This window comes from Castellaniella hirudinis (assembly GCF_042651965.1).
In the GTDB taxonomy this organism is placed as follows: domain Bacteria; phylum Pseudomonadota; class Gammaproteobacteria; order Burkholderiales; family Burkholderiaceae_B; genus Castellaniella; species Castellaniella hirudinis.
The window spans coordinates 1-56091 of the sequence record NZ_JBHSDY010000005.1 but is presented as its reverse complement, the minus strand read 5'-3'; the positions used below and the strand labels follow the sequence as shown (position 1 = coordinate 56091).

At 65.3% G+C, this 56091-nt stretch carries 53 protein-coding genes and 1 other RNA gene; 24 read left to right on the top strand and 30 right to left on the bottom strand.

Annotation, left to right across the window (positions count from 1 at the left end):
• Nucleotides 1–263 precede the first annotated feature (263 nt).
• Both ACFO0J_RS08500 and ACFO0J_RS08495 read right to left on the bottom strand, forming a co-directional pair.
• Entirely contained in the window at nucleotides 264–1592 is a 1329-nt protein-coding gene (locus ACFO0J_RS08500; RefSeq protein WP_376812643.1) for a solute carrier family 23 protein, read from the bottom strand.
• Nucleotides 1593–1725: 133 nt separating this feature from the next.
• Nucleotides 1726–2640, bottom strand: a complete 915-nt coding sequence (locus tag ACFO0J_RS08495) for a LysR family transcriptional regulator (protein WP_376812642.1) — start codon at nucleotides 2638–2640, stop codon at nucleotides 1726–1728.
• Nucleotides 2641–2743: 103 nt separating this feature from the next.
• Between ACFO0J_RS08495 and ACFO0J_RS08490 the strand changes: the two genes are divergently transcribed.
• Complete coding sequence (locus tag ACFO0J_RS08490) at nucleotides 2744–3451, top strand: pirin family protein (RefSeq protein WP_376812641.1); 708 nt, start codon at nucleotides 2744–2746, stop codon at nucleotides 3449–3451.
• A 78-nt stretch (nucleotides 3452–3529) separates the two neighbouring features.
• The gene (locus tag ACFO0J_RS08485) at nucleotides 3530–3925 is read left to right on the top strand and encodes a DoxX family protein (RefSeq protein ID WP_376812640.1); all 396 of its coding nucleotides are present in this window, start codon (nucleotides 3530–3532) and stop codon (nucleotides 3923–3925) included.
• Between the two features lie 3 nt (nucleotides 3926–3928).
• On the opposite strand, the gene ACFO0J_RS08480 is transcribed toward ACFO0J_RS08485, so the two are convergent.
• The 11 genes from ACFO0J_RS08480 to carA all read right to left on the bottom strand — a co-directional run bounded on the left by ACFO0J_RS08480 (nucleotide 3929) and on the right by carA (nucleotide 17438).
• Nucleotides 3929–4792: a sugar phosphate isomerase/epimerase family protein gene (locus ACFO0J_RS08480; protein WP_376812639.1), complete on the bottom strand. Its 864-nt coding sequence runs from the start codon at nucleotides 4790–4792 to the stop codon at nucleotides 3929–3931.
• A 10-nt stretch (nucleotides 4793–4802) separates the two neighbouring features.
• Nucleotides 4803–5993 carry a dihydrodipicolinate synthase family protein gene (locus ACFO0J_RS08475; protein WP_376812638.1) on the bottom strand — a complete coding sequence of 397 codons (1191 nt, stop codon included), beginning with the start codon at nucleotides 5991–5993 and terminating at the stop codon, nucleotides 4803–4805.
• A gap of 10 nt (nucleotides 5994–6003) precedes the next feature.
• Nucleotides 6004–7173 carry a Gfo/Idh/MocA family protein gene (locus ACFO0J_RS08470; protein ID WP_376812637.1) on the bottom strand — a complete coding sequence of 390 codons (1170 nt, stop codon included), beginning with the start codon at nucleotides 7171–7173 and terminating at the stop codon, nucleotides 6004–6006.
• A 26-nt stretch (nucleotides 7174–7199) separates the two neighbouring features.
• Nucleotides 7200–8627, bottom strand: coding sequence for an enolase C-terminal domain-like protein (locus tag ACFO0J_RS08465; RefSeq protein ID WP_376812636.1), 1428 nt, complete (start codon nucleotides 8625–8627; stop codon nucleotides 7200–7202).
• Nucleotides 8628–8686: 59 nt separating this feature from the next.
• On the bottom strand, nucleotides 8687–9466 hold the full coding sequence (locus ACFO0J_RS08460) for an ABC transporter ATP-binding protein (protein ID WP_376812635.1): 780 nt from the start codon (nucleotides 9464–9466) through the stop codon (nucleotides 8687–8689).
• A gap of 19 nt (nucleotides 9467–9485) precedes the next feature.
• Nucleotides 9486–10499, bottom strand: coding sequence for an ABC transporter substrate-binding protein (locus ACFO0J_RS08455; protein ID WP_376812634.1), 1014 nt, complete (start codon nucleotides 10497–10499; stop codon nucleotides 9486–9488).
• Nucleotides 10500–10552: 53 nt separating this feature from the next.
• A complete protein-coding gene (locus ACFO0J_RS08450) occupies nucleotides 10553–11317 on the bottom strand; it encodes an ABC transporter permease (RefSeq protein WP_376812633.1) in 765 nt (254 codons plus the stop codon).
• 131 nt (nucleotides 11318–11448) lie between these two features.
• On the bottom strand, nucleotides 11449–12156 hold the full coding sequence (locus ACFO0J_RS08445; protein WP_376812632.1) for a TetR/AcrR family transcriptional regulator: 708 nt from the start codon (nucleotides 12154–12156) through the stop codon (nucleotides 11449–11451).
• Between the two features lie 9 nt (nucleotides 12157–12165).
• Nucleotides 12166–13005 (bottom strand): SDR family oxidoreductase, encoded by an 840-nt coding sequence (locus tag ACFO0J_RS08440; RefSeq protein WP_376812631.1) that lies wholly within the window; start codon nucleotides 13003–13005, stop codon nucleotides 12166–12168.
• A gap of 7 nt (nucleotides 13006–13012) precedes the next feature.
• Nucleotides 13013–16252, bottom strand: a complete 3240-nt coding sequence (gene carB / locus ACFO0J_RS08435) for a carbamoyl-phosphate synthase large subunit (protein WP_376812630.1) — start codon at nucleotides 16250–16252, stop codon at nucleotides 13013–13015.
• 16 nt (nucleotides 16253–16268) lie between these two features.
• Nucleotides 16269–17438, bottom strand: coding sequence for a glutamine-hydrolyzing carbamoyl-phosphate synthase small subunit (gene carA / locus ACFO0J_RS08430; RefSeq protein ID WP_376812629.1), 1170 nt, complete (start codon nucleotides 17436–17438; stop codon nucleotides 16269–16271).
• 225 nt (nucleotides 17439–17663) lie between these two features.
• Between carA and tal the strand changes: the two genes are divergently transcribed.
• From tal to ACFO0J_RS08375, 11 genes are all read left to right on the top strand, one after another.
• A complete protein-coding gene (gene tal, locus ACFO0J_RS08425) occupies nucleotides 17664–18620 on the top strand; it encodes a transaldolase (protein ID WP_376812628.1) in 957 nt (318 codons plus the stop codon).
• 202 nt (nucleotides 18621–18822) lie between these two features.
• Complete coding sequence (locus ACFO0J_RS08420) at nucleotides 18823–19806, top strand: TRAP transporter substrate-binding protein (RefSeq protein WP_376812627.1); 984 nt, start codon at nucleotides 18823–18825, stop codon at nucleotides 19804–19806.
• 84 nt (nucleotides 19807–19890) lie between these two features.
• The gene (locus ACFO0J_RS08415) at nucleotides 19891–20358 is read left to right on the top strand and encodes a TRAP transporter small permease (protein ID WP_376812626.1); all 468 of its coding nucleotides are present in this window, start codon (nucleotides 19891–19893) and stop codon (nucleotides 20356–20358) included.
• Nucleotides 20355–21626 (top strand): TRAP transporter large permease, encoded by a 1272-nt coding sequence (locus tag ACFO0J_RS08410; RefSeq protein WP_376812625.1) that lies wholly within the window; start codon nucleotides 20355–20357, stop codon nucleotides 21624–21626. The genes ACFO0J_RS08415 and ACFO0J_RS08410 overlap by 4 nt, the downstream gene beginning before the upstream one ends.
• Nucleotides 21627–21669: 43 nt before the next feature.
• Nucleotides 21670–23283: an acyl CoA:acetate/3-ketoacid CoA transferase gene (locus ACFO0J_RS08405; RefSeq protein ID WP_376812624.1), complete on the top strand. Its 1614-nt coding sequence runs from the start codon at nucleotides 21670–21672 to the stop codon at nucleotides 23281–23283.
• Nucleotides 23280–24092, top strand: coding sequence for a shikimate dehydrogenase family protein (locus tag ACFO0J_RS08400; RefSeq protein WP_376812623.1), 813 nt, complete (start codon nucleotides 23280–23282; stop codon nucleotides 24090–24092). Before ACFO0J_RS08405 ends, ACFO0J_RS08400 begins: the two co-directional genes overlap by 4 nt.
• Complete coding sequence (locus ACFO0J_RS08395) at nucleotides 24089–24850, top strand: enoyl-CoA hydratase/isomerase family protein (protein WP_376812622.1); 762 nt, start codon at nucleotides 24089–24091, stop codon at nucleotides 24848–24850. Before ACFO0J_RS08400 ends, ACFO0J_RS08395 begins: the two co-directional genes overlap by 4 nt.
• The gene (locus ACFO0J_RS08390; protein WP_376812621.1) at nucleotides 24847–25887 is read left to right on the top strand and encodes a Gfo/Idh/MocA family protein; all 1041 of its coding nucleotides are present in this window, start codon (nucleotides 24847–24849) and stop codon (nucleotides 25885–25887) included. Before ACFO0J_RS08395 ends, ACFO0J_RS08390 begins: the two co-directional genes overlap by 4 nt.
• Nucleotides 25888–25899: 12 nt before the next feature.
• On the top strand, nucleotides 25900–26337 hold the full coding sequence (locus tag ACFO0J_RS08385) for a MaoC family dehydratase (RefSeq protein WP_376812620.1): 438 nt from the start codon (nucleotides 25900–25902) through the stop codon (nucleotides 26335–26337).
• Nucleotides 26338–26342: 5 nt separating this feature from the next.
• Nucleotides 26343–27491 carry an acyl-CoA dehydrogenase family protein gene (locus ACFO0J_RS08380; protein WP_376812619.1) on the top strand — a complete coding sequence of 383 codons (1149 nt, stop codon included), beginning with the start codon at nucleotides 26343–26345 and terminating at the stop codon, nucleotides 27489–27491.
• Nucleotides 27492–27506: 15 nt separating this feature from the next.
• Nucleotides 27507–28289 carry a 3-ketoacyl-ACP reductase gene (locus ACFO0J_RS08375; protein ID WP_376812618.1) on the top strand — a complete coding sequence of 261 codons (783 nt, stop codon included), beginning with the start codon at nucleotides 27507–27509 and terminating at the stop codon, nucleotides 28287–28289.
• Here the strand turns inward: ACFO0J_RS08375 and ACFO0J_RS08370 are convergent, their stop codons facing one another.
• The 9 genes from ACFO0J_RS08370 to ACFO0J_RS08330 all read right to left on the bottom strand — a co-directional run bounded on the left by ACFO0J_RS08370 (nucleotide 28290) and on the right by ACFO0J_RS08330 (nucleotide 36427).
• Nucleotides 28290–29354, bottom strand: a complete 1065-nt coding sequence (locus ACFO0J_RS08370) for a LacI family DNA-binding transcriptional regulator (RefSeq protein ID WP_376812617.1) — start codon at nucleotides 29352–29354, stop codon at nucleotides 28290–28292.
• Between the two features lie 127 nt (nucleotides 29355–29481).
• Complete coding sequence (locus tag ACFO0J_RS08365) at nucleotides 29482–30270, bottom strand: ABC transporter permease (RefSeq protein ID WP_376812616.1); 789 nt, start codon at nucleotides 30268–30270, stop codon at nucleotides 29482–29484.
• A gap of 57 nt (nucleotides 30271–30327) precedes the next feature.
• Nucleotides 30328–31167, bottom strand: a complete 840-nt coding sequence (locus ACFO0J_RS08360; protein WP_376812615.1) for an ABC transporter ATP-binding protein — start codon at nucleotides 31165–31167, stop codon at nucleotides 30328–30330.
• Nucleotides 31160–32212, bottom strand: coding sequence for an ABC transporter substrate-binding protein (locus ACFO0J_RS08355; protein ID WP_376812614.1), 1053 nt, complete (start codon nucleotides 32210–32212; stop codon nucleotides 31160–31162). Before ACFO0J_RS08355 ends, ACFO0J_RS08360 begins: the two co-directional genes overlap by 8 nt.
• 78 nt (nucleotides 32213–32290) lie before the next feature.
• The gene (gene recR / locus ACFO0J_RS08350; protein WP_376812613.1) at nucleotides 32291–32899 is read right to left on the bottom strand and encodes a recombination mediator RecR; all 609 of its coding nucleotides are present in this window, start codon (nucleotides 32897–32899) and stop codon (nucleotides 32291–32293) included.
• A gap of 41 nt (nucleotides 32900–32940) precedes the next feature.
• Complete coding sequence (locus ACFO0J_RS08345) at nucleotides 32941–33267, bottom strand: YbaB/EbfC family nucleoid-associated protein (protein WP_376812612.1); 327 nt, start codon at nucleotides 33265–33267, stop codon at nucleotides 32941–32943.
• A 50-nt stretch (nucleotides 33268–33317) separates the two neighbouring features.
• A complete protein-coding gene (gene dnaX, locus ACFO0J_RS08340) occupies nucleotides 33318–35360 on the bottom strand; it encodes a DNA polymerase III subunit gamma/tau (protein ID WP_376812611.1) in 2043 nt (680 codons plus the stop codon).
• 24 nt (nucleotides 35361–35384) lie between these two features.
• Nucleotides 35385–35482: signal recognition particle sRNA small type (ffs, locus tag ACFO0J_RS08335), an RNA gene on the bottom strand.
• Nucleotides 35483–35530: 48 nt separating this feature from the next.
• On the bottom strand, nucleotides 35531–36427 hold the full coding sequence (locus ACFO0J_RS08330; protein WP_376812610.1) for a LysR family transcriptional regulator: 897 nt from the start codon (nucleotides 36425–36427) through the stop codon (nucleotides 35531–35533).
• A gap of 154 nt (nucleotides 36428–36581) precedes the next feature.
• Here ACFO0J_RS08330 and ACFO0J_RS08325 point away from each other — a divergent pair, with 154 nt between their 5' ends.
• Nucleotides 36582–37214 (top strand): DsbA family protein, encoded by a 633-nt coding sequence (locus tag ACFO0J_RS08325; protein WP_376812609.1) that lies wholly within the window; start codon nucleotides 36582–36584, stop codon nucleotides 37212–37214.
• Between the two features lie 39 nt (nucleotides 37215–37253).
• Here ACFO0J_RS08325 and yfcF read toward each other — a convergent pair whose 3' ends face one another.
• Nucleotides 37254–37886, bottom strand: coding sequence for a glutathione transferase (gene yfcF, locus ACFO0J_RS08320; RefSeq protein ID WP_376812608.1), 633 nt, complete (start codon nucleotides 37884–37886; stop codon nucleotides 37254–37256).
• A 240-nt stretch (nucleotides 37887–38126) separates the two neighbouring features.
• Here yfcF and ACFO0J_RS08315 point away from each other — a divergent pair, with 240 nt between their 5' ends.
• The 5 genes from ACFO0J_RS08315 to ACFO0J_RS08295 all read left to right on the top strand — a co-directional run bounded on the left by ACFO0J_RS08315 (nucleotide 38127) and on the right by ACFO0J_RS08295 (nucleotide 42818).
• Nucleotides 38127–39392 (top strand): ABC transporter substrate-binding protein, encoded by a 1266-nt coding sequence (locus tag ACFO0J_RS08315; RefSeq protein WP_376812607.1) that lies wholly within the window; start codon nucleotides 38127–38129, stop codon nucleotides 39390–39392.
• Between the two features lie 145 nt (nucleotides 39393–39537).
• Nucleotides 39538–40410: a branched-chain amino acid ABC transporter permease gene (locus tag ACFO0J_RS08310; RefSeq protein WP_376812606.1), complete on the top strand. Its 873-nt coding sequence runs from the start codon at nucleotides 39538–39540 to the stop codon at nucleotides 40408–40410.
• Nucleotides 40407–41354 carry a branched-chain amino acid ABC transporter permease gene (locus tag ACFO0J_RS08305; RefSeq protein WP_376812605.1) on the top strand — a complete coding sequence of 316 codons (948 nt, stop codon included), beginning with the start codon at nucleotides 40407–40409 and terminating at the stop codon, nucleotides 41352–41354. Before ACFO0J_RS08310 ends, ACFO0J_RS08305 begins: the two co-directional genes overlap by 4 nt.
• Nucleotides 41351–42109, top strand: coding sequence for an ABC transporter ATP-binding protein (locus ACFO0J_RS08300; protein ID WP_376812604.1), 759 nt, complete (start codon nucleotides 41351–41353; stop codon nucleotides 42107–42109). The genes ACFO0J_RS08305 and ACFO0J_RS08300 overlap by 4 nt, the downstream gene beginning before the upstream one ends.
• Complete coding sequence (locus tag ACFO0J_RS08295) at nucleotides 42096–42818, top strand: ABC transporter ATP-binding protein (protein WP_376812603.1); 723 nt, start codon at nucleotides 42096–42098, stop codon at nucleotides 42816–42818. The genes ACFO0J_RS08300 and ACFO0J_RS08295 overlap by 14 nt, the downstream gene beginning before the upstream one ends.
• Nucleotides 42819–42846: 28 nt before the next feature.
• Here the strand turns inward: ACFO0J_RS08295 and ACFO0J_RS08290 are convergent, their stop codons facing one another.
• Nucleotides 42847–43047: a hypothetical protein gene (locus tag ACFO0J_RS08290; protein WP_376812602.1), complete on the bottom strand. Its 201-nt coding sequence runs from the start codon at nucleotides 43045–43047 to the stop codon at nucleotides 42847–42849.
• Here ACFO0J_RS08290 and ACFO0J_RS08285 point away from each other — a divergent pair.
• Nucleotides 43007–43912, top strand: coding sequence for a LysR substrate-binding domain-containing protein (locus tag ACFO0J_RS08285; protein WP_376812981.1), 906 nt, complete (start codon nucleotides 43007–43009; stop codon nucleotides 43910–43912). The two genes, ACFO0J_RS08290 and ACFO0J_RS08285, sit on opposite strands and share 41 nt — an antisense overlap.
• Here the strand turns inward: ACFO0J_RS08285 and ACFO0J_RS08280 are convergent.
• Nucleotides 43836–44600 (bottom strand): glutamine amidotransferase, encoded by a 765-nt coding sequence (locus ACFO0J_RS08280; protein ID WP_376812980.1) that lies wholly within the window; start codon nucleotides 44598–44600, stop codon nucleotides 43836–43838. The genes ACFO0J_RS08285 and ACFO0J_RS08280 overlap by 77 nt on opposite strands.
• Nucleotides 44601–44602: 2 nt before the next feature.
• Nucleotides 44603–45247 carry an HAD-IA family hydrolase gene (locus ACFO0J_RS08275; protein ID WP_376812601.1) on the bottom strand — a complete coding sequence of 215 codons (645 nt, stop codon included), beginning with the start codon at nucleotides 45245–45247 and terminating at the stop codon, nucleotides 44603–44605.
• Nucleotides 45248–45500: 253 nt separating this feature from the next.
• Here ACFO0J_RS08275 and ACFO0J_RS08270 point away from each other — a divergent pair, with 253 nt between their 5' ends.
• Entirely contained in the window at nucleotides 45501–46688 is a 1188-nt protein-coding gene (locus tag ACFO0J_RS08270) for a DmpA family aminopeptidase (RefSeq protein WP_376812600.1), read from the top strand.
• Between the two features lie 34 nt (nucleotides 46689–46722).
• On the opposite strand, the gene ACFO0J_RS08265 is transcribed toward ACFO0J_RS08270, so the two are convergent.
• From ACFO0J_RS08265 to ACFO0J_RS08255, 3 genes are all read right to left on the bottom strand, one after another.
• Entirely contained in the window at nucleotides 46723–48270 is a 1548-nt protein-coding gene (locus ACFO0J_RS08265; protein ID WP_376812599.1) for a S10 family peptidase, read from the bottom strand.
• Nucleotides 48271–48293: 23 nt separating this feature from the next.
• Nucleotides 48294–49883, bottom strand: a complete 1590-nt coding sequence (locus tag ACFO0J_RS08260; RefSeq protein WP_376812598.1) for a serine hydrolase — start codon at nucleotides 49881–49883, stop codon at nucleotides 48294–48296.
• Between the two features lie 129 nt (nucleotides 49884–50012).
• On the bottom strand, nucleotides 50013–51053 hold the full coding sequence (locus ACFO0J_RS08255) for a helix-turn-helix domain-containing protein (RefSeq protein ID WP_376812597.1): 1041 nt from the start codon (nucleotides 51051–51053) through the stop codon (nucleotides 50013–50015).
• 728 nt (nucleotides 51054–51781) lie between these two features.
• On the opposite strand from ACFO0J_RS08255, the gene ACFO0J_RS08250 reads away from it, so the two are divergent.
• The 3 genes from ACFO0J_RS08250 to ACFO0J_RS08240 all read left to right on the top strand — a co-directional run bounded on the left by ACFO0J_RS08250 (nucleotide 51782) and on the right by ACFO0J_RS08240 (nucleotide 55552).
• Nucleotides 51782–53143, top strand: a complete 1362-nt coding sequence (locus ACFO0J_RS08250) for a DGQHR domain-containing protein (RefSeq protein WP_376812596.1) — start codon at nucleotides 51782–51784, stop codon at nucleotides 53141–53143.
• A gap of 283 nt (nucleotides 53144–53426) precedes the next feature.
• Entirely contained in the window at nucleotides 53427–54434 is a 1008-nt protein-coding gene (locus ACFO0J_RS08245; protein WP_376812595.1) for a hypothetical protein, read from the top strand.
• A gap of 5 nt (nucleotides 54435–54439) precedes the next feature.
• A complete protein-coding gene (locus tag ACFO0J_RS08240; protein WP_376812979.1) occupies nucleotides 54440–55552 on the top strand; it encodes a DNA adenine methylase in 1113 nt (370 codons plus the stop codon).
• Nucleotides 55553–55674: 122 nt separating this feature from the next.
• Here the strand turns inward: ACFO0J_RS08240 and ACFO0J_RS08235 are convergent, their stop codons facing one another.
• Nucleotides 55675–55842: an antitoxin VbhA family protein gene (locus ACFO0J_RS08235; protein WP_376812594.1), complete on the bottom strand. Its 168-nt coding sequence runs from the start codon at nucleotides 55840–55842 to the stop codon at nucleotides 55675–55677.
• Nucleotides 55843–56091 lie beyond the last annotated feature (249 nt).

Below are 56091 nucleotides of genomic sequence, written 5' to 3'. Positions count from 1 at the left end.
CCCCATGCGCGGGGCGCCCGACAACGAAAGAAAGAGGGGCGAAGTGTGGTGGTTCCGGCCCGCTGAGGGCTGCCTGGCCATGTGCGCCCGCATCGGGGCTTATGAGGGACGGACGTAGCGTGGCGCCACCTGCATCCCGACCAGGTGGCCTGCCGGCTCGCCCGTGAAAAACCCCGGCCGAAACCGGGGTGCTTGAGGAGTATTGTGGGCAATCCGCCGGGAAAAAGCAAGCCCCGGCCAGTCTACGTCCAAGACCGTCAGCCTCACGCCACCGCGGACCGTTTCTTGCACCCGCGCAGCAGCGCATGCAGCAGGATGGCGCCGAAGGTCGCGGTGCCGATGCCGTCGAGCTTGAAGGCGCCGATGGTGATGGAGAAATTGCCCGCGCCCAGGATCAGCGTGACGGCGGCGACGATCAGGTTGCGGTTGTCGCTGAAATCGACCTGGTTGACCACCCAGATACGGGCGCCGGCGATGGCGATCAGGCCGAACACCACCACGGACATGCCGCCCAGCACCGGGTCCGGGATGGCCCGGATCACCTCGCCGAACTTGGGCGAAAAGCCCAGCAGCAGGGCCACCAGGGCGGCCACCACGAACACCAGGGTGGAATAGATCTTGGTTGCGGTCATCACGCCGATGTTTTCCGCGTAGGTGGTCACGCCCGTGCCGCCCAGCGAACCGGAAATCATCGTCGCCACCCCGTCGCCCATGAAGGCGCGGCCCAGGTAGCGGTCCAGGTTCTGGCCGGTCATGGCGCTGACCGCCTTGATGTGACCCAGGTTCTCGGCCACCAGGATGATGGCCACCGGCGCGATCACGCTGATGGCGTGCGCTTCGAACACCGGCGCCGTCAGCGTCGGCAGGCCCAGCCAGGGCGCGGCGGCGATGGCGGCGAAGTCGATCGGATCCCCCAGCCCCAGGCCGTTGGTCAGGACCATATAGATCACGCAGGCGACGAACAGGCCCACCAGGATCAACAGCCGCTGCACCAGGCCGCGCGTGTAGACGGCCACGCCGCCCACGCACAACACGGTCATGAGCGCCATCAGCGACTCGAACAGAGAACCGCCCATGGCGCCCTTGGCCGCCAGCGGCGCCAGGTTCAGGCCGATCACGGCCACCACCGCACCCGTCACGACCGGCGGCATCCAGCGGTCGATCCAGTTGCCCGCCCCGCCCTGGCGGGCGTTGATCCACGCGGTCAGCAGGCCGATCCCGGTGTAGATCAGGCCGCAGATGACGATGGCGCCCAGCGCTGCGCCCATGTTCATGTTCGGCCCGCTGCCCGAATAGCCGCTGACGGCGATCACGCCGCCGATGAAGGCGAAGCTGGACCCCAGGTAGCTGGGCACCCGGCCGCCGACGAACAGGAAGAAGATCAGCGTGCCCACCCCCGACATCAGGATGGCCATATTGGGGTCGAAACCCATGATGAGCGGCGCCAGGATGGTGGAGCCGAACATGGCCACGACGTGCTGCGCGCCCATGGCCACAGTCTGGAACCAGGGCATGGTTTCGTCGGGCTGGACCACGGCGCCGTCGGCGGTGCCGGACACGCGGCGCCACTGCGGAAAATAGGAAGTCGTCATGGAGGAGTCACGGCCGGGAGGCCGTCCGGAAGAGGAAGGTGGAAGGTTGAAAGAAAGTGCGTCGCAAGTGTAAGGCGACGGTCAATGCCCCTGCAAGATGGCATCATCCCCAACAAGCGCTCACGCCGCGTCGTCAGGCACGCGCCCAGGGCTCCTTGACGAAGGCATCGGCCAGGTACTCGATCAGGGCCCGGACGCGGGCCGGCCGGTTGCGGCCCGGCGGCGTCACGACGTGCAGGCCCAGGGGTTCGGTTTCCCAGGGCTCCAGGGCGGTTTCCAGCGCACCGGAACGCAGCTCGGGCCAGACCAGGAATTCCGGCTGCAGGGCCAATCCCCGCCCCGCCAGCAGCGCCGGCATCAGGGCATCGGCATTATTGGTCCGCAGCAGGGTCGGCATGACCTGCGAGAACTCGCCCTGTTCGGGATGGCGGAAGTGCCAGGTCGAACCGCCGCGCGCATAGGCATACTGCAAGGCCGAATGCCCCACCAGATCGCGGGGATGGCGCGGTTTGCCGCAGCGCTGAAAATAGGCGGGCGCCCCCACCAGCAGGATGCGGACGCGGCACAGGCGGCGGGCCAGCAGGCTGGAATCGGCCAGCCGGGCGATGCGCAGCGCCAGGTCGAAACGCTCGGCCACCAGGTCGACCTGCGCGTCATCGAAGCGCACGTCCAGCTCCACCTCCGGGTGGGCGGCCATGAAATCCGGCAGCAGCGGCGCCAGGCGCGCGATGCCGAAGGACATCGGCGCGGACACCCGGACCAGGCCGCGCAGGCTGGCGGACTGTTCTGCGATCTCGGCCTCGACCGCTTCGCCCTCTTCCAGGATACGGGCGGCGCGCTCCAGCGCCGCGCGGCCGCTTTCGGTCAGAGACAGGCGCCGCGAGGTGCGATGGAACAGCACGGTCTTCATGCGGGTTTCCAGGCGCGTGATCGCCTTGGACACCGTGGCCTGCGACAGTTCGCAGGCCGCCGCTGCGCGCGCGAACGAGCCGGTTTCAGCGACCTTGGCGAACAAGGCCCAGGCTTCCAGATCAGGGAGTTTTCTCATTACATCAAAATTGGAAAGAATGTAATTCGATTCTTGATCTTCTCAACATGATGGCCAAATTCTACACTGCCTCATCGATACCCGGAATCCACAGGAGACCGCCATGATTGAACACCGCCCCTACGCCAGCCTCGGCGCCGCCCACCACGGCTGGCTCGACGCCCGTCACCACTTTTCTTTCGCCGAATACCACGACCCCGCCCGGGTGCACTGGGGTTCGCTGCGCGTCTGGAACGACGACACCATCGAGCCGGGCGCGGGCTTCCCGCCGCACCCGCACTCGGACATGGAAATCATCACCTATGTGCGTGAAGGCGCGATCACTCACCAGGACAACCAGGGCAACCAGGGCCGCACCCAGGCCGGCGACGTGCAGGTGATGAGCGCGGGCAGCGGCATCGTCCACTCGGAATACAACCTGGAACCCGGCATCACCCGGATCTTCCAGATCTGGATCTTCCCCGACCGCAAGGGCGGCGCGCCGAGCTGGGGCGCCCGGCCCTTCCCCAAGGGTGACCGGTCCGGCCGCTTCGTGACGCTGGCCAGCGGCCTGGAAGGCGACGACGAGGCGCTGCCGATCCGCACCCGGGCCCGCGTGCTGGGCGCCACGGTCAAGGCGGGCGAGACGGTGGAATACCGGTTCGCGGACAGCAGCCGCAAGGGCTATCTGGTGCCCGCCCTGGGCAAGATCGAAGTCAACGGCCTGACCCTGAACGCCCGCGACGGTGCGGCGATCCGCGACGAAGACACGCTGCGCATCACCGCCCTGGAGGACGCTGAACTGGTCCTGGTGGACGCCGCCGAACGCTGATCCGGTCCGGCCGCTCCGGCGGCCGGATGCGATTTATTTTATTTAACCTTCAACATTCAAATCTTCAAATTAAACATCATGGAAAACCGCAACTTCGACGCCCTGTCCCTCATTGGCCGCATCCTGATCGCCGTCCTGTTCTGGGTCGGCGTCTCCGGCAAGATCACCGCGCCGGCCGGCACCATCGGCTACATCGCCTCCAGCGGCATGCCGCTGCCCACCCTGGCCTATGCCGGTTCGGTGTTCGTTGAACTGGTGCTGCCCATCCTGATCGTGCTGGGCTACCGCATCCGCCTGAGCGCCCTGGTCCTGGCGCTGTTCACGATCGTCGCCGCCCTGTTCTTCCACAACCAGCTGGGCGACATGAACCAGTCGGTCCACTTCTTCAAGAACCTGGCGATCGCGGGCGGCCTGCTGCAACTGACGGCCTTGGGCGGCGGCGCCTGGAGCCTGGACGCGCGCCGCGCCCGCTGAGCACTACACCACGGAACGATGCCGCTGGATGCAGGTATCCAGCACATCGCCGCCGGGGCGGCTCCACCAGTCTTCGGAAAAGATCTCGACTTCGCACAGGCCGGCATAGCCGGCCGCTTCCATTTCGCGGCGGATGGTCTTGAGCTCGACGACCCCGTCGCCCATCATGCCGCGATCGTTCAGCAGATCGCGCGTCGGCGCCAGCCAGTCGCAGACGTGATAGGCCAGCAGGCGATCCTCGCCCGCCCGGCGGATCTGCTGATGCAGCTTCGGATCCCACCAGACGTGATAGACGTCCACGGCCACGCCCAGCATGCCGCTGCGGCCCGGATCCAGTTCGTCGCACAGATCCAGCGCGTGTTCCAGGGTATTGATGCAGGCGCGCTCGGCGGCCTGCATGGGATGCAGCGGCTCGATCGCCAGCGGCATGCCCACCGCGCGCGCGTATTCCAGCGCGGCGGCGATGCCGTCGCGCACCTCGTTGCGCGCCCGCGCGATGTCGGTATAAGCCGGCTTCCCCTGCAAGGCGCCCGGCAGCGACCCTACCACCAGCACCAGGCAGGGCGCATCCAGCGTCTTGGCCTCGTCCACGGCGCGGCGGTTGTCCTCCAGCGCCGCCGCCAGGCCGGCGGCATCGGGGGCCGGGAAGAAGCCCCCCCGGCAATAGCCCGACAGACCGATGCCGGTGTCCCGCAACTGGCGGGCGATGACGTCCAGCCCCACCGCCGCCACCTGGTCGCGCCAGGGCGCGATCGCCCGGATGCCGCGCCGGGCGCACTCGTCGATGATCGTATCCAGCCGCCACTGCTTGCGCACCGTGGCGGTGTTCAGGGACAAGAGTTCATGGTCCTTGGACAGGTCCCGCATGCTGCGCTCCTCAGGATTGATGAATGCCGTGCACCGCCAGCCACTGGCCCATGCGTTCGATGGCCAGGTCCGGCTGTTCGAGCACGCCGGCCTGGTCGGCCAGACGGAACAGTTCGGCCATGTGCTGCACGGAACGCGTGCTCTGCTGCCCGCCCACCATCGAGAAATGGCTCTGGCGGCCGTTGAGCCAGGCCATGAAGACCACCCCCGTCTTGTAGAACCGGGTCGGCGCCGCGAAAATATGGCGCGACAGCGGCACGGTCGGCGCGAGGATCTCATGGAAGCGCGCAGTGTCGCCCTGGCCCAGGGCGGCCAGCGCGGCGCTGGCGGCAGGCGCAATGGCGTCGAAGATGCCCAGCAGCGCGTCGCTCTGGCCATGCGTGGGCAGTTCACCCGCGCCGTCGCCTGCGATCAGCTCGGCATAGTTGAAGTCGTCGCCGGTGTACATGCGCACGCCCGCCGGCAGGCGGCGGCGCATCTCGATCTCACGGTCCTTGTCCAGCAGGGAAATCTTGATGCCGTCCACCTTGCCGGCATGGGCGGCAATGACCTGCAGGGCGGTATCCATGGCGCGCGAGATGTCCTCGGAGCCCCAATAGCCGCGCAGTTGCGGGTCGAACATATCGCCCAGCCAGTGCAGGATCACCGGTTCACGCACCTGTTCCAGGATGCGGCCGTAGACCCGGGCGTAATCGTCCGGACCGCGCGCCACGCGCACCAGGGCGCGGCTGGCCATCATGATCAGCTTGCCGCCCAGGGCCTCGATGGCCCCGACCTGCTCCTCGTAGGCCGCGATCACGTCGTCCACCGTGCGCGCCGCTTCCGGCGCGAGGTGATCCGTGCCGCAGCCCGAGGCCACCCGGGCGCCCGGCACGTCACGCGCAGCATCCAGCGAACGGCGGATCAGTTCGAGCGAGGTCGCCCAATCCAGGCCCATGCCGCGCTGCGCCGTGTCCATGGCCTCGGCCACGCCCAGGCCCAGCGACCACAAGTGGCGGCGATAGCCGATCGTGGCGTCCCAGTCGATGGCGGACTCGACCCAGGGGTCCACGACGGCCAGCGGGTCGGCCACCACGTGGGCCGCCGAATAGGCGATGCGATTGAAAGCTGCGCCGCCGGCCGGCCGGGGCGCGGGCACGCCGCGCAGGGCGTAGGTTTCGAGCCCGCCGGCTTGCGTGGGCAACAGGATACGTCCGCTCATCGAAATCTCCTCAGTTCTTCGGGAACAGCGCCGGCACGTCGACCCAGCGGCGCTCTTGCCAGCTTTGCAGCGCGGTCTCGACCAGTTGCACGCCCTTGGCGCCTTCCTCCAGGGTCCAGCGGAAGGGCTCGTCGGCCACGACGTGGCGGATGAAGTGTTCCCACTGGATCTTGAAGCCGTTGTCGCAGGTCTCGGTATCCGGCACCGTCTGCCACTGCTCCATGAAGGGCATCTTCTGCTTTTCGTCCGGATTCCAGACCGGACGCGGCGTGCTGACGCGCGGCTGGACCACGCATTCGGTCAGGCCGGCGACGGCGGACCCGTGCGTGCCGTCCACGTGAAAGGTCACCAGGTCGTCGCGGCGCACGCGCGTGGTCCACGAACTGTTGACCTGCGCGATGACCGGCTCGCCGTTGTGCCCCTTCAGTTCAAAGGTGGCGTAGGCGGCATCGTCCGCGGTGGCTTCGTAGGGCTGGCCCTGCTCGTCCAGGCGCTCGGGGATGTGCGTGGCGCCCAGGCAGGACACGGACTGGACCTCGCCGAACAGATTGTCCAGCACATAACGCCAGTGGCAGACCATGTCGAGGATCATGCCGCCGCCGTCTTCCTTGCGATAGTTCCAGGACGGACGCTGGATGGGCTGCAGATCGCCTTCGAACACCCAGTAGCCGAACTCGATGCGCACCGAGAGCATGCGGCCGAAAAAGCCCGAGCGGCGCAGCATGTCCAGCTTGCGCAGGCCCGGCAGGAACAGCTTGTCCTGCACCACGCCGTGCTTGATCCCGGCGTCCTTCGCCAGGCGGCAGACCCGCAAGGCCTCGTCCAGGCCGGTGGCGATGGGCTTTTCGCAGTAGATGTGCTTGCCGGCGGCAATCGCGCGGGCCAGCAGGTCCGGACGCATCTGCGTGGTGCCGGCATCGAAGAACACCGTGTCCTCCGGATTGGCCAGGGCGGCGTCCAGATCGTCGGTGCAGCGCTCGATCCCGTGCGCCTGGGCCAGGGCCTTGATCTTGTCCAGATTGCGGCCCACCAGGATCGGATCGGGCATCACCCGGTCACCGTTGGCCAGCGCCACCCCGCCCTGGCGGCGGATCGCCACGATGGAGCGGATCAGGTGCTGGTTCATGCCCATGCGTCCCGTGACGCCGTGCATGATGATTCCAAGACGTTGCGTGCTCATGGAAAAGTCCTCTCGTTTGATTTCGTTCAATAAACGGAACGCATCGCGTCCCAGGAAACATGGCCGTCGGCCGCGCCGGTCGCGAAACCGTCGCAGTCGAGACCGCCTAGATCGATCCAACCTGCAGCGATGCGGAGCCGGGCGGCGCCGTCGGAATGTTCGTACAGCGTCGGGAAGCCTTGCAGGAACTCCTGCTGCTCGGCCTGCGGCGCAGCCGCCAGGCCGTTGACGTAGTGATGCCCATTGCGTTCCACATGGGTCAGGCCCAGCCAGCCGGCCAGGGCCAGATCCTGCTGCACGCCCAGGCCCGCCTGCATCGTCAGGTCCTCGCCCGACAGGAAATAGGTCCGCCCGGTCTCGCGCGACCAGGCCGCGCAACGCGCCGCGTTGAGCACGGACTTGTAGAAACCCTTGCAGCTCTTGCTGGACACGCCGGTGTAGCCCACCGCCCGCGCGCGGGGGAAGGCGTCGAGCGTGGCGTCCGATTCATCGACCAGCAGCGGCACGCGCGGGCTGAGCGCCGAGACGTCCGCTTCCAGCGCCTGCGCACGCGCCAGCGGCTGCTCGATGAACGCCAGCCGGTCCACCAGGGGCGCCAGCGCGGGTTCCCGCTCCAGGCGGTCCAGGAATTCCGCCAGGTGCGCCGCATCGCGGTACTGCTCATTGCCGTCGAGCGTCACCAGATCCATGACATCCCGGATCACCGGGACGACCTCGGCCAGACGGCTGACGTCGCCCGCCGCATCGCCCCCGAGCTTGAGCTTGAAGTGACGATGGCCGTAGCGAGCCACGGCCTGCGCCAGGCTGACGGGCAGGCCGTCTTCCGGCGCGCCGGGCCGGGGTTCGGCCAGCGCATCGGCCAGACCGACCGTATGCCGCGCCGCGATCCGGCGGCCGGCCAGGGACGCGGGATGCGCCGCCAGAAAGGCGTCCAGATCGAAATCCAGCAGATCGTCGGCCAGGCCGGTGCCCGCCAGGCGCATGCCTGCGGCGTTGCCCGACAGGGCCGCAGCAAATCCCGTCCCCAGCACATGGCAGACGGCGTCAAACACGGCCCGGTCCACCAGGGCGGGACCGTAGGACGCCACCAATGGCGGCAAGCCGCGCTGCGCCGCCGCCTCATGGATGGCCCGGTAATGGCGGGCGGAATGCCCCCAGGCGGTGTCGGGACCGGCATCCGATCCATAGGCCTCGCGGGTCAGGGTCAGGGCTTCGCGCAATTGCGCGAAGTTCTGCTCTTGCGTCAGTTCGGGGCGCTTGTCGAACCATTTGGGGATCATCATCTCGGCCGCGCAGCCCGTCGCCGTCCGGCCGTCTTCCAGGCGGATGCGCGCCCGGACGTAGGCCTGCGGGCAGGCATTCACGGTGGCGCTGCCGAATCTGAAAGGCAGCCGCAGGGTGACATCGCGCTCGGCAAAGCTGATGTCCTCGATCACAAAACGAATGGCGTGCATGTCTCGTGTCCCCGCCCGGGGGCGGGATTCGTATGAACAGGCGCTGGGGTGAACAGGCCTTAGTGGTCCAGAATGCCTTCGGAAAAGAAGTGCGCCCGGATCTGCTTGGCGTACTTCGCGAATTCGGGCGTGCCCATGACGTCCAGCGTGCGCATGCGCGGCAGATCGATGTCGTAGACCGCCGCGATGGAGCCGGGCCGCTCGCTCATGACGAGCACCCGGTCCGACAGAAAGATCGCCTCGGGGATGCTGTGCGTGATCAGCAGGACCGTCTTGCGGGATTCGGCCCAGATCCGCTGCAGTTCGAGGTTCATTTTTTCGCGCGTCATGGCATCGAGCGCCCCGAAGGGCTCGTCCATCAGCAACAGCGCCGGATCGTGCAGCAGCGCCCGGCAGATCGAGGCGCGCTGCTGCATGCCCCCCGAGAGCTGCCAGGGATACTTGCCTTCGAAACCGGACAGGCCGGCCATTTCCATGAGCTGCAGCGCGCGTTCGCGCGCCTGGCCCATCGGCATGCGGCGCATTTCGGCCTGCAGCAGAATGTTGTCCAACACGCTGCGCCAGGCCAGCAGCACCGCGCTCTGGAAGACGATGCCCACGTCCTTGCGCGGCCCCGAGATGGGCTGCCCCGCCAGCCTCAGTTGCCCGGCGGTGATGGGCAGCAGGCCGGCGACCATCTTCAGCAAGGTGCTCTTGCCGCAGCCCGAAGGCCCGACGACGGACACGAACTCACCCTTGCGGATGCTGAAGTCCAGCGGTTTCAAGGATTCGACGGCGCCGTCCCGGGTCTGGTAGACCTTGGTGACGCCGGCGGCTTCGATCAGGATGTCGTCAGACATGGGCGCTTCCAGTACGGCTTCAGTTCGTGGGGAGATAATCCAGGGTGACGTAGTCGGCAGGCTTGCCGCGCTGCGCCGCTTCGACCCCGCCGAACTCCACCAGCAGATCCAGCGACTTGTCCACGTTGTCCGTGGCGACGCGGAACGGCCGTTCGTTCTTGGTTTCCGGCGTATGGTAGAGCTCGATGCTGCGCTTCAGGCCGACCAGCAGCGTCTCGGACACGCCGGCCTTGGGCTTGGCTTCCAGCATGGCGTCCACAGCCGCTTGCGGGTCTTTTTCCGCCGCCTCGACGGCGCGCGTGGAAGCGCGCATGAAGCGGCGCGTCAGGTCGCCATGTTCAGCCAGCCAGTCCTTGTTGACGATGATGCCCGAGCTGATCTGATTGACGCCGGAATCGGCGAAGCGGATCGGATGAACCGGCTTGCCGGTGGCATCCTGCAGCTTGATGGCCTGATCCATGACGTAGCCCAGCAGCATGTCGGCGCGGCCCGTCATGACCGCGTTGAGCTTGGTCTGGCCGTCGCCCGAGACGATGTTGATCTGGCGCGGATCGATCTTGTTGGACTTGAGGAAGATCGGCCACATCTGCGTCATCGAATCGCCCGGGGTGATCGCCACCGTCTTGCCGATGATGTCCTGCGGGGTCTTGATGCCTTTTTCCTCGAAGCCCATGACGGACATCGGGCTGACCTGGAACAGGACGCCGGTCGAGATCAGCGGCGCGCCCTTGGCGGCGGCCTTGATCATGGTGGTGACGTCGATGTAGCCGAAATTCACGGACTTGGCGGCGACGGCCTGCGCGGTCACGGCCGAGCCCCGGCCTTCCTGGATGTCCAGATTGATGCCTTCTTCGGCGTAGTAACCCAGCTTCTTGCCCAGGAAGAACGGCGCGTGCTCGCTGTACAGATACCAGTTCAGCATCAGCGTCACGTCATCCTTGGGCTTGTCCTGCGCCTGGGCGGGCGTGGCGCCCAGCATCGTGGCGGCCAGCGCCATGCCGATCCCGGCCTTGAGCAAATCACGTCGTATCATGCATGTCTCCTTCGGGCGCTGCCGGCCCTTGTTGTGCAATGAAATCAAGGTCCCTAGCGCTGCGAAGCGTGCCAGGGAATCATCATGCGCTCGATCAGATCCACGACCGCGAACAGCAGCACGCCGATGATCGAAAGCAATACCAGCCCCGCGAACATCAAGGGCAGATCGAAATTGCCGTTGGCGACCTGCAGGACGTAACCGATGCCCGAGTTCGAGCCGACGAATTCGCCCACCACCGCGCCGACGACGGCCAGCGTGACCGAGACTTTCAGGCCGCTGAACATGGCGGGCAGGGCCGCCGGCAGGCTGATCTTGAAAAAGGTCTGCAGCCGGCTCGCCCCCATGGAGCGCGCCAGGTCGAGCATGTCGGATTCGACCGACTTGAAGCCCATGACGGTCGACACCACGATGGGGAAGAAACCCAGCAGAAAAGCCGTGATCACCTTGGGCAGGATGCCGAAGCCGAACCAGACGACGAACAGCGGGGCAATCGCGACCTTGGGCACGCTTTGCGAGAACACCAGCAGGGGATAGACGTAGGATTCCACGACCCGCGAATAGGCGATCACCATGGCGATGGGCACGCCGACCACGATGGACAGCAGAAAACCCCAGATGGTCGCCTCGGTGGTGAACCAGCTTTCGGTCAGCAGCATGGGCCATTGTTCGACGAGCTGGACCAGGACCTTGCCGGGCGGCGGGATCAGGTACGCGGGGATGCTGAAGGCCCGGATGGTCAGGTCCCAGAGCACCAGCAGGAACAGGACCAGCAGGAGCGGCCGCAGGGCCGGGGACAGAAACAGCTTGCGCAACATTCAGGTCTCCTGCAGTGCCGCGCGTCGGAATTCCGATCGGCTGCGCCTGCAATTTTTCTCAATTCACTGATTGGTGAATTATGGGTGCGACCTGATTCAGGTGTCAATGACGACACCGGCTAGGGATATCCCTAGGAGGTTCTGGTGGAGCGTCCCGGCGCGGGCGGGCACGCCGTCTCGCCTTCCGGCGGCTCGCTGATCGCATAGCCGACGACCAGGTCCGTCATGTGCGACAGACGCTCTTCCAGGGCATCGGCCTCGCGCAGATCGCGCCCGAAGATCACCGACAGCGTGTCGTTATTGGCCAGGTAGAAAAAGCCGAGCGAGGCGATGGAGATGTAGAGCTGGACGGGATCGATCCCCGCGCGGAACAGGCCGTCCGCCCGGCCGCGTTCGAGCAGTCGGTCGAGCAATTGCACCAGCGGAGAGTGCATTTCGCGGATCTTGCCCGACTGCTTCAGGTGGCTGGCGCGCGAGAGGTTCTCACTGGCCAGCAGAGACAGGAATTCCGGGTGCGCCAGAAAATAATGCCAGGTGAAGGTGACGAGCGTGCGCAGGGCCTCGATCGGCGCGAGCGCATCCAGGTGCAGGCCCTGCTCGGCCTGACGGATGTCCGCGTAGGTGTTTTCAAGGACGGACAGGAACAGATCGTCCTTGTTGCCGAAATAGTAGTAGATCAGGCGCTTGTTCACGCCGGCGCGTTCTGCGATGCGGTCCACGCGCCCGCCGGCAAAGCCGTGCTCGCTGAACTCATCACGGGCGGCTTTCAGGATTGCCGCCTGGGATCGATCCGTGTCGCGCGAAACGGGCGCCGGCCGGGGGTTCGGTTTCTGTGCCATGGCCGGATTTTACGAGTGTTCGCCCATTCTGGGCTTGCGCTTGCGCCGCGCCGCGACCCGGTCGTACAGCGCATCGGGCACCAGACGCAGCAAACGCGCCACCCAGGCCATGGGCCAGGGGATGACGCGGTAGGACGCCCCGGCGTCGATGGCCCGCACGGCCTGTTCGGCAAAACGATCCACCGGCATCAGGAAAGGCATGCGGTAGGGATTGCGCGCCGTCATGGGCGTGGCGATGAAGCCCGGCGCCACCGTCACGACGCGCACGCCGCTGCCGCGCAGTTCGACCCGCAGGCTTTCGCAATAGGCGCGCACGGCGGCTTTCGAGGCGCTGTAGGCGCCCGCGCCCGGCAGGCCGCGCACCCCCGCCACGCTGCCGATGCCCACCAGCGTGCCCTGCCCCCGCGCGCGCATCGACGCGATAAAGGGCTCGAAGGTCGTCACCATGGCCAGGACGTTGGTGTCGAAAATGGTCTGGAAGACCGCGTGGTCCTCGGGCGCGTCGGTCAGGGTGCCGGCGCTGATGCCGGCGCTGGCGATGACCCGGTCCACCGGGCCGTGGGCCAGGAAGTCCGCTGCGGCCACATGCAGGGCCACGCGGTCGCGCACGTCCAATGCGTAGATCCGATGCCCCTGCCCCGGCAGGCTGTCGCACACGGCCTGCAAGGCGTCGCGGCGGCGGCCGGCCAGGCCCAGCACGGCGCCACGCGCGGCGTACCGGCGCGCCAGGGCGGCGCCGATGCCGCTGCCGGCGCCGGTGATGAAGACGCGTTCGGGGTGACCGGAAAGAGGCGCCGCCCCGGAGGCCGGGGCGGCTGGGCGGGTGGCACCGAAACGATCACCCGGCATGCGACGGTCAGGCTGCAGTCGCAGCGTGCATGGCCTGCAGCGAGTAGACCTTCAGGCCGCCGCCTTGGCGCAGGTATTGCAGGCCCTCGACGGCGGCGCGCGCGCCCGCGATGGTGGTGAAGAAGGTCACGCGGTTGGCCAGGGACTGCGTGCGGATGGCGCGCGAGTCGGCGATGGCGTTGCGGCGTTCTTCGACCGTGTTGATGACCATGGCGATTTCGCCGTTCTTGATCATGTCGACGATGTTGGGACGGCCTTCGGTGACCTTGTTGACGACCTGGACCGCCAGACCGGCGGCCTCGATCACGGCGGCCGTGCCGCGCGTGGCGATCAACTGGAAGCCCAGCGCGGCCAGGCCGCGGGCGACTTCCACGGCGCGCGGCTTGTCCTGGTTGCGCACGCTGATGAACACGCGGCCGGACTCCGGCAGCACGGCGCCGGCGGCGAGCTGGGATTTGACGAAGGCTTCGCCGAAGGAATCGCCCACGCCCATGACCTCGCCGGTGGACTTCATTTCCGGTCCCAGGATGGTGTCCACGCCGGGGAACTTGACGAAGGGGAACACGGCTTCCTTGACGCAGTAGCGCGCCGGCGACGGGATCGAGGCGACGCCCTGGGCGGCCAGGGTGCGGCCGGCCATGGCGCGCGCGGCGATCTTGGCCAGTTGACGGCCGGTGGCCTTGGACACGTAGGGCACGGTACGCGAAGCGCGCGGATTGACCTCCAGCACGTAGACGTCGCCGTCCTGAATGGCGAACTGTACGTTCATCAGGCCCTTGACGTTCAGGGCGCGGGCCATCAAGGCCGTCTGGCGCTCGATCTCGGCCACGACCTCGGGCGACAACGAATACGGCGGCAGGCTGCAGGCGGAATCGCCCGAGTGCACGCCGGCCTGCTCGATGTGTTCCATGACGCCGCCGATGATGACTTGCTCGCCGTCGGCCAGGCAGTCCACGTCGACTTCGGTGGCGTTGTTCAGGAAGTGGTCCAGCAGCACCGGGGAATCGTTGCTGACCTTGACCGCTTCGCGCATGTAGCGCTCCAGGTCTTGCGGTTCATGAACGATTTCCATGGCGCGCCCGCCCAGCACGTAGCTGGGGCGCACCACCAGGGGATAGCCGATTTCGCCGGCCAGGGACAGGGCCTCGCTTTCGGTGCGGGCGGTGCGGTTGGCCGGCTGGCGCAGGCCCAGCTTGGTCAGCAGCTTCTGGAAGCGCTCGCGATCTTCGGCCACGTCGATGGAATCCGGGCTGGTGCCGATGATGGGCACGCCGTTGGCCTCCAGGGCGCGGGCGAGCTTCAGCGGGGTCTGGCCGCCGTACTGGACGATGACGCCGGCCGGGTTTTCCTTGTGGACGATTTCCAGCACGTCTTCGAGCGTCAGCGGCTCGAAGTACAGGCGGTCGGAGGTGTCGTAGTCGGTGGACACGGTCTCCGGATTGCAGTTGACCATGATGGTCTCGAAGCCGTCTTCGCGCAGGGCCAGGGCCGCGTGCACGCAGCAGTAGTCGAATTCGATCCCCTGGCCGATGCGGTTGGGGCCGCCGCCCAGCACGATGATCTTTTTACGATCGGTCGGCGCGGCCTCGTCCTCGTCCTCGTAGGTCGAGTACATATAAGCCGTGGTGGTGGAGAATTCGGCCGCGCAGGTGTCGACGCGCTTGTAGACCGGACGCACGTTCATCTGGTGGCGCAGCTTGCGGACTTCGGCCTCCGTCGTGTCCAGCAGGAACGCCAGGCGGCGGTCGGAAAAGCCGCGCCGCTTGAGTTCGCGCATGGTGCCGTCGTCGAGTTCGGACAGGGTGCGCTGTTCCAGCGCCAGTTCGATGTCGACGATTTCCTTGATCTGCGCCAGGAACCAGGGATCGATCTTGGTCAGTTGGTGGACTTCTTCCAGGGAAAAGCCCTGGGCGAAGGCATCGCCCACGTACCAGATGCGCTCGGGGCCGGGTTCGCCCAGTTCGATCTGCAGGCGTTCGCGGTCGGTGGTCTTCTGGTTCAGGCCGTCGACGCCGACTTCCAGGCCGCGCAGGGCCTTCTGGAAGGATTCCTGGAAGGTGCGGCCGATGGCCATGACTTCGCCCACGGCCTTCATCTGGGTCGTCAGGCGCGAATCGGCCTGGGGGAATTTTTCGAAGGCGAAACGCGGCACCTTGGTGACCACGTAGTCGATGGTCGGCTCGAACGAGGCCGGGGTCGCGCCGCCGGTGATCTCGTTGCGCAGTTCGTCCAGCGTATAGCCCACGGCCAGGCGGGCCGCGACCTTGGCGATGGGGAAGCCCGTGGCCTTGGAGGCCAGCGCCGAGGAACGCGACACGCGCGGGTTCATTTCGATGACGATCATGCGGCCGTTGGCCGGGTTGACCGCGAACTGGACGTTGGAGCCGCCCGTATCCACGCCGATTTCACGCAGCACCGCGATCGACGCGTTGCGCATGATCTGGTATTCCTTGTCGGTCAGCGTCTGCGCGGGCGCGACGGTGATCGAGTCGCCGGTATGCACGCCCATGGGATCCAGGTTTTCGATGGCGCACACGATGATGCAGTTGTCGGCGCTGTCGCGCACGACTTCCATCTCGAATTCCTTCCAGCCCAGCAGGGATTCTTCGATCAGCAGTTCGTTGGTCGGGGAGGCCTCCAGGCCGCGACGGCAGATGGTTTCGAATTCTTCGGCGTTGTAGGCGATGCCGCCGCCCGTGCCGCCCAGCGTGAAGCTGGGACGAATGACCGTCGGGAAGCCGGAGGTGCCGACTTCGGCGGCGATGCGCTTTTGCACCGCCCAGGCTTCGTCCATGGTGTGGGCGACGCCGGACTTGGCCGATTCCAGGCCGATGGAGGTCATCGCGTCCTTGAACTTCTGGCGGTCCTCGGCCTTGTCGATGGCGTGCGCATTGGCGCCGATCAGTTCGACGCCATGCTTGGCCAGCACACCGTGGCGGTCCAGGTCCAGCGCGCAGTTCAGCGCAGTCTGGCCGCCCATCGTGGGCAGGACGGCATCGGGCTTTTCGACCTCGATGATCTTTTCCAGGGCCTGCCAGGTGATGGGTTCGATGTAGGTGACGTCGGCCGTTTCCGGGTCCGTCATGATGGTCGCCGGGTTGCTGTTGACCAGGATGGTGCGGAACCCGTCGGCCTTCAGGGCCTTGCAGGCCTGGGCGCCGGAATAATCGAATTCGCAGGCCTGGCCGATGATGATCGGGCCGGCCCCGATGATGAGAATGCTTTGAATGTCTGAACGCTTGGGCATGGGAGGCAGGCTCTTTTTATTTGGACGACCGGGCTTTGTGCTGCGCCATCAGGTCGATGAATTTGTCGAACAGCACCACGATGTCGTGCGGCCCGGGGCTGGCTTCGGGGTGGCCCTGGAAGCAGAAGACCGGCTTGTCGGTCAGTTCGAAGCCCTGCAGGGAGCCGTCGAACAGCGACACATGCGTGACGCGGGCGTTGGCCGGCAGGCTGTCGCCGTCCACGGTGAAGCCGTGGTTCTGGCTGGTGATGAACACCCGGCCGGTATCCAGGTCCTGCACCGGGTGGTTGGCGCCATGGTGGCCGGTCTTCATCTTGATCGTGCGCCCGCCCAACGTCAGGCCCAACACCTGCTGGCCCAGGCAGATGCCGAACAGGGGGATGCCGCGATCCAGCACGGCGCGGCAGGTGGCGGCGGCGTAGTCGCAAGCAGCCGGGTCGCCGGGGCCGTTGGACAGGAACACGCCGTCGGGGTTCTGGGCCAGGATGTCCGCCACGGGCGTGAGGGCCGGCACCAACGTGATGCGGCAGCCGCGATCCGCCATCAGACGCAGGATGTTGGACTTGATGCCGTAGTCGTAGGCGATGACGTGGTACTGCCCCTGGTCCTGGCGGGTATAACCGCTCCCCAGTTGCCAGGTGCCCTGCACCCAGGCGCCGGACTGCTTGGTGGTGACTTCCAGGGCCAGGTCCTGGCCTTCCATGCCGCCAAAGCCGCGCGCCAGTTCGACGGCGCGGTCGGCGTCTTCGCCCACCAGGATGCAGGCGCCCTGGGCGCCGCGGTCACGCAGGATACGTGTCAGCTTGCGGGTGTCCACGCCCGAGATCGCCACGATGCCCTGGGATTTCAGGTAGTCGGGCAGCGATTGGGTGGCGCGGAAATTGGAGATCAGCGCCGGACAGTCGCGCACCACCAGGCCGGCGGCGTGCACCTGGCTGGATTCGACGTCTTCGGGATTGACGCCGGTGTTGCCGATGTGGGGATAGGTCAGGGTGACGATCTGGCCGCTGTAGCTGGGATCGGTCAGGATTTCCTGGTAGCCGGTCATGGCCGTGTTAAAGACGATTTCGGCCACACTGGTCCCGTCGGCGCCAATCGAAACGCCTCTGAATACGGTACCGTCAGCCAAGGCGAGAATTGCTGGTGCGAGTCCTGCGGACCCCTCGGGAAAGATTGACGGCAGCAAAATGGAACCCCGGTTAGGAAGAATCCCCCCGCAGATATCAGGGGACTCTAAAAGTCGATATTCAAACCTTCCTATTATACAGCGGGGCAAGGGTTACCCCGAAGGTTTCCTGAGAATTCCGCCGGATGTCCAGGCCGGCGCGGCCTCCGGCGCCCTGTCCGTCCCCATCGGGAAATGGTCTACAGTAGGGTTTTCGCAACCCTGTCTGATTGGATCACCGCCCTCATGAGCACTCAACTGGACGCCCTGCGCGCACTGACGACCGTCGTGGCCGACACCGGTGACTTCGAAACCATGCGGGCCTACCGGCCGACCGACGCGACCACCAACCCCTCGCTGATCCTCAAGGCCGTGGGCCAGCCGGCCTACCGCCCCCTGCTGGATCGGGTGCTGCGCGACCACCCCAAGGCTCCGCTGGCCGAACAGGTCGACCGCCTGCTGGTGGCCTTCGGCCGCGAGATCCTGTCCATCGTGCCCGGCCGCGTCTCGACCGAAGTCGACGCCCGGCTGTCCTTCGACACCCAGGCCAGCATCGAGCGCGCCCGGCAGATCATCGCCCTGTACGAAGCCGGGGGCATCCCGCGCGAACGCGTGCTGATCAAGCTGGCCTCGACCTGGGAAGGCATCCAGGCCGCCCGCGCGCTGCAGGCCGAAGGCATCCGCTGCAACCTGACGCTGCTGTTCTCCCTGACCCAGGCGATCGCCTGCGCCCAGGCCAAGGCGACCTTGATCTCGCCCTTTGTGGGCCGCATCTACGACTGGTACAAAAAGGCCGCCGGCGCCGCCTGGGACGAAGCGGCGAACGCCGAATCCGACGATCCCGGCGTGCAGTCCGTGGCGCGCATCTACCGTTACTTCAAGGCCTACGACATCCCCACCCAGGTGATGGGGGCCAGTTTCCGCAACATCGGCCAGATCCGCGCACTGGCGGGCTGCGACCTGCTGACGATCAGCCCCGCCCTGCTGGGCGAACTGGACGCCTCGGACGCCCCCCTGGAACCCCGCCTGTCGGCCGCCGCCGCCAAAGCGGACGCGCCGGAATGGATCGCCAGCAACGAGGTCGCCTTCCGCACCCACCTGAACGAGGATGCCATGGCGACTGAAAAACTGGCCGAAGGCATCCGCATCTTCACGGCCGACGCGATCAAGCTGGACGCGCTGCTCAGCCAGGCCGGCGCCTGACGCGCGGCGATCGCCCTTCTCCGGAAAGCCGCACCCACCCGCTTCGCCATCCCGCCGCTCCGGCACGCCCGGGGATGGAAAACCCGGTGTTGACGGAAAATTTAGATCGATCTAATCTATTCCCGAACGCTGCCAAAAGCGGATGAAGACCCAGCCGGCCGATGTGCCGCGCGCAGCTTCGACACCTCAAACCGGAGACGACATGAAATACCCCAATCTCGCAAAATCCATGCTGTGCGGCATCGCCCTGGCCTTGGCGGCCAGCCTCCCCGCGCAGGCGCTGGAACTGACCGCCGGCCACGTCAACCCGCCGGGAGAACCGTGCTACGAAGCCTTTAACCTGCTGCAGAAAAAACTGGCGGCAGGCAGCACGGGCCTTACCCTGAAAATCTTCCCGCAAAGCCAGATCGGCGATGAAAAAGACGCGATCGAACAGGTCAAGATGGGCGCCCTGACGATGACCTGCGTCGCCAGCGCCAACCTCAGCGCCTTTGCACCGATCGTCGGCGTCTTCGACATCCCGTTCCTGTTCCGCGACGGCGTGACCCACCCCTGGCTCGTGGCCGACGGCCCCATCGGCAAAGACATCAGCAACCGCATCGAACAGCAGTCCGGCCTGCACGTGCTCAGTTGGTGGAGCGCCGGCGTGCGCCACGTCTTCAGCAGCAAGACGCCGATCAAGACGCCCGCCGACATGAAGAACATGAAGATCCGCGTGATCGGCAGCCCGGTCTACATCGACACCTTCACCGCGCTGGGCGCCAAGCCCACGCCCATGCCCTATGGCGAGGTCTACACCAGCCTGGCGACCCACACCATCGACGCGGCCGAGAACGACTCCTCGGGCTACCGCAACATGAAGTTCTATGAACAGGCGCCGCAGCTTTCGCTGACGGGACACTTCTTCCTGATGAAGCCGGTCGTCGCCAACCCGGCCACGCTGGCCAAGCTCAGCCCCGAGCAGCGCAAGGAACTTGATGCCGCCATGGCCGAAGCCACCGCGTATCAGCGCAAACTGTTCGCCGAGAACTTCGACGCCGACATCGAATGGCTGAAGACCAACGGCAAGGTCACCGTGACCGTACCGGACCGCGCCGCCTTCGAGCAGGCCGTCAAGCCGGTCCAGGAAAAGTACGCCAAGCAATACGGCGTCGAACTCGTCGAAGCGATCCGCAACACCCGCTGATCCAGATCACCACGCCCGGGGGCAGCCGCCCCCTGGAGGACCCCTCTGATGAATAAAACACCATTCCTCCGGCTGGAGGCGGGCGTGGCACGCCTTGAAGGTCTGCTGCTGTTCGGCATCCTCGCCGCCCTGCTCGCCACCCTGTCCATGCAGGTGATCTCGCGCTTTCTCATGGACTTCCCCCTGGCCTGGACCGAAGAGCTGGGGCGCGTCCTGCAGATCTGGCTGGTCTTCATCGGCGCGGCCATCGGCACGCACCGCTGCGAACACTTCGTCGTCGAACTGTTCATGGAAAAGGTCAATTTCCCGGGCAAGGCCGCCGTCGCCCGACTGATCGACCTCACCACCGTCGGCTTCTTCTGCGTGCTCGTGTGGGTGTCGGCCGATACCACGATCCACGGCGCGGGCCAGATCCTGCCCACCCTGGGCATCTCGATCGCCTGGTCCTACGCCGCCATCCCCGTCGGCTGCGCCCTGATGGTCCTGCACTTCCTGATGGCCGTCTTCCGGCCGCTCGACGCCGCCGCATCACCGAAAGAGGCCATCGAATGATCTGGCTATTCCTCTCCCTGCTGATCCTGCTCATCCTGCTGCGCGCCCCGATCGCGGTCGCCCTGGGCCTGCCGGCGCTCGTCTGGCTGTTCCTGAGCGACATTTCCCTGGGCATCGCCACCCAGCGGATCTACGGCACGCTCAATAATTCCGTCCTGCTCGCCGTGCCGATGTTCCTGCTGGCCGGCCGCCTGATGAACCAGCTGGAAGTCACCGACCGGATCTTCGATTTCGCCATGGCCGTCGTCGGCCACATCCGCGGCGGCCTGGGCCACGTGGTGGTGCTCACCAGCATGATCTTCTCGGCCATGTCCGGCTCGGCCGCCGCCGACGCGGTCGGCGTGGGCACCATCACCGTCAAGGCGGCGCGCGAGCGCGGCTACGACCCGGAATTCGCGGCCGCGATCACGCTGTCGGCCTCGACCCTGGCGCCCATCATCCCGCCGTCGATCATCATGATCATTTACGGAGCCACCGCCAACGTCTCGATCGGCCGGCTGTTCATCGGCGGCATCATTCCCGGCCTGATCTTCGCTTCCATCATGCTGATCGCGGTCTCGCTCATCGCCCGCCGGCGGCAGTACCCGCTGATGGGGAAATTCTCCTTCGGCCGCCTGTTCTCCACGCTGCGCAAGGCCTTCCTCGTCCTGCTCACGCCCGTGCTCATCATCGGCGGCATCTTCTTCGGCTTCTTCACGCCGACCGAAGCAGCCACCATCGCAGTGCTCTACGTCCTGCTGCTCGGCATGTGGTACCGGACCCTGACCTGGCGCGGCATGTACCGGGAATTCGTCAACGCCGGCAGCACGGTCGGCGTGCTGATGCTGGTCGTCGGCATCTCCGGGCTGGACGGCTGGGTCTTCACCCGCGAACAACTGCCCCTGCTGTTCATGAACGGCGTCAGCGGCCTGGTCACCGAACCCTGGGCCATCATCCTGGTGCTGCTGGGCGTCATCCTGGTGCTGGGGATGTTCATGGACGCAACGCCCATCATCCTGATGGTCGCCCCCGTCATGATGCCCATCGTCGCCGCCGCACACATCGACCCCGTGCACTTCGGCGTGCTGTTCTGCATGACCTGCGTCCTGGGGCTGATCACACCGCCCGTGGGCGTCGCGCTCTACGGCGTGGCCTCGGTCGCGAAACTGCCGATGGAACGGATCTTCTGGGCCACGCTGCCCTTCTTCCTGTCCTTGATCGTCGGCCTGATCTTCCTGGTCTTCTTCCCGGGCGCCATCACCTACGCGCCGGACCTGTTCCTGAATTGAAGCCCACGGGCTGTGTGAAAACCCTGCTGTCAGAGGTAATGAAATGCCTAAAGTGATCTCCGCGGCCCAGGCTGCGGCCCTGGTGAAATCCGGCGACACCCTGGTGATCGGCGGTTCGGGCGGCGGCCACGCCGTGCCCGACCGCCTGATGCAGGCCCTGGGCGAACGCTTCCGCGAAACCCGGCAGCCCGCCGGCATCACCGCCCTGCATCCCGTCGGCCTGGGAGACGGCGCCGACAAAGGCGCCGGCCACCTGGCGCAGGACGGCCTGCTCGCCCGGGTCGTGTCGGGCACCTACGTCAACTCGCCGGGGATTTCCGACCTGGTCCAGGCCGGCAAGATCGAGGGCTGGACGCTGCCCCAGGGCGCGCTGTCGCAGTTGATGCGCGAAATGGCGGCGGGCCGTCCGGGCCTGCTCAGCAAGACCGGCCTGCACACCTTCGTCGATCCCCGGCTGGGCGGCGGCCGGCAATCCGAGCCCCGCACGGGTGAACTGGTCGAACTGATCGAATTCCGTGGAGAGGAGCTGCTGTTCTACAAGCCCTTCCACGTGAACGTCTGCTTTCTGCGCGGCACCACGGCCGACGAAGACGGCAACGTCACCATGGAACAAGAGGCCGTCTTCGGGGAAATGCTGTCCGAGGCCCAGGCCACGCGCCGCTGCGGCGGCATCGTGATCGTCCAGGTCCGGCGCATGGCCCAACGGGGCACGCTGCCGGCCAAGCAGGTCAAGATCCCCGGCATCCTGGTCGACTACATCGTGGTCGAGCCCGACCAGCGCCAGACCTACCTCACGCCCTACAGCCCCGCCTACGCCGGGGAACTGCGCATTCCCATGTCGGACATGCCGCGCCTGCCGCTGGACGCGCGCAAAGTCATCGCCCGCCGCGCGGCCCTGGAGCTGATGACGGGGGCCATCTGCAATCTGGGTTCGGGCATTTCGACCGGCATCGCCGGCATCGCCGCCGAAGAAGGCGCCCTCGACGCTATCTGCCTGACCAACGAACAGGGCCTGGTCGGCGGCGCGCCTGCATCCGGCGGCGACGCCGGCGCCGCCACCAACTACGCGGCCCTGGTCGACCAGCCGTACCAGTTCGACTTCTACGACGGCGGCGGCCTGGACCTGGCCTTCCTGTCCTTCGCCGAGGTCGACTTCCAGGGCAACGTGAACGTCAGCCGCTTCGGCAAACGCATCATCGGCCCCGGCGGCTTCGTCAACATCAGCCAGAACGCGCGCAGCGTCATCTACAGCGGCACCTTCACGGCCGGCGCCAGCCGGCTGCGGATCGGCGACGGCCGCCTGCAGATCGAACAGGACGGGCCGCATCGCAAATTCGTCGAGCAGGTCCAGCAGATCACCTACAGCGGCCCCTACGGTGCGCGTTGCGGCCAACGGGTGCTGTACATCACGGAACGCGCCGTGTTCGAACTGAACCCGGCCGGACTGACGCTGATCGAGATCGCTCCGGGCATCGATCTGGAGCGCGACGTGCTCGCCCACATGGATTTCAAACCCATTATTTCCGCATCGCTGCAACTCATGGACGCCGCGCTGTTTTGCGAGGCATCGATCGGCCTGGCCGCACGCCTCGCCGAACGCGGTCCCATCACCCCGCGCAGCGCGCGGATCGCAGCCGGAGAAGGAGTCCCCGCATGACCATCGCCCGCCTCGACGGCGCCACGCGCCTGTACGGCATCGTCGGCCACCCCATCGCCCAGGCCCGTTCCCCCGAGGTCATGACGGCCCGGCTGCAACAGATCGGGCACAACGCGGTCCTGGTGCCGCTGCACGTGCTGCCCGACGCCTTCGACTCAACCCTGCGAGGCCTGATGCAACTGGGCAACCTCGACGGGCTGATGATCACCGTACCCTACAAGGCGCGCGCCCTGGCGCTGGCCGACAGCCTGCTGCCCAGCGCTGCGCAAGTCGGGGCCGTCAATGCCCTGCGCCGCCATGCGGACGGCACCTGGCAAGGCGGGATGTTCGACGGCACGGGTCTGGTCCTGGCCCTGCGCGCCGAGGGGTTCGAGCCCCGGGGTCGTCTCGTCAAGATGCTGGGCGCCGGCGGCGCCGGCAGCGCAGTCGCCATCGCCCTGGCCGAAGCCGGCGCCCGCGCCCTGGACATCTTCGATACGGACGCGGCGCGCGCCGCCGAACTGGCGCAGCGCGTGACCACGCACTACCCGGACTGCCAGGCCCGGGCCGTCACCGACCCCGCCCATCTCGACGACCATGAGCTGCTGATCAATTGCACCCCCATCGGCATGCAGCCGGGCGACGGCATGCCCGCGCCCTTCGGCCGTCTCGACCCCAGCCTGTTCGTCATGGACATCATCATGAAGCCGCCCGTCACCCCGCTGGCCGAGCATGCCCGCGCCTGCGGCTGCACCGTCCTGAACGGCATCCCCATGCTGGATCAGCAGGCCCAGGCCGTCCTGTCCTTTTTCACGGAGACATCCTCATGACTCAGGAAGTCACACTGGAGGTCGGCGAAGGCATCGCGCGCATCACGCTGAACCGGCCGCGCAAAATGAACGCGGTCACCCCCGAGATGGCCGAACAGATCGAAACCTTCTGCCGCGAAGCGGACCAGGACGATGCCGTGCGCGTCGTCCTGGTCCAGGGCAGCGGCGAGCGGGCGTTCTGCGCCGGCAGCGACCTGGGCTCCCTGGCCGAATACCCGACCGCCTGGGCCTTTCGCAACCGCCGCGAATACGCGCACGCCTTGCGCAACGTGCGCAAGCCCGTCGTCGCCGCCCTGCGGGGCTGGGTGCTGGGCGGCGGCGGAGAACTCGCCCTGGCGGCCGATCTGCGCATCGGCGGCCGGGGTTCGCGCTACGGCTTCCCCGAAGTCACCCACGGCTGGGTGGGCGGCGGCGGCGCCTCGCAGATGCTGCCGCGCCTGATCGGCTACGGCCCTGCGTTGAAGCTGCTGCTGCTGGGCGAACCGATCGACGCCGAGGAAGCCTATCGCCTGGGCCTGATCGATTTTCTCGTCGAGGACGACGCGGTGCCGGACACCGCGCTGGGCGTCGCGCGCAAACTGGCCGCGCACAATCCCCTCGCGGCCCAGGCCGTCAAGGCTTCGGTGCGCCACGCCCTTTCGACCCCGGTCGAATCGGGACTGCGCTACGAGAACGAAATGAACACGCTGTGCTTCAGCACGGGCCAGCACCTGGACGGGATTTCCGCCTTTCAGCGCGGCTCGGATCAACGCTCATGAATGCGCCCAAGCAGACAATCGGACTCGTCGGCCTGGGGATGGCCTTGCGCCCCCATCTGAAAAGCCTGCACGATCTGTCGGACCAGGTGGACATCGGCGCCGCCTGGACGCCCAGCCCGCACCGGCGCGAAGCCGCAGCCCGCGACCTGGGCCTGCCGGTGGCGGACACCCTGGAGGCGCTGCTGGCGGACCCGGACATCGGATCCGTGCTGCTGCTGACGCCCCCCCTCACCCACCTCGACCTGATCGGCCGGTGCGCGGCCGCAGGCAAACACGTGCTGGTCGAAAAGCCCCTGGACGTCTCGACGGACCGCGCCCTCCAGGCCATCCGGCTCATGGAAGACGCCGGACTGCGGCTCGGCGTGGTGCTGCAGCATCGTTTCCGGCCGGCCGCCATGGCGCTGCGCACGCTGATGCGGGCCGGCGAGCTGGGACGCCTGGTGTCGGCCAGCGCCTCGATCCGCTGGTGGCGCACCCCTGCCTACTATGCCGAACCCGGACGCGGCATGCTGGCGCGCGACGGCGGCGGCGTGCTCCTGACCCAGGCCATCCATACGCTGGACCTGCTGCTGGACCTGGCCGGCCCCGTCCGCCGCATCACGGCGCTGACGCGCAATGCCGGTCTGCGCGCCACGGACACCGAGGACATCGCCTGCGGCGCCGTCGAGTTCGACAACGGCGCCATCGGCAGCATCGACGCCACGACCGTCTCCTATCCGGGCTTTCCCGAGCGCATCGAACTGGCGTGCGAACGCGGCACGGCGGTGATGACCGGCGAGGCGCTGGACGTCTACCGCCAGGACGGGCGGCACGAGCATGTGGATCCTCCGGCATTCGAGCGCGACAGCAGCGACCCCATGGCCTTTGACCACGGCGCCCACCGCGCCGTGATCCAGGACTTTCTCGACAGCACGCGGACGGGCCGCCCCCCCATGGCGCACGGCCGCTCGGCGCTGCGCGTCCAGTCCCTGATCGAGGGCTTTCTGCAATCCTCCGAACGGCAATGCGCCGTCACCCTGTCAGACCACTCACGCTAAAGAGGCGATCTCATGGATTTCCACGTCCAAGTCGGCGATCACGCCCAATTCACCAAGACCGTCGGCGAATACGACGTCTACGGCTTTGCCGGCATCACCGGCGACCTGGCCGCCAATCACGTCGATGAGCATGCCATGCGCCAGACGCCCTACGGCGGGCGCATCGCGCACGGCGCGCTGTTGATCGGCTACATGTCCACCACCTCGACCATGATCTGCCGGGCGTCCGAAGGGCGCGGCCCGGACGACGAGATCGCCGTGTCCCTGGGCTACGACCGCATCCGCTTCCTCGAAGGCGTGCGCATCGGCGACACGCTCACCGTCCACTACACCATCGCCGAGATCGATCCCGAACGCCGCCGCTCCCGCTCGGACATCCGGATCACCAATCAGCACGGCGACACCGTCGCCGTCGCCCACCACATCCTCAAATGGGTCAAGAAGGCTTGAACACCATGGCATATACATTCGAACCCCCGCTCAACGACGTCCAGCGCATGATCCGCGAATCGGCGCACGTTTTCGTCAACGAAAAAGTGCGGCCCATCGCGGCGGAGCTCGACGAAACCGAACGCTATCCGGCCGAGCTCTACCAGGAAATGGCCCAACTGGGCATGCTCGGCCTGACCGTGCCCGAGGCCCACGGCGGCGTGGGCGCCGGAGCGCTGGCGTATGCCGTCCTGATGGAAGAACTGGGCCGGGGCTACGCCTCGGTCGCCGACCAGTGCGGCCTGGTCGAACTGGTCGGCTCGCTGCTGTCCGAACACGGCACGCCCGAACAGCGCGAACGCTACCTCACGCCCCTGCTGCGCGGCGAAAAGCGCTGCGCCTACGCCATCACCGAAGCCGGCGCAGGCTCGGACGTCAGCGGCATCCGCTGCACCGCCACGCGCACCGACAGCGGCTGGTCGCTCAGCGGCGAAAAACTCTGGATCCACAACGCGCCGGTCGCGGACTTCGCCGTCGTGCTGGCGCGCAGCGACATCGAGCTGGGCAAGCGCGGCATGAGCATCTTCATCGTCGACCGTGACCTGCCGGGCTACACCGCCGGCCCCCGGGAACACAAGATGGGCCAGCGGGCGTCACCGCTGGGCCCCCTGTCCTTCGACGCGGTGCCGCTGGCCGAAGACGCGCTCCTGGGCACGCAGGGCCAGGGCTTCAAGATGATGATGAGCGTGCTGGACAAGGGCCGCGTGGGGATCGCTTCGCTGGCGGTCGGGATCGTGCGGGCCGCGCTGGAGGCTTCGATCGACTACGCCCGCATCCGCCGCCAGTTCGACCAGCCGATCGCCGGCTTCCAGGCGGTGCAATGGATGCTGGCGGACATGGCCAAGGCGGCGCACGCGGCGCGCCTGATGGTGCACGCCGCGGCGGACAAGATGGATCGGGGCGAACGCGCCTCGGTCGAGGCCTCGATGGCCAAGTGCTTCGCGGGCGATGCGGCGGTGGAACACACGGCCAACGCGATCCAGATCCACGGCGGCATGGGCTACACGCGCGGGATCGAAGTCGAACGGCTCTACCGGGACGCCAAGATCACCCAGATCTACGAAGGCACCAATCAAATCCAGCGCATGATCATTGCGCGCGCGCTGCTGAGCTAAGACGAGAAGCCTGCCATGACATCCACACCATCCCCCCGCCCCGCCGCCCTGGTGACCGGCGCCCGCCGAGGCATCGGCCGCGGCATCTGCCTGGCCCTGGCGCGCCGGGGCTACGACATCGTGCTCAACGACATCGCGCACGATGCCGACATGGACCGGACCCTGGCGGCGCTGGCGCAGGAAGGCGCCCGCACCCGCGTCGTGGTCGCCGACATCGCCGATCCCCAGGCGCGCGCCGGCCTCGCGTCCCAGGCCTGGGACGCCTTCGGCGGCCTGAGCTGCCTGGTGAACAATGCCGGTATTTCCGTCAAGGTCCGGGGCGATATCCTGGACGTCGAGGAAAGCAGCTTCGACACGCTGATCGCGGTCAATCTGAAGGCCATGTTCTTCCTGACGCAGGACGTCGCCCGCCGCATGCTCGCCGACGGCGCGCCGCGCGGCCCGCGCTCGATCATCAACGTCTCCTCGGCCAATGCGCTGTTCGCCTCGGTCGAGCGGGCCGAATACTGCCTGTCCAAGACGGGCGTCTCGATGGCCACCAAGCTCTATGCCCTGCGGCTGGCGGACACCGACATCCGCGTCTACGAGATCCGGCCCGGCGTCATCGAGACGGACATGACCAAGGTCGTCAAGGCCAAATACGATCAGCGGATTGCGGACGGCCTGACGCCGATCCGGCGATTCGGCACGGCCGACGAGGTCGGCCTGGCCGTGGCCACGCTGGCCGAGGGCCGCTTTCCCTTCAGCACCGGGGACGCCTTCCACATCGACGGCGGCATGCACATCCCCCACTTCTGATCAGCCGGGCTCCCGCATCCCGCCAGGCGCCCCGCTGGATTCGCGCACGACCAGCCGGGGCGCAAGAATGACCTTTTGCGCCGGACGGCCCGGGTCGCTGATCCGGTCGAGCAGCACGCGCGCGGCCTGACGGCCGATTTCCTCGATCGGGATGGCGACCGTCGTCAGGCCGGGCAGCCACAGCCCCGCCTCGACGATGTTGTCATGCCCCACCACGGCGAAATCGTGGCCGATGCGCATGCCCAGGTGATTGAGTCCCAGCATGGCGCCGAAGGCCGTGATGTCGTTGAAGCACACGGCGGCCGTCGGCGGCCGGGCCTGGGCCATGAGCGACATCAGGCCCTCCATCCCGTTGCGCCGCGTGGGCGCGCTTTCGACGATGATGGCGGGGTCGACGGGCAGGCCCGCCGCCTGCAGGGCGGACGTGTAGCCGTCGAGCCGCTCGCGCCCCGTGGACGTGCGCGTGTTGGCGCCGATCATCGCAATCCGGCGATGGCCGAGCGACAGCAGGTGTTCGGTCGCCATCCTCAGGCCGAGGGTGTTGTCATTGGCGACGTAATCGGCCTTGACCCCGCCGATGCGGCGCGACAGAAAGACAAAGGGGACGCCCAGTGCGCTCAGGCGCCGGATCGTCGCCACCGGCGTCCCGATCGCCGGACAGATGATCAAGCCGTCGACGTTATATTCGCGCATCGTCTCGACGAACGCATTCTGCTTGTCGATCGATTCGTTGTTATTGCTCAGCAGCGCCATCCGCCCGACCTGCAGCAAGCCCTGCTCGGCGGCGGCGGTGAGTTCCGCGAAATATGGGTTGCTCAGGTCCGTGATCGAGACCCCCACGATCAGGGACCGCCGGGACCGCAGGCTGGCGGCGCCGCGATCATAGACGTAGCCCAGTTCGACCGCCGCCTGCTTGACGCGCTCCCGGGTGCTGTCGGCGACCAGCGGGCTGTCCCGCATGACCAGAGACACCGTGGCCCGGGAGACGTCCGCATGCCGGGCGATGTCCAGCAGCGTGACGCGCCCGACGGCCGTGCCTGCACTCTTGTTTTTCATGACTGCCATAGATCGATCCAATGCAATCCCGGAGACGAAGCGGGCGCCGCCTGCCTTCCCGGACGACACCCCCTGTTACAGTGGAATTATATCGGTCTACCGACAGGGATCGACCGAAGCCGGGCCTCTGTGAGCCTCAGGTTTTCCCGGCCTCCCCCGGCCCGGGCTGCCAGACCAGCAGGCGTCGTTCCGCCAGCGACACGATCCCGTCCAGCAGCAGCGCGAACACCGTCAGCACGACGATGCCGGCGAACACGGTGTTGACGTCCAGCGTGCCTTCGGCCTGCAGGATCAGGTAGCCGACCCCGGCCGCCGAGCCCAGGTATTCGCCCACCACCGCGCCCACAAAGGCCAGGCCCACGGACGTGTGCAGGCTGGAGAACACCCAGCTGGTGGCCGAGGGAATGTAGACGTGGCGCAACAACTGGCGGCGGCTGGCGCCCAGCATGCGGGCATTGTCCAGCAGGGTCGGACTGACCTCGCGCACGCCCCGGTAGACGTTGAAAAAGACGATGAAGAACACCAGCGTCACGGCCAGGGCGACCTTGGACCAGATGCCCAGGCCGAACCACATGCCGAAGATCGGCGCCAGGATGACGCGCGGCATGGAATTGGCCGCCGTGACGTAGGGTTCGAGCAGGGCGCTGGCGCCGCGCGACAGGCCCAGCCACAGGCCGAAACCCAGGCCGCCGATCGTGCCGATGACGAAGGCCAGCACGGTTTCAGACAGGGTGATCCACAGGTGGCGGTAGATCCCGGCGTCGGTCACGAACCAGGACCAGATCACCTGGGCCACGTCCAGCGGCCGGCCAAAGAAGAACGCCACATTGCGGTTCAGCGAAGCCCAATGCCAGACCAGCAGAATGGCCGCCAGCAAGAACAGTTGCAGCACACGCAGCACGGGTTTGGACAGATCGGATTTCATCGTGGCGGGCGCTCCGGTGGGTGGCTCGGGTCGGCGGGGGTCATCGCGGCCTCGCCGTCAGGCGCGCCGCTGCCGCTCGTAGCCCTTCAGGACTTCGTCGCGCAGCACCGCCCAGATGGCCTGATGCAGTTCGACGAAACGGGGCTGCATGCGGACCTCGGCCACGTCGCGCGGGCGCGGGATGTCGATGACGAATTCCCCGATCGGGCGGGTCTCGGGACCGGCCGACAGCACCACCACGCGGTCGCTCATGGCGATGGCCTCGTCCAGGTCGTGGGTGATGAACAGCACGGCCTTGCGTCGGGCCATCCACAGATCCAGGACCTCGTTTTCCATCAACTGGCGGGTCTGGATGTCCAGGGCCGAAAACGGCTCGTCCATCAGGATGAGGTCGGGATCGCGGATCAGCGTCTGGGCCAGCATGACGCGCTTGCGCATGCCGCCCGACATCTGGTGCGGATAGCGGTTCTCGAAACCGCCCAGGCCGACCCGGCGCAGCCATTCGCGGCTGTGTTCCGCGGTCTCGGCGGCGGACACCCCCGCGAACTCCAGCCCGGCGGACACGTTGGCCTGCGCATTGCGCCAGGGCATCAGGGCCTCGCCCTGGAACATATAGCCCGCCCGCGCGTTGACCCCATGCAGCGCCTGGCCGAACACCTGGACCGCGCCGGACGTGGGTCGCAGCAAGCCGGCCGCCATGTTCAGCAGCGTGGACTTGCCGCAGCCCGTAGGGCCGACGACCGAGACGAACTCGCCGGGCGCCACTGCCAGGGTGGCGTTGCGCATGGCCGTGTACGGCGTGCCGTCGGGCGAGGTGAAGGTGCAGGTGACCTGGTCCAGCAGCAGGGCGGGCGCATCCGCCCCGCCCCCGGCCGGGTGCGCGCGCCGGTCAGGCATGGGGGTAGGTCTGGTTGGCCTTGGCGGCGAACTGGTTGGTCCAGATGCGGGAAATGTCGATCGCCGTGCGGTCGAAGTTCGGCACGAATTCGGCCAGCGCGTTGAGCGCCGTCTGCGGGCCGTCTTCCGGCACCAGGCCGTCGGGCGACAAGCCCGGGCGATTGCCCTTGAGCGCCAGCTTGTACAGGTCCGGATCGCCCAGCAGATAGGATTCCGGCACCAGCTTGGCAATGTCGTCCACGGACGAGGCCTGGATCCATTTATCGGCCCGCACCATGGCATTGGCCAGCGCCTGCGTGGTGTTGGGATTGGCGTCGATGAAGGCCTGGGACGTATACAGGCAGCCCGACGGCATATTGCCGCCGAAGATCTTCTGCGCGTCTTCCAGGGCGCGGGTGTCCGCGATGATCTGGATGGCGTCTTCCTTGACCAGGGTGCTGATCACCGGGTCCAGGTTGGCGATGGCGTCAATCTGGCCGGAACGCAGGGCCGTCACCGCCCCGGCGCCCGCGCCCACGCCGATGAAGGACACGTCGGCGGGCTTGAGCCCATGCTGCGCCAGGAAGAAACTGACCATCATATTGGTCGAGGACCCCGGCGCCGTGACGCCGATCTTCTTGCCCTTCAGGTCGGCGGGCGACTGGTAGCCGGCCATGGTTTTCCTGGACACGCCCAGCACGATCATGGGCGCCCGCCCCTGCAGGACGAAGCAGCGGTAGAACTGGCCCTTGGCCTGCAGGTTGATGGTGTGCTCGAAGGCGCCGGAGACCACGTCGGCGCTGCCGCCCACCACGGCCTGCAAGGCCTTGGACCCGCCCGCGAAATCGGCGATGGTGACGTTCAGGCCTTCGTCCTTGAAGTAGCCCTTCAGGTGCGCGACCGACAGCGGCAGATAGTAGATCAGCGGCTGGCCGCCGACGGCGATGGTCAGGTCCTGCTTTTCGAGCAGTGCGGCCAGCCCTTGCGCAAAGGACAGTCCGGGCACCGCACCCAGCAGTCCTGCGGCGCCGGCGGTCTTGAGCAGTTCACGGCGTGAAATCGACATGATGGCTTGTCTCCCTGGTGGTGATGCTGCGTTGCTGCGCTTGAAGATTCGATGATAACGCAGCGAGGCGCCCGGACCTCAGTTGGGCCGGCGTTCCATCAGGGCCCAGGCGATCGTGCCGGCGTCGACGTATTCCAGTTCGCTGCCGCTGGGCACGCCGCGCGCCAGCCGGGTGACCTTGACGCCGCATTCGCGCAGCATTTCGGCCAGGTAGTAAGCCGTGGTCTCGCCCTCGGCGGTGAAATTGGTCGCCAGGATGACCTCGCGGACCCGGCCGTCCCGGACCCGGTCGCGCAAAGGGGCGAACCGGACCTGATCCGGCCCGACGCCTTCCAGCGGCGCCAGCCGGCCCATCAGCACGTAGTACAGGCCCTGGTAGCCGTGGCTGGCCTCGATCATGTTCTGGTCGGCCGGCGTCTCGACGACGCACAGCACGGACGGATCACGATCCGGGTTCTCGCAGGTGGCGCACAGCGGCGTCTGGGAAAAGGAGTTGCAGCGCTCGCAATGGCACAGCCCGCCGACCGCGTCGCGCAGCGCATCGCCCAGGCGCAGCGCGCCGTCCGGATCGTGCTGCAGCAGGTGATAGGCCATGCGCCGGGCGGTGCGCACGCCCACGCCGGGCAACCCCCGCAACGCATCGATCAGGGCGCGCAGCGGTTCCGGTTCAGGCAGGCCGGTGGCCATGTCAGAACAGCCGATTCATGTCGGGCGGATCGGCGGCCGTCTCAGAACGGCAGCTTCATGCCCGGCGGCAGGGACAGACCGGCCGTCACGGCGGACATCTTTTCCTGGGAGGTGGCTTCGGCCTTGCGCTGGGCGTCGTTGAAGGCCGCTGCGACCAGATCCTCGATCATGTCGCGATCGTCATCGAACAGCGATGGATCGATCTGCACGCGCTTGACGTCGTACTTGCAGCTCATGGTGACCTTGACCAGGCCGCCGCCGGCGGCGCCCTCGACCATCAGGTCGGCCAGGGCGTCCTGGGCCTTCTTCATGTTTTCCTGCATCTGCTGGGCCTGGCGCATCAGCCCGGCGATCTGACCTTTCATCATGGCAGTGTCCTGATTCGGTAGGGGTATTCAGTGGTTTTTCAAACGTGGGACTATACCGCAGGCGGGCGGACCGAGCCCGGCACCACGCGCGCGGCAAAGCGCTGCGCCAGCGCGAGGACCAGTGCGTCCTGCTCGACCGCCTGCTCGGCGGCCTGCTGCCGCCGGCCGCGCTCGGCCTGGTCGACGGCATGGGCGGTGTCGTCGCCGGTCGCGCCATACTCGACATCCAGCCGCAGCACGCGGCCGAAATATTCGGACAGCACCGTGCGCAGCCGGTCATGGCCGCCGCCGTCCGCATAGGTGTGGATCGCCACCCGCAGGCGGATCCGGTGCTCGTCGCCGGACAGCCATTCACTGTTCAGCGCCAGCGCCCGGGCCGCACCGCCGATCGGCAGGCCGGCGGCCACCGCCGGCCAGGCCTGGACGGTCATCCGGCCGGGTTCGGGGGTTTCGGGCGCCGGCGCGGGCGGCTCGGCGGACAGGCCGGCCATGACCCCGGCCGCGCCCGAATCGATGCCCAGATCGTCCAGAGAGGCGGCGGCATCGAAGGGTTCGGCCAGGTCATCGGGAACGGCGTCGGTCCAGTCGTCCGAGGCGGACGCCGCCTCGTCGGGAGGCGCGGGCGGCGCCGGATCGGGATCCGGGATCGGATCGGGGTGCGGCGCCGGGTCCGGTTCGGGCGCGGGGACCGGGGGCCGGGGGGATGCGGCGGCTGGAGCCGGCTCGGCAGCCGGTGCGGCCGCTGACGGCGTGGCCGAAGGCGCGGGCGCCGCGACGGCCTGGGCCGGGCCGGACGCGGCCGGGGCCTCATCCGGGGCAGACTCCCAGGCCGGCAGTTCGGCGGCCGGGACGGCTTCGGCCGGGATCGGGGCGTGAGCCGCGGGGGCCGGCACGGCCGCAGGCGATGCAATCGGCACAGACGGTTTGGCAGGGGGCGCGGCGGCTTCGGCCGCCGGCGGGGCATCCGCCCGGGCCATCGGCGGCGATCCCATCGCCACGGGCGGCACGCGGCCTTCCGGCAGCAGGGCCAGCATGCGCAGGCAGGCCATGACAAAGCCCGCCTGTTCGTCAGGCGCCAGGGCCAGTTCATGGCGGCTGTGCACCGCCACGGCGTAGAACAACTGCACGTCGTCCGGCGTCAGGGCGCCCGCCAAAGCGGTGACGTCTTCGGCCAGCGGATCGTCGGCCTGGGCATGCCCCAGGCGCTGGGCGATGGCCACCCGCGACAGCAGCACGGCCAGGTCCCCCAGCGCCGCCTGGAACGACAGGCCGCGCGCGGCCAGATCGTCGGCCACGGCCAGGATGCCGGGCGCGTCGGCAGCCGCCAGGGCGCGCAGCAGATCCAGCAAATGGCGCTGATCCAGCGTACCCAGCATTTCGCCCACGGCGGCGGCCGTCAGGTCACCCGCTGAAAAGGAAATGGCCTGGTCCGTCAGGGACAAGGCATCGCGCATCGAACCGGCCGCCGCCTGGGCGATCAGCCGCAGCCCCTGGGGGTCCGCCGGCACGGATTCCTGCGCCAGGATGTCCTGGAGGTGATCGACGATGGCGGGCACCGTCATCTGCTTCAGGTTGAACTGCAGGCAACGCGACAACACCGTCACCGGAATCTTTTGCGGGTCGGTGGTCGCGAGGATGAATTTGACGTGCTCGGGCGGTTCTTCGAGCGTCTTCAGCATGGCGTTGAACGCATGCCCGGTCAGCATGTGGACTTCGTCGATCATGTAGACCTTGAAGCGGCCGGACGACGGCGCGTAGACCGCCTGTTCCAGCAACTGGGTCATCTCATCGACGCCCCGGTTCGAGGCGGCGTCGAGCTCGATGTAGTCCACGTAGCGGCCCGCGTCGATCTCCGTGCAGGCCTGGCAATGGCCGCACGGGGTGGCGGTGATGCCTTGGGCGCAATTCAGGGATTTGGCCAGGATGCGCGACAAAGTGGTCTTGCCCACGCCGCGCGTGCCGGTAAACAGCCAGGCATGGTGCAGCCGGCCGGACGACAGCGCATGGGTCAGGGCCCGCACCACGTGATCCTGTCCAATCAGCGTATCGAAGGAACGGGGGCGCCATTTGCGCGCCAAGACGAGATAGCTCATAGGCCGCCCTGGAGGGGGAAAAGGAAAGGCGAGCCTGACTTCGGCACTGGTTCCGCGCGGCTGTGGCTGCTTCGTTCCCGACCTGACCAGGTTCACCGCCGAACCATGCGAAGGGGCCCGCCTCTGGAATTCTAACAGGGTTTCGGGGCCGGGTTGCCGCGCGCCGAAGATCAAGGCGCCACGTCGAAGCGGGTGAAGCAGTCCAGCGTGAAGTCCAGGAAGGCGCGCATCAGCGCCGTCTGGTGCCGGCGTGACACATAGACCGCGTGGATGCCCAGGGACGGCGCCTCGAACTCGGGCAGCAGCGCGACCAGTTCGCCGCGCGCGATGGGCGTCGCCACCGCATGCCGGGGCTGCATGCTGATCCCCACCCCGGCAATGGCCGCCGCCAGCAGGGCCATGCTGTCGTTGGCGCTGAGATTGCCGACGACCGGTACGTCCACCCGCGTCTGATCGGGCGTCGTGAACCGCCACAAACTGCGGCCGAAACGCGTATAAGACAGGCAGTTGTGCCCCATCAGGTCCGACAGGGCCGTCGGGGTGCCGTGACGCGCCAGGTAGCCCGGAGAGGCGCAGATCACCGAACGGCAGAGCCCCAGCGGCCGGGCGATCACGTCCTGGGGCAAGGTATCGGTCACCCGGACAGACAGATCGATGCGCTCTGCGGCCAGGTCGACGGCGTGCTCGGCCGCCAGCAGGTCGATGGCGGATTCGGGATGCTGTTCCAGGAACCGGGCCACCACGTCGGCCAGCAGCGTCTGGGCCAGCGATTGCGAGCAGGTGATGCGCAGCACGCCCAGCATGTCCGCACCGTCCTCCGGGGGTTCCGGCAACTGATCGGCCAAAGCCAGCAGTTCGCGGCTCTGGCCCAGGATGCGCTCGCCGGCTTCCGTCAGGCCGACGTGCCGCGTGTTGCGATGGAACAGGCGCGTGCCGACCCAGGATTCCATTTCGTTCAGATAGCGCGTCACCATCGCGCGCGACATGCCGATCGCGCCGGCGGCAGCGGTCAGGCTGCCACGTTCAGCGATCGTCACAAATACCCGTGCAGCCGTCAGTCGGTCCATGTGCCTGCTCGCTTTGCGCAACACTGTGTTGCTCACATCAAAGTTTCACATACAGCCTCAGTCCCGTACAGTAACGCCATCCCCTTTTTGCATTCTTTGACATGCCGACCGGCCCAGGCCGCGCGCGGCGGTCGGCGTCCGCCTGATTCACGCGATGATTCTTCACCATATTTTCGACCCTCTGTGCGGCTGGTGCTACGCCGTCACCCCGCTGGTGCAGGCCGCCCACCGGACACGGGGCGTCCACCTCGTGCTGCACGCGGGCGGCATGTTGTCCGGGCCGCTGCGCCGGCGCATCAACGCCGACTGGCGCTCCCACGTCATGGGCCACGACCGCCGTATCGCCGCCCTCTCGGGGCAACCGTTCGGCGACGCTTACTTCAACGGCCTGCTGCGCGACGAAACCGCCTGGATGGACTCGATGCCGCCGACGGCCGCCATCCTGGCGGCCGAGGAAATCGCCGGCCAGGGCGTCAACATGCTGGCGCGCATCCAGCGCGGCCACTACCTGGAAGGACAGCACGTGGCTGATCCGGACGTGCTGGGCCGCTTCGCGCGGGACCTGGAACTGGCCGACGACGCCTTTGCCATGAGCTTCGAATCCTGGGCCGGCGTGCGCGGCCAGGCCCACGTGGACGAAACCCGGCGGCTGATGGAACGCTTCGGGGTCACGGGCTTCCCCACCCTGCTGACGCAGGACGGCGACGCCTGGAACCAGATCCCCATCCAACGCTACCTGGGCCGCCCCGCCATGTGGCGCGAAGTGCTGGAAAGCGTCGCGGTCTAGGTTGATTCACAGCCGTCTGGAAACCGCGCGGTCAGGGCCTTAAAGCCCCGAACGCGGCAGCGCGACCCAGCGTTGGACCGAGGGCCGGTGCCATTGGCGGTCGGCGTAGTTTGCCAAGCGATGGGGGACGGGGTCGCCGCACAGCACCAGGCGGTTGAGCATGAACGCCAGTTCGAAATCCGCGATGCTCCAGGCCCCGAACAGGGCGTCCGCGCCCTCGGGCAGCAAGTGATCGGCAGCGGCCAGCAGCTTGGCGGCCGCCTGCTGCGCCGCCTCGGACAGGGGCGCGAGCGGCGGCGGGCGACGGAACAGGTTTTCCGATGAACGCTCCTGCCGGATCGGCATCAGGTCGCTGCGCAGCCAGGCCTGGATCTGGCGGACCCGCGCGCGCTGCGGCGCGGCGGACGGATAGAGCGCGGCGCCGGGAAAAGTCTCGTCCACGTACTCCGTGATCGCGGAGGATTCGGTCAAGGCAAACGAGCCGTGCACCAGCATGGGCACCTTGCCCGTCAGGGACTGAGCGACATAGCCGGGCTCGCGCTGCGCGCCCCGGTCCAGATCGACCGGCGACAGTTCGAAGGACACGCCCTTTTCCTCCAGGGCGACAAAGGCCGACATCGCGTACGGACTGATGAAATGCGCGTCGGTATACAAGGTGAGTGGATTCGACATGCCGGGGCCTCCTTTTGCCGCGAGCACGGCCCGATGCATCCTCATCGGGCCGCTGAAGGCATGTTAATCCTGCATTGACAAGCGCGCTCCCACAGCGTGACACTGAATCCGCCCCCCGTTGCAACGGACTCGCGAGGGACGTCAGTCTCAGCAGCACCTATTGTTTTCGAGCTTCATCTCACCTGCGCCACCCACTTTCAGGCGACGCACGTCATCCAGACGTTCTCAGAGGAGATTCGCATGAACGACAATCACGGCAGCACGGGGACGATCAGTCGCCGCACGCTACTGAAAGCGGCGGGGGCGGCAGGCGTTGCCACGCTGGCCTATCCCCCGATCCTCACGGCACAGGGCGACCAACCGGTCAAACTGGGGGTCGACAACCCGCTCACCGGCACCTACGCCATCACCGGCCGCAACGAACTGCACGGCATGGAACTGGCAGTCGAAGAAATCAACGCCAAAGGCGGCATCCTGGGACGGCCGGCCAAGCTGATCGTCGAGGACTCCACCAGCGGCGACGCAGGGGTCGCCGTCCAGAAAGCCCGCAAGCTCATCGACAAGGACAAGGTCGATTTCCTGGTCGGCAACGTCAATTCCGGCCTGACGATCGCCATGTCGGCCGTCGCCTACGAAAAGGGCGTCTTCATGATGGACCCGGGCGGCCACGCCGACCCCATCACGGGCAGCGAATGCCACTGGAACGTCTACCAGGTCGACCCGTCCACGACGCTGCTGGTCAACGCCATCGCGCCGTCTCTGGTCAACCGCTTCGGCAAGAAATTCTATTTCCTGGTGCCGGACTACGCGTTCGGCCACGGCCTGCTGGACGCCTACAAGGTCAATCTGCAAAAGCTGGGCGCGTCCAATCTGGGCGCGGACCTGATCCCCCTGGGCACGGCCGAATACTCGTCCTACCTGATCAAGGCGCAAGCGGCCAATCCGGACGTCATCGTGATCCTGCAAAACGGCGAGGACCAGACCAACGTGCTCAAGCAGGCCGTGCAGTTCGGCCTGGACAAGCGCTTCCACATCGCCGGCGCCAACATCGAACTGGAAACGCTCGAGGCCCTGCCGCCCACCGCGCGCATCGGCAACTGGGTCATCGAGTGGTACTGGAACCAGCCCGACGTGCCGCACGTCAAGGAATTCACCGCCGCCATCACGAAAAAGACCGGACGCGTGCCGACGGCGCGCACCTGGTTCGGCCACACCGCCATCCACGCCTGCGCCCTGGCCGCCAACACGGCCAAGTCCCTGGACGCCGTCAAGATGGCGCGTGCGCTCGACGGCCTCACGCTGCCCCCCGAGGTCGCCCTGCAACCCCACCCCGCCACGTTCCGCGCCAACCAGCACCTGCTCATCGGCACCCTCTGGGCCGGCCACGCGCAGACGCAAGGCGACGCCGGTGCGGACGACCTGTTCAAAATCGACGAAGTCATCGAAAGCAAGACCATCGCACCGACGGTCGAAGAGACCGGGTGCAAGATGACCTGGCCGGCCTGATTGATCAGTCTCATGCGCCGGCAACCGGACGGCCGCGGCGGTGCTTCCTGCCGCCGGGCCGCCCGCCCGATCCCATCCTGGCCGCACGCCGTACCGGACGCCCTGCCGTCCGGCGGGAGCGCCTGACGCCAAACGGAGACATCCCGTGACTCAGTTGGTGCTTTTCAATGTATTCAACGGACTGGTGATCGGCGCGTTCTACGCCCTCATGGCGCTGGGTCTGTCGCTGATCATCAATCTGACCAACGTCATCAATTTCGCGCACGGCGGGTTTCTCGCCCTGGGCGCCTACATCGCCTACACCCTGCTGCCGTACCTGGGCTTCTGGGGCGCCCTGATCGTCTCGCCCTTCCTGACCGCCCTGATCGGCATCCTCGTGGAACGCGTGCTGATCCGTCCGCTGTATTCCCGCGATCCGCTCTACAGCCTGCTGCTGACCTTCGGGCTGGCCTACGTGCTGCAGGACTCGGTGCGCTACATCTGGGGCGCCCAGGGCCTGCCGATCCAGGTCCCGGCCGCGTTGCAATCCTCGCTCAGCCCCACGCTCTTTTTCCTGACCGGCTACCGGGTGTTCATGGTGGCGCTGGTCGCCATCGCCGTCATCATCCTGTTCCTCATCCTCAAGAAGACGCGCCTGGGCATGCGCATCCGCGCCGGGACGCTGGATCTGGAAATGGTCTCGGCGCTGGGAGTGGACGTGCGCATCCTGCGCAACCTGAATTTCGGCCTGGGGATCTTCTTCGCCGGCCTGGCGGGCGTCCTGGCCGCCGGCATGCTGGGCCTGACGCCCACGATCGGCGACCAGCTCATCATGCCCAGCTTCGTCGCCGTCATCGTCGGCGGCCTGGGCAGCCTGGCGGGCACCCTGTTCGGCGGCTTGCTGATCGGGATCGCTGCCGGCGTGGTCACCGTGTTTTATCCCTCCGCGTCCGAGGCCACGATCTACGTGATGATGGCTCTGGTGCTGTTGATCCGGCCGCACGGCCTGTTCGGTGAAGAAGGGGGGACCAAACTGTGAACCACCGTACCGTCAACCAATCGATCAGCCTGATTGTCGTCTGGGCCATCCTGCTGACCCTGCCCGTCTGGATCGGGTCCGTCGGCGGCTACACCGACCTGGCCTCGCGGGTCCTCATCATCGGCCTGGCGGCGATGGCCACCAACCTGCTGGTCGGGCACGCCGGCGTCATGGCCTTCGGACATGCCGCGTACTTCGGGCTCAGCGCCTACGGCACGGGGCTGGTCATCAAATATCTCGTCCCCAGCACACCGATCGGCTTCATCGCCGGCATCCTGACGGGGGCGCTGGGCGGCGCCATCATCGGCCACCTGCTGGCCAAACTGCGCGGCATCTACTTCGCGCTGGCCACCATCGCCTTCGGCCAGGTGTTCTACTTCATCGCCTTCCGCTGGAATTCGGTCACGGGCGGCGACAACGGTCTGACCTTTCATCGACAGCCCATCGACCTGGGCTTCACGCAGATCGACATTTCGTCCAGCCTGGTGTTCTATTACACGGCCCTGGCAGTCTTCGCCGTCTGCGCCGCGCTGATGGCGATCCTGCTGCGCTCGCCTTTCGGCCACACCCTGCTGGCCATGCGCGAGAACGAGCGACGGGCGCGGTTCCTGGGCATCCCGGTCAACCAGCACCTGTGGCTGGCCTATACCCTGTCCTGCGCCTTCGTCGCCGTGGCCGGGTCGCTCTACGGCATGCTGAACAACTTCGTCAGCCCCCACAACCTGCACTGGACCCAATCGGGCGATTTCGTGCTGATGGCGGTCATCGGCGGCATGCGATCCTTCTGGGGGCCGTTGCTGGGCGCCGCCATCTTCGTGGTATTGCAGGACTACCTGTCCAGCATCACGGACAGCTGGATGTTCTTCATCGGGCTGATCTTCGTCCTGGTCGTGCTGTTCATCCCGCGCGGCATCGTCGGCCTGTTGCAGAGGAAGACATCATGAGCCTGCTCGAAGTCCACGACGTCACGCAGCGCTTCGGCGAACTGGCGGCGGTCAAGCACGTGTCGCTGAACGTCGAAGACGGCGAACTGCACGCGATCATCGGCCCCAACGGCGCCGGTAAAACGACGTTCTTCAACATGATCAGCGGCTTCTACAAACCCACCAGCGGCCGCATCGTCTTCAACGGCAGCGACGTCACCGACCTGCCTCCTCACGACCGCGTCGGCCTGGGCATGGCGCGCACCTTCCAGATCACCGAAGTCTTTCCGGAACTCAGCGTGCGCGACAATCTGCGCATCGCGGTCGAAATCACGCAAGACCTGCGGATGAAGCTGTTCGCCACCCGCAGCCAGGCGGCGCGCACCGATGAGCAAGTGGACGAACTGCTGGAAACCGGCGGGCTGACGGCCAACGCCGACCGCCACGTCGGCGAGCTGTCGCACGGCGATCAACGTTCCACCGAGATCATGATGGCGCTCGCCCTGAAGCCGAAACTGCTGCTGCTCGACGAGCCGGCCGCCGGCATGGGCAGCCAGGAAACCTACGACACCGCCGTCCTGATCCGCAAGCTGCACCGCACGCAGAAACTCACCATCGTCCTGGTCGAACACGATATGCGGGTCATTTTCAATCTGGCGGACCGCATCACGGTCCTGACGGAAGGCGAGGTGCTGGAAGTGGGCACTCCTGCCGAAATCGCCGCCAGCGAGAAGGTGCAGGTGGCCTATCTGGGGGAAAAACGTGAAGGCGCTTGAAATCCAGCAACTGCACACCTACTACGGCAAGAGCCACATCCTGCAGGGCATCGACCTGGAAGTCGGGGAAGGCGAGTTGGTGACCTTGCTGGGACGCAACGGCGCGGGCAAATCCACGACGCTGCGCAGCATCATGGGCATGACGCCCGCGCGCGACGGCCACATCCGGATCTTCGGGACGGAATCCACCCACCTGCCGCCCTTCCGCATCGCGCGGCTGGGCGTCGGCCTGGTGCCCGAGGGACGCCGCGTCTTTGCCAACCTGACCGTGGACGAGAACCTGAAAGTGCCCGTCGACAGCCCGGGCCACTGGAACATCCCGCGCATCTATGAACTGTTCCCCCGGCTGGCGGAGCGCAAGCGCCACCAGGGCAAACAACTGTCCGGGGGCGAACAGGAAATGCTGTCCATCGCCCGCGTGCTGCTGCTGAATCCGCGCCTGCTGCTGCTGGACGAGCCTTCCCAGGGGCTGGCGCCCCTGATCGTCAAGAGCGTCTTCGAGGTCATCGTCGCGGCCCGCGATGCGGGCACCTCGGTGCTGCTGATCGAGCAGAACGTCCGCGCCGCCATCGAGGTGGCGGACCGGGCCTACGTCCTGGACCGAGGACAGATCACCCACGCCGGCTCGGCCGCCGAATTCGGCCAGGACGAGCAGCGGGTGCAGGAACTGGCCGGGGCCAGCGCGCAGAAATGGGAATTTACGGATTGAGGGCGCGCCCCGCCGGCATCCTGGAGCCCTATCCGGCGGGCCGGTGCACCACGACGCCGTTCTTGATCACCCAGCGCTGCGCAGGCCGCTTGACGAGGAGCTCGCCCGGCGTGCGCCCCGGCGCGATGACGAGGTCCGCCTTGCAACCCGCATCGACGCCATAGCGGTCCAGTTGCAGCACGGCGGCGCTGCCCGTCGTTTTCACGAAAGCGGCGGGCGAACTGAACATCACGCAAAGCGCGGTCAGCCAACAGATCCGGAACCTCGAGGATCGGCTCGCTTACCCCCTGTTCGTGCGGCACCACGGCCGCCTGGCCCTGACGCAGCGCGGCCAGACCCTGTTCGAAACCAGCTCGAGGGCCTTTCACGACATCGAGCGCACGCTCACGCGCCTGGACTCGAAGGGCTCGGTGCTGCACGTCGGCTGCCTGCCCTCGTTCGCGCTGGGTTGGCTGATGCCCCGGCTGCCCGACTTTCACCGGGAAAATCCGGACATCGTGGTGCGCCTGGAGGCGAAATTCCACAACGCCCTGACGCGCCAGGCCATGCGTGCGGGCAACATCGACGCCGCGATCCGCCTCGACCACCTGGACCATGCAGAGGCCGACGCGGAACCCATCCTCGACGAATACCTGATCCCCGTGGCGACGCCCGAATACCTGACGCGGCATCCGGCCTTCGCTTCAGGGCAGTCTCTGGAAGGCGTCACCCTGCTGCACGATGCGATGCCCTGGGACGGCGCCCCGGAGTTCGTCGAATGGCGCACCTGGCTGAACGCGCAACGCCCGGACTGGCTGCCCGGCCTCGGCGGCGTCCAGTTCAACCTGTCGACCTTGGCGGTCGGCGCCGCGCAGAACCACCAGGGCGTCGCCATCGCGCGCACCTCGCTCGTCATGGATGATGTCCGCAGCGGCCGGCTGGTGGATGTATTCGGCCGCCATACGCCGGCGCCGGCACGCTACGTGCTGCTGACGGAGCGTCACGAAAATCCTGACTTCCGCCGGTTCTCCCAGTGGATCAGAGAGGAATGCCGGAAGTTCGATCGGACTCGCAAGACGTGGCTGCTGGAAGCACGGCCCGCACGAACCGCCTGAGCACCGCCAGCGCCGCCGGGGTTTCACACAGCCCGGCCAGGATCGCCTCGGGATCGCGGCCCTCGGCGCGCAAGGCGTCCGCGCGCCCACGCACGATGGCGGCCGAGACGGCCGGCGTGAATTCGGGGTGAAACTGGGTGGACACGGCGTGCGGCCCGTAGCGCACGATCTGATGGGCGTCGTGCGCCGAGCGCGCCAGCACCTGGGCGCCCGGCGGCAGCGCCAGCACGGTCTGCCTATGTGACAGAGGGGCCATGAAGCGGGCGGGCAGCACGGCGGCCAGCGGATCGGACGACAGGCCGGGCAGGCATTCGATTTCCAGACAACCGAGCTCGATGCCGTCAGGGTGATAGTCGACCCGGCCGCCCAGGGCATGCGCCATCAGCTGATGCCCATAGCAGACGCCGAACAGCGGCATGCCGATGCCCATCGCCTGACGGATCCAGCCCGCCGTAGCTTCGCTCCAATCCAGGCGATCCGTGACCATGGCCCAGGACCCCGTGATGATCGCCGCCCGGTGCGCGCCCGGCGCCGGCAGGGGCTCGCCGTCGAAGACCCGCACCACCTGGAGCGCATCGCCGTCGGAGCCCAGCGCCCGGCGAAACCACGCGGGCACATCGCCTTCGCTGGCGCGGACGTCGTCGGGCGGGGTGCCGACCTGGATGAGGAGCAAGGGTTGAGCGGTCATGGTCATCTCGGGGTCTCCAGCAGTCCGTGCAGCTCGGCCAATTCCTGAATCACGCGGACGCGGTGGCCGACGGCCGCCTGCGTCGCCTCGCTGAGCCGGTAGCCGATCACCTCGACACCGGCCGCCAACCCCGCCTGCACGCCGGCCAGGCTGTCTTCGACAAGTATGCAGCGGCTCGGGGACAAACCCATCACCGAGGCCGCGTGCAGGATCAGATCCGGGTCCGGCTTCCAGGAACCGACCTCGTAGGCGCTGACCACGCGGTCCTCGAAATACGGCAGCAGGCCCGTCGTGCCAAGACAGGATTCGATTTTTTCCCTGGGGCCGTTCGACGCCACGCATTTGTCGATGGTGATGGCCGCCACCACCTCCAGCGCCCCGTTCATCGGCTGCAGTTCTTGCGCAAAGAGCGCGGCGCTGCGCTGCCGGAACGCGGGGATGAACGCTTCCGGGCCGATCACCGGGTAGTCACGCAGCAATTCTTCCGTGAACACCGAGAACCGGCAGCCGCGAAACCGCTCGAGCACCTCGTCCATTGACAGGTCCGCACCGGCTTCCTGCAGGATCTGGCTGATGGCCCGCGCCGAAAGGATCTCGCTATCCACGAGCGTGCCGTCACTGTCGAAAATGATGCCGTCGATTCTCATAAGGGTCTGCCTGGCTCCATAAGGTCACGGGCCGATTGTACCGATCATGCCCCTGCATGGCCCGCTGCGCGGCGATGTCGCGTGCCGCCCTCGGGATAGAGACTCGTTCAGTAGACGGTGAGACACGGACATTACGGCGTTCTGCGCCAATCAGCCTAAGCTTTTCCCACCCGCGTTGCGGGCAGGGTCCGCGCGGTTCGCTGCGCCTGACGCCGGCGCTTCAAGTGCACCAACTCCTCAGGAGGAGAACCCCATGTCACCCTTGAAAAACACCCTGTCCGCCGGCCTGCTGGGGACGCTGCTTGCCGTGTCAGCGACGTCGCCCCAGGCGGCCGGACAGCCTCGCGCGCGCGACCTCGGCATTCCCTTCGTCGGCACGCCCGGCCCGCAGAACGCGATCACGGACGTCAAGGGCGTGACGGTGGGTTATGCCACCCTCATCGAAGGCGAAGGCAAGCTGGAAATCGGCAAAGGGCCCATCCGCACCGGCGTCACGGCCATCCTGCCTCGCGGCAAGCATTACGACCCCGTCTTCGCGGGCTGGTACTCGTTCAACGGCAACGGCGAAATGACGGGCACGACCTGGGTCGAGGAAAGCGGGTTTCTCGAAGGCCCGGTCCTGATCACCAACACGCACAGCGCCGGGCTGGTCAGGGACTCGACGATCGCCTGGCAGGCCGACAACGACATGGTGGGCCCGACCTTGTTCGAAGATCTTTACTTTCTGCTCCCCGTCGTGGCCGAGACCTACGACGGCATCCTGAATGACATCAACGGCATGCACGTCAAGAAAGAACACGTGTACGCCGCGCTCGACTCGGCCGCGCCGGGCCGTGTTGCGGAAGGCAATGTCGGCGGAGGAACCGGCATGGCCCTGTTCGGCTTCAAGGGCGGCACCGGCACGGCGTCCAGGCAATTGAGCCGCGAACAGGGAGGCTATACCGTGGGGGTGTTGCTCCAGGGGAATTTCGGCACCCCCGACGGCCTGATGATCGCCGGCGTCCCCGTGGGCCGGGAAATCCGGCCGGAATCCCCGCTGGCGCACCGCCAGCCGCCGCAGGAAACCGGGTCGGTCATCGTCATCGTGGCCACCGACGCCCCGTTGCTGCCGCATCAGCTCAAACGGCTGGCGCGCCGCGTACCGGTCGGGCTGGCCCGCACCGGAGGGTATGGCGGCAATGGCAGCGGCGAGATCTTTCTGGCGTTTTCGACCGCCAATCCCGGCGCGTTCAGCCGCAAGGACGACAGCTCGGTTCAAATGGTCTCCAACGACACCATGGACCCGCTCATCGAAGCGACGGCCCTGGCGACCGAGGAGGCCGTCATCAATGCGATGGTGGCCGCCGAAACCATGGTGGGCCGCGACGGCTACACCTTGCAGGCGATCCCGCACGACCGCCTCCAGGCCGTGATGAAAAAATACCAGCGGCTCGCGCCTTGAGCGTCAGTCGCGTCGGCCTGATGCCAAGCCGGCATCAGGGCCCGGCATGCGGCTTGAGCGCCGCCGCATAGAATTCGCCCAATTCGCGGGACATGCGGGGAATCGCCTTTTCATCGAAAAAGATGGTGTGGCCGGCCTCGTAGTACGAGGTCGTGATCCTGTCCATGAGCCCTTGATCGTGCGTCATGTGTGAAAGGTCGTAGTCCCCCCAGGCGTAGGGCGTGGCCAGGTCGAAATAGCCGTGGGCCTGAAAAACACGCAGGTTGCGGTTGGCGCGCATGGCGGCTGACAGATGGGCGGCCACCCAGGTGTTCTGCGGAAAGATATTGCGTTCCTGGAGTTCGTAGCGGGAGATGCCGGCGATGTTCGGCAGTTCATGGTCCCATGTCCAGGCCTGGATGGCGCCTGCCGCGACGATGCGGTAGTCCTGCGGATCGTCGCGGCCCAGCTCGGCCCCGTAAAACGATTCGATGACGCCGCGTGCAGGCATCAACAGTTCCTCCATCAGCCAATAGTCGTTCTCGGGCTCCTCGCCCACGGTATCGAAGTCGGCCGACACGCTGCGGCCGTCCAGGCGGCCGACCGTCAACCCCTGATCGCGCAGCAATTCCTTGCGGAAACGCACCACGGACACCCGGAGGTGGGCATCGTGGATGTACTGCGCATCCAGTCCGATGTAGCCGGCCAGCTTCTTCGCCAGGGCCTGCTTCTGCTCGGGAGGCAAGCGATTGCCCAGAGACAGGGCGGGACCGTACTCGGTGCGCACGAACGCCTCGACTGCCCGCAGAAAATCGGGCAGCGCCATGGACTGATGGGCGGTCTTGCCGTGGTGCCACGCAATCGCGGCCATGCTGGGCAGGCCCAGCGTGAATTGCTGGTCCAGGCCGTTGTCCTGCATCCCGAAGTTCAGCGCCGAGCCGACGAGAATGACGCCGTTGATCGCCATCCCATTGGACTGCAGCTTGTCCGCCACGATGCTGGCGCGCGTCGTGCCGTATGACGAACCCAGCAGGAACTTGGGCGACTGCCAGCGCCGGTTCATGCGCAGGTAGCGGACGATGGCTGCGGACATGGCGTCGGCATCCGGCTCCACGCCCCAGAAATCCCGATCGGCGAACTGGCCCAGGGCATGCGAATAGCCGGTGCCGACCGGGTCGATGAACACCAGATCGCTATGGGCCAGCAGCGTGTAGGGATTGGCTTGCGTCAGGTACGGCGGGCCGGCATGCGCATGCCGGCTGGCAAAGTAGCGTTTGGGACCGAAACCGAAGAAATTCTCTGCGAAGGTCGAGCCGCCCGGCCCGCCATCCCAGAAAAAGGTGACCGGCCGCCGGGCGGCTTGGGCGCCATCCAGGGTGTAGGCGGTATAGGACAAGGCGGCAGAGGGCTTGCCCTCGCCCGTGCGGATCAGCAGCTTGCCGGCCGTCACCGTATAGTCCAGTTGCACAGCGCCGACCGTCACCTGATCCTGCAAGGCGGTGGTCTGTTCGATACCGTCCGGTGCGGAAGACCACGCTGCGGCCGGGGCCAGCGCCAGGGCGGCTAGGCCGATTGCGCAGCGCGTCTTCAGTTGGGTCATCATCCCGTCCATCGGTCTTCCTTGTTTCAATGCGCCGCTTGAGACGTGCGCGTAAAAGCGGGCAGGCCGAAGTGATCGCCATGACCGGACCAGTCGAATCCGTCGATGCGGTTCTGCTCATTCACGGTGAAACGCAACGGCCTGGTTTCCGTGACGGGGTCGCCCTGAACGACAGGCAGCTCGGTATGGGACATGAAGACGTCGCCCGACCAGGGATCCAGGGCGACGGGCAATTGCCTGGGCCCCACCTTGAAGACCAGCCGGCCGTCCTGATCGGTGATCGTCACTTTGCCCAGCGCCGGGTTTTCGTAGGCGCCGACGTATGCCGACAATGCTCGCGGCGGTGCGGGGTCGCCGGGCGTTTGCAACGATTGCTCATAGGCGCTGAGCGCGTCGGCATAGACCGCCCGGCGCGCATCGACGAAATCGGCGTCCCGACGCCCCTGCAGCATGGCCATGACCTGGTGCATCAGACTGGGGGCAAGACCGAGATCCAGATCCATGAGGCGGTTGGTCAACAGGACGATGCCCGCCTTGCGGTCGGGATCGAAGGCCACGCAGCCCATAAAGCCGATCGTGGCGCCGCAATGTTCGATCACGCGGCCCTCGGGCACCGAATGGATGAACCAGCCCGTGGCATAGCCGCCGCGATCGGCGGGATGCATGCCCAACGCCTTCATGACGGCCGGAGGCATCGGCACGCGCTGCAGATACGTCGTTTCGAGCGCCTGTTCAGACACGATCCGTTTGCCGTCGACTTCCCCGCCATTGATGTGCAGGCGCAGCCATTGAGCCAGATCGCGGACGGACGAGTTCAGGCCGCCGGCGCCATGGGCGTTGTAGGGAAAGGGAAAGACGGGCTTGGCGCAGGGCGCCTGACCAAAGTTGCACCCGTGGCCGGTGGCCCGATTATCCACGGCGAGCAGGGCCTGGGCGGTGCCGTGGCTGTGGTTCATCCCCAGCGGCCGCAGGACGCTGTCCGTCAAAAAGGTTTCCCAATCCGGCGCGCCGCCCGCCCTGGCAACGATCTTGCCGGCGATCAGATGGAAGGCGTTCTGGTAGGCGAAAGTCGAACGAAAGCTCGTGACGGGCGTGATGTACCGCAGCGCCGCAATGATGTCCTCTTCCGGGTAGTCGTACGTCATCATGCCGGTCAGCACGGATGCGGGCAGACCGCTGCGCTGTGCGAGCAGATCGGCCACCTCGAATTCCCCCGTGACCCAGGCGTCCATCAGCCGGAAACCGGGATACAGGCCGGCGACCTTGTCGTCCCAGCGCAGCTTGCCGTCGTCGACCAGTTGCGCGAGCGTGACCCCGAGGAAGGCTTTTGTCGAGGAGCCGATCTGGAACAGCGTGTCGAGATCGACGGGTTCGTCACCACCCTGCCGCCGGACACCAAACCCCTTGCCATAGACAAGCTGGTCGTCGGCCACAATGCCCACGGCCAGGCCCGGCACGTCCCAGGTGTCGATGGCGTGCTGGATGGCGGCCTCGATTCCGGGCGCCAGCGCCTGCACATCGGCCTTGCTCAGGGCATGCGCGTCCGGGGCTGCAACCGCGTGAGGGCCGAACCCTCCGGCGCAGGCCGCGAGCATCCCGGCAGACAGGGTCCGCACGAAGGCGCTCCGCAGGCGACTGTGGCGGTGAGGACGCGCTGCAGAATGTGATTTCATGCCGGCTCTCCGGGGATGGTCTGGCGCGACCATCATAGGAGCCGTCTTTGCGCGCGGCCTAATGCAAGCGTCTCAGGTGACGGCTCGCTTTGTCTCGTGCTGCCGCACGTGCGACGGGGACACGCCGAATCGCCTGCGGAACATCTGGTTGACGTTGGGAATGTCGTACAGGCCGCACAAGGGCGCCAGCGCCGCAATGGGCCGCGTTTCCCAAGGATTGCGCAGCATCTGGTGCAATTTCTGCAGCCGCTGTTCACGCAGGTAGGCGGCCACCGGGACGCCGGCCAGTTTGAATGCGCGATACAAGGCCGCGCGCGAGCACCCCAGGTGACGGACCATCGCGGCGATATCGAATTCGGGATTGTCGAGATGCAGGTGGATGTAGCGCCGTCCCGCTTCGGCCAGGCGCAGGCTGGTGGCGGTGGCGTCGCTGTCCGACATCAGGGCGGCGCTGATGACAGTGAGGATCAGCGATTCCGTGGCGGACTGCATCACCATGTGCTCCTGGGGACTCAGGGCGTAATAGGCATGCGGAAACTGGCGCAGATGCAGCCGCAGCATGGGCGTCAGGCCGCTGCGCCGCAACGCGTCGGTGACGGCCCCCGGCGCAGGCGCGCGTCCGCCGCAGACCGCATTCAGGCGCTCACGAGAGAGATCGAACTGGATCAGGCGGCTGCGTGAGAATTCCAGCCGTTGGGGACGGCAGGCATCATAGAGGTAGAAATCGTCGGGGCCGATGGACGAGGCCTGGTAATCGCCCTGCCGGGCCTGCAGCGATCCCTCGAACAGAAAAAACAGCGCGAGTTCCTCGGATGGCACTGTCCTGATGTCGCGCTGCGTCCGCGTCGCGCTGAAGGCGTCCATTTCGGCATAGTGGACTTCCATCGTGGCGGTGGCCAGAGAGGTGATCCTGGCGCGGAAGTCCTTGCGCTGCGCAGCATCGGGACGGTCCGCCGTGATGTGCCGGACCTGCGTGTCGGTCCAGTATTCGTAGCGGCTGCGGGAGTCCACATGCCCGGTGCCGGTCGTTTGAAAAACGTGTGTGTGCGGACGGCCCGTCGCAAACGCAAACACGTCGTCCGTTTCGCTCAGATACGTAGGTTCTCGCTCCATAACGCTCCTTTGAGTTCCCTGGGGAATCGCGAAGTCTGTTTGGTGACAGTCACACTGTACTTGATCACAAGGTCAAGATGGTACCCGAGGCCAAATCGAACCGGTACGCCTTGCGGCGGGGGATTTTGAGTCGGTGTTTTACAGTGTTTCTACAGGGAAATGGGGCGAATTCTAGCGTAGGTTGAACTAGGTAAAACCATTTTAAAATCAGTAGATTAGCGTATTTTTAGCCGAATTCGTGAAAGCTGGTCACTGTCCCTGTACTGTACCTCGGTTAAGTACAGTATCTTAGTAGGGAGGCCCCCCTCACCGGTAACTGTTGTTCTTGTGTCGACTGAGGGCAATACGTGTGTGTTTCCGTAGGAACCGGATAAAATGGCAAGTTGCAGATCTTCACGCTATACAATACAAATTGTGACTATAGATTTTTATTGGTAGTTATGCACTCTTGCTGCTTTGATATTGCGCTGTAGTTGTGCTCCCCACTGGCAGCCAAATCATCATGGTCGGACAGAGACTTACATGCGCTGAGGGATATAAAAATGACAAGGATAAGCAAGCCGTTGCTCCGAGTAAACCAATGGCTAAAGACATGGGATATCGCTACTTGGGGAGGAAATCGCCCCCGGCCACCCGCACATTTCTACGTGGGATCGCTTTCGCTAAAGACGCTCAGAGCTCTCAGCGGGGTCCAGCCTCGAACAGTCGAGGATCGTCGAGCTAGCAAAGTGGCGGGTTATCAACGTACGCATGATGAGGACAGGCTGGCGAAGATTGGTCGCTATCTTGAGTATGGATTTCCCCTGTCGACTGGAGCAGGGCTAGACCCACAAATGCACACGGAGTTAGTGAATCCCGGTTGGCTGCCAACCAGTATTCTTGTCAATATCCTTGGGCCTAATGAGGTGCGGTCTCGAAAGGGGAAGGAAAGAACAGTTGCAACTGACGATATAGTTACTATCTCGAGCGATGGAATACATCATGAACTGACGTTTTCAGCTTCAAATGTAGATCCAACTCAGGCATTACCACCACTGGAAATAGTCGATGGGCAGCATCGTTTGCTGGCTACTGATCTGATTTCTTTACCTGACGACTACGAAGTGCCTGTGGTCATATTCGATAACTTGCCTCTTACTTGGCAGGCCTATTTGTTCTGGGTCATTAATGTCGAGCCCAAACGCATCAATACAAGTTTGGCGTTTGATTTGTACCCAGAGCTTCGAGACCAAGAATGGCTCAAACGAGGCGAGTCAATCAAGATTTATCAAGAGCATCGATCTCAAGAGTTAGTGGAGGTCCTTTGGAGAAACCCATCTAGCCCTTGGAAGGATCGGATTGAGCTTTTTGGTAAACGTGTGGACGGGCATGTTTCTAACGCTGCTGCGATTAGATCATTAATGGCGACATTCGTACGGACTTGGGCAAAAGGAAATGATGCCGATGCCGATCCGGAAGATATTACCAAACTCGGTGGGCTGTTCGGCTCGATTGACAAAAACGGAACTCGCTACATCATCCGTTGGAGGAGGCCAGAACAAGCAGCATTCCTTATACTTTGCTGGAATGCAGTGCGTGATGCCGCTGCATCATCAAAGGCCACGTGGAAACGTTTATTAGGCGAACATGGGGGGAAGTCTGGAAACGATTTGGCAGCCTACGCGTTTGAAGGGCCATATACCCTTTTAGCGACTGATCAAGGCTTCCGTGCCATCAGTTTTGCATACAATGCGTTGGCACAACTGGTGTACGACAGGATTGGATTGCTAGAAATTGAAGGATCAGAGGAAGAATCCGAGCCCGCTGATGAGTTCGTTGCAAAGGCGCTGGAGCAACTTGAGTCAAATCGGAGCCTCACAACTTTTGTTCGTGAAGTGGCTACTGCGCTAATTGACGGTGTCGACTGGAGAACCAGCGCTGCGCCTGGAATTGGTGAAGAAGACAAAGTTGTACAAGGGCAGTATCGGGGAAGCAGTGGATACAAAGCACTGAATAAGGCAGCTTTGACTGCCGCTTCAATATCCAAAGACATCAATGTTCGTGATGCCGCTACGCACGCTCTTGCCATTTTGGGTTGGAGCAATGAGTAGCCGGCATCGCCGTAAACGCGGCAACCAAGCTAAACAGACTCAGTCTCAGAATCGGCAGCCACAAAGTGCAACTACGACAGCGCCAGTGAGTCCGATCCCTGCTGATTTGTGTGCCCCAAGTTTGATACAGGGTAGCTACGCGAGCCTCCAAAGAGTCGCGTCGACATTTGGAGCCCCGCTATTACGGTCGGCAGAGCCGCATACAACACCAACGTCTCTAGCCGTAGACGCTCTTGTACATTTGACCGAAGGTTGGAGATTTTTATCTGCGGCGCTATCGTCAATGCTCAACAACGCTCCGGCGCAGGTAATCCACTTTGCATATTACGCTGAGCTGCGTGCCGCTATATCGCTGCTGTCGTCCCATGGCATACGAATCAGTAACGGAGACAACAGTTATTTGGAGCGCAGCGGTGCATCAAAAGTGTCTTCATGGCGGACGATGCGAACGCACACTGTAGTTTGGAAGCTTTGGGAGGCATGGGCTAAGACCCCAGCGGCTGAGGCGCTCCTACTTGATCAGTTGAAGATTCTCCCGTCTGTCACGATTGGGGATCTTAAAGCGTCTGTTGGTAGGGTCGCCGCGAATCCCACGTTAACTCGCTGGGCACTGGATCTATCTATGGGTAGCGAACACGATGCCCGTAATAAGGCAAGTTATGAGACACCAACTGCCAGGACTCCGTTGCAGCCTATGCGAGCCGCTGACTTTGAATTTGTGCGCGACTTGTGGGCGTTGGCTGAACCTAATGGCCACGGGTTGAGGTTCGAACAGGAGCTTGTCAGATATCTAGTTAACGCTGAGCTAAATGACGATACCGTTGTGGCAGGTGAAGCGGCAAGAACTGCATGGCTGCGCCGTTTGATTGATGATCTTGAGAAATCAACTGGTACCCCACGCGCGACGCTTGAATCTTTCTTTGATGGTGAGTCGTCATCTTCGCCAATTTTTCAACTGGCGTTTTCCCCTGATTTGAACCCATCTAATATGGTGGCTCGTGCATTCTTCTTGCTCCGCTTGGCGACACTCATGCCAAACGGCGCTCTTACTAGCTATCCAGCAACACCGGCCAAGGAATGGCTCAAGGATTGGCTGGAGCATGTGGGGCTTTTTGATCCTACCGATGGAGAGAGGCCGGAAGACAAATGGATGGATTTTGAACACCTTAGTCAGCTTCCGGTCCCACCAATGCCGTTACCAGCGCAATTGACTGCGACCCCCTCGCGCAGTACGGATACTCACCTGCTGGCAAGAGCAGATGCGATGCTTGCATGGAGTACTAGTCTTTGAAATACATGGGCTCTAAGCGAGCAATGCTCGGAAATGGTCTAGGCCACGTTTTAGATGATATGGTAGGCCGGCACAAGCGTTTTGTAGATCTCTTTACGGGCTCTGCATCAGTTGCCTGGCACGTAGCACAACGCTATCCGATAGCGACTTTTGCATTTGATCTACAGCGATACAGCGCAGCGCTTGCGGGTGCCGTGATCCAACGAAATAGTCCGGTTAATCCGGTCAGACTTTGGAGTGACTGGTTGCGTCGAGCGACTCCTAAATTTGAAGAGTTTTCTGCGCCAGAGATTAAAGCGGTTAACGCAGCTTTTGTAATGAAAGCTCGTAAGTGGGCATGTCAGTTTGATCAAACCAGCTTGGTGCATGCCTATGCTGGACACTACTATAGCCCCGTTCAAGCATGTTGGATTCAAGCGCTCAGGGATAGTATTCCCCAGAAGTCTCCAAATCGGGAAATTTGTCTTGCTGCACTTGTAATGGCTGCTAGTAAATGTGCTGCATCTCCGGGGCACACTGCACAGCCCTTTCAACCGACAGACACCGCCATCAAATACTTGGAAATTAGCTGGCAACGTAATTTTTGTGCAGATGTGCAAGCAGCTCTATCTCAGATAGCCCCAGTCCATGCGCAAATAATTGGCAAGTCTAAAGTGGGTGACGCTAACGTTGTAGCTTCGCAATTGCAGCCTGGCGACCTTGTTTTTATCGACCCACCTTACTCTGCTGTCCAATATAGTCGCTTTTACCATGTGCTTGAGGCTATTACTATTGGATCTACAAGCCCAGTGTTTGGCGTGGGCCGTTATCCCCCTCTCCATGAGCGACCGAGTTCAAGATACAGCCAGAAGACAACTGCCAGATTAGCGATACAAGAACTTTTGGTGGCACTAGCAGCGCGAGGAGTATCGGCGATCATCACTTTTCCCGACCACGAATGTTCAAATGGAGTTGACGCCTACATGATTAAAAACTATGCATCAGAAATTTTCGAGGCGAAAACGAAAATCGTTTCCAGTGTGTTCAGCACTTTGGGAGGGCCCTCTTTAAGTGGGCAAGGTCCTAGACTCGCACGCCTGAACGCAGACGAAATGATTCTATGTCTTGAGCCGAGGTAATGTAATCTCTACTTGGTAACCTTAGAAATTAAACTTAACGCAGTAGCATGATTGCGCAACACAAAAACCGGCGACAGCCTATCCTGCACTAGCTTCAACCACCTATATTTTCTTCATCATGACTAAGCTTTTGAGTGCTCCAAGGCACTACGCGGTTGCACAAATTCTTCGAGGTCAATGTCCCCGTTGATGAACCGTTGAGCATGTTCTTCATCTGCTGCACTAAGCGAGAATCCCTCCAAACCGACTGATGCGCGTGCGTAATTGACGGCCGCTACACGTCGTCGCACTCGGCACCGGATATCGTTTTACTCAGTTCCGTTTCGTGCGAACCCATCTCAGCCATGGTTGTCTCCCGTGCTTTAGGTAATTATATTTTACAAGGTGTGGGATTTTTTGGAGGCTTTGTCGAGAAAACGAGGAAAAAGGTTTCACGCAGCAATTGTCTTGTTTTTCTGCCTATCAATAGGTTTGAATCGACCCGGATTTTCTAGACAGTCCCGGTTTTCAAAAAATGGCGTCTCTCAAATTCTACCGGG

What these genes read in the sequence shown, in the direction of transcription:
- ACFO0J_RS08500 (WP_376812643.1), bottom strand. Translation starts at nt 1,592, where the DNA reads ATGACGACTTCCTATTTTCCGCAGTGGCGCCGCGTGTCCGGCACCGCC.
- ACFO0J_RS08495 (WP_376812642.1), bottom strand. Translation starts at nt 2,640, where the DNA reads ATGAGAAAACTCCCTGATCTGGAAGCCTGGGCCTTGTTCGCCAAGGTC.
- ACFO0J_RS08490 (WP_376812641.1), top strand. Translation starts at nt 2,744, where the DNA reads ATGATTGAACACCGCCCCTACGCCAGCCTCGGCGCCGCCCACCACGGC.
- ACFO0J_RS08485 (WP_376812640.1), top strand. Translation starts at nt 3,530, where the DNA reads ATGGAAAACCGCAACTTCGACGCCCTGTCCCTCATTGGCCGCATCCTG.
- ACFO0J_RS08480 (WP_376812639.1), bottom strand. Translation starts at nt 4,792, where the DNA reads ATGCGGGACCTGTCCAAGGACCATGAACTCTTGTCCCTGAACACCGCC.
- ACFO0J_RS08475 (WP_376812638.1), bottom strand. Translation starts at nt 5,993, where the DNA reads ATGAGCGGACGTATCCTGTTGCCCACGCAAGCCGGCGGGCTCGAAACC.
- ACFO0J_RS08470 (WP_376812637.1), bottom strand. Translation starts at nt 7,173, where the DNA reads ATGAGCACGCAACGTCTTGGAATCATCATGCACGGCGTCACGGGACGC.
- ACFO0J_RS08465 (WP_376812636.1), bottom strand. Translation starts at nt 8,627, where the DNA reads ATGCACGCCATTCGTTTTGTGATCGAGGACATCAGCTTTGCCGAGCGC.
- ACFO0J_RS08460 (WP_376812635.1), bottom strand. Translation starts at nt 9,466, where the DNA reads ATGTCTGACGACATCCTGATCGAAGCCGCCGGCGTCACCAAGGTCTAC.
- ACFO0J_RS08455 (WP_376812634.1), bottom strand. Translation starts at nt 10,499, where the DNA reads ATGATACGACGTGATTTGCTCAAGGCCGGGATCGGCATGGCGCTGGCC.
- ACFO0J_RS08450 (WP_376812633.1), bottom strand. Translation starts at nt 11,317, where the DNA reads ATGTTGCGCAAGCTGTTTCTGTCCCCGGCCCTGCGGCCGCTCCTGCTG.
- ACFO0J_RS08445 (WP_376812632.1), bottom strand. Translation starts at nt 12,156, where the DNA reads ATGGCACAGAAACCGAACCCCCGGCCGGCGCCCGTTTCGCGCGACACG.
- ACFO0J_RS08440 (WP_376812631.1), bottom strand. Translation starts at nt 13,005, where the DNA reads ATGCCGGGTGATCGTTTCGGTGCCACCCGCCCAGCCGCCCCGGCCTCC.
- carB (WP_376812630.1), bottom strand. Translation starts at nt 16,252, where the DNA reads ATGCCCAAGCGTTCAGACATTCAAAGCATTCTCATCATCGGGGCCGGC.
- tal (WP_376812628.1), top strand. Translation starts at nt 17,664, where the DNA reads ATGAGCACTCAACTGGACGCCCTGCGCGCACTGACGACCGTCGTGGCC.
- ACFO0J_RS08420 (WP_376812627.1), top strand. Translation starts at nt 18,823, where the DNA reads ATGAAATACCCCAATCTCGCAAAATCCATGCTGTGCGGCATCGCCCTG.
- ACFO0J_RS08410 (WP_376812625.1), top strand. Translation starts at nt 20,355, where the DNA reads ATGATCTGGCTATTCCTCTCCCTGCTGATCCTGCTCATCCTGCTGCGC.
- ACFO0J_RS08405 (WP_376812624.1), top strand. Translation starts at nt 21,670, where the DNA reads ATGCCTAAAGTGATCTCCGCGGCCCAGGCTGCGGCCCTGGTGAAATCC.
- ACFO0J_RS08400 (WP_376812623.1), top strand. Translation starts at nt 23,280, where the DNA reads ATGACCATCGCCCGCCTCGACGGCGCCACGCGCCTGTACGGCATCGTC.
- ACFO0J_RS08395 (WP_376812622.1), top strand. Translation starts at nt 24,089, where the DNA reads ATGACTCAGGAAGTCACACTGGAGGTCGGCGAAGGCATCGCGCGCATC.
- ACFO0J_RS08390 (WP_376812621.1), top strand. Translation starts at nt 24,847, where the DNA reads ATGAATGCGCCCAAGCAGACAATCGGACTCGTCGGCCTGGGGATGGCC.
- ACFO0J_RS08385 (WP_376812620.1), top strand. Translation starts at nt 25,900, where the DNA reads ATGGATTTCCACGTCCAAGTCGGCGATCACGCCCAATTCACCAAGACC.
- ACFO0J_RS08380 (WP_376812619.1), top strand. Translation starts at nt 26,343, where the DNA reads ATGGCATATACATTCGAACCCCCGCTCAACGACGTCCAGCGCATGATC.
- ACFO0J_RS08375 (WP_376812618.1), top strand. Translation starts at nt 27,507, where the DNA reads ATGACATCCACACCATCCCCCCGCCCCGCCGCCCTGGTGACCGGCGCC.
- ACFO0J_RS08370 (WP_376812617.1), bottom strand. Translation starts at nt 29,354, where the DNA reads ATGGCAGTCATGAAAAACAAGAGTGCAGGCACGGCCGTCGGGCGCGTC.
- ACFO0J_RS08365 (WP_376812616.1), bottom strand. Translation starts at nt 30,270, where the DNA reads ATGAAATCCGATCTGTCCAAACCCGTGCTGCGTGTGCTGCAACTGTTC.
- ACFO0J_RS08360 (WP_376812615.1), bottom strand. Translation starts at nt 31,167, where the DNA reads ATGCCTGACCGGCGCGCGCACCCGGCCGGGGGCGGGGCGGATGCGCCC.
- ACFO0J_RS08355 (WP_376812614.1), bottom strand. Translation starts at nt 32,212, where the DNA reads ATGTCGATTTCACGCCGTGAACTGCTCAAGACCGCCGGCGCCGCAGGA.
- recR (WP_376812613.1), bottom strand. Translation starts at nt 32,899, where the DNA reads ATGGCCACCGGCCTGCCTGAACCGGAACCGCTGCGCGCCCTGATCGAT.
- ACFO0J_RS08345 (WP_376812612.1), bottom strand. Translation starts at nt 33,267, where the DNA reads ATGATGAAAGGTCAGATCGCCGGGCTGATGCGCCAGGCCCAGCAGATG.
- dnaX (WP_376812611.1), bottom strand. Translation starts at nt 35,360, where the DNA reads ATGAGCTATCTCGTCTTGGCGCGCAAATGGCGCCCCCGTTCCTTCGAT.
- ACFO0J_RS08330 (WP_376812610.1), bottom strand. Translation starts at nt 36,427, where the DNA reads ATGGACCGACTGACGGCTGCACGGGTATTTGTGACGATCGCTGAACGT.
- ACFO0J_RS08325 (WP_376812609.1), top strand. Translation starts at nt 36,582, where the DNA reads ATGATTCTTCACCATATTTTCGACCCTCTGTGCGGCTGGTGCTACGCC.
- yfcF (WP_376812608.1), bottom strand. Translation starts at nt 37,886, where the DNA reads ATGTCGAATCCACTCACCTTGTATACCGACGCGCATTTCATCAGTCCG.
- ACFO0J_RS08315 (WP_376812607.1), top strand. Translation starts at nt 38,127, where the DNA reads ATGAACGACAATCACGGCAGCACGGGGACGATCAGTCGCCGCACGCTA.
- ACFO0J_RS08300 (WP_376812604.1), top strand. Translation starts at nt 41,351, where the DNA reads ATGAGCCTGCTCGAAGTCCACGACGTCACGCAGCGCTTCGGCGAACTG.
- ACFO0J_RS08290 (WP_376812602.1), bottom strand. Translation starts at nt 43,047, where the DNA reads ATGTTCAGTTCGCCCGCCGCTTTCGTGAAAACGACGGGCAGCGCCGCC.
- ACFO0J_RS08280 (WP_376812980.1), bottom strand. Translation starts at nt 44,600, where the DNA reads ATGACCGCTCAACCCTTGCTCCTCATCCAGGTCGGCACCCCGCCCGAC.
- ACFO0J_RS08275 (WP_376812601.1), bottom strand. Translation starts at nt 45,247, where the DNA reads ATGAGAATCGACGGCATCATTTTCGACAGTGACGGCACGCTCGTGGAT.
- ACFO0J_RS08270 (WP_376812600.1), top strand. Translation starts at nt 45,501, where the DNA reads ATGTCACCCTTGAAAAACACCCTGTCCGCCGGCCTGCTGGGGACGCTG.
- ACFO0J_RS08265 (WP_376812599.1), bottom strand. Translation starts at nt 48,270, where the DNA reads ATGATGACCCAACTGAAGACGCGCTGCGCAATCGGCCTAGCCGCCCTG.
- ACFO0J_RS08255 (WP_376812597.1), bottom strand. Translation starts at nt 51,053, where the DNA reads ATGGAGCGAGAACCTACGTATCTGAGCGAAACGGACGACGTGTTTGCG.
- ACFO0J_RS08245 (WP_376812595.1), top strand. Translation starts at nt 53,427, where the DNA reads ATGCTCAACAACGCTCCGGCGCAGGTAATCCACTTTGCATATTACGCT.
- ACFO0J_RS08240 (WP_376812979.1), top strand. Translation starts at nt 54,440, where the DNA reads ATGGGCTCTAAGCGAGCAATGCTCGGAAATGGTCTAGGCCACGTTTTA.